Source organism: Alkalibacterium sp. s-m-28, from assembly GCF_054658175.1.
The window spans coordinates 1-50,891 of the sequence record NZ_BAAGIQ010000006.1; the positions used below are offsets into that span (position 1 = coordinate 1).

Below are 50,891 nucleotides of genomic sequence, written 5' to 3' on the forward strand. Positions count from 1 at the left end.
GATAAATATACTCTTTGGATAGCCGGGTCAATTCAGCTGCTTGTTCTTTAGTCGGCTTTAATTTTACTTTGAGCACTTTAACACAGGTATCGGTCTGTTCTTTTTTCACTCGCTTCACCTCTCTCCTGAAAACGAACGTATGTTCTTTTATTTAATTATATCACTCCGTCAACGGAAAGGCTAGAGAAATGTATACTTAATTTTAAAATAAAAAGAAGACAAACCAAGCAGGCACTTATCTCAATGTACGCTCTCATCCCACGATTAAAACCGTGGGCTTTCACGCTTGATAGTTCTGTAATGAAAACTGGTGCACTTCCTTCTCCTAAGCCGCTGATTACGATGACTATTGTTAACTCAACTGTGGAGACTGGTGAAATAATCAGTATGAAAAGGATATGGCAATAAATATAGTCACCAATAATGGCTGGAGGACAGTAAAACAGCTAATATGTCCCCGACCATTGAGGTGACTGATGATGCTTAAGGAAGCTTCAGTAGTCACACAGTACATGCTCCAACTCCTACAATGATCGACAGGAGAATAAGTGTCATTGATTCTAAACGGTCATTCAGTTCCTGGTCAGGTAAATAGCAAAGCCCGCCGCCAGCAAAACATTTACCTGTTTTTGAGTTGATTGATCCACGGTGTAGGTTATTTCATTAGATTTAAACTTTATTCTGTAAATTTGACGATTAAGGCGTAACCGATATATCTACAAAAAATCCTCTTTGTCGCAAGCCTGTTATAGCAGGTCTGCAACAAAGAGGAAAATGACGACAGTTTGTTCTTTGATTATTCTGCTTCGTCCCTGAAATGAGAGACATCGTTGTATTTTTCAAGATGATACAGTCCGTTTTCATATCTGGCGACAGACACACTGGCATTAAGTAATGATTTAGGTCGTGTGAGATCCGGAATGAGATTCTCCAGGATGTACCGGATTGTTCCACCGTGTGCAACTAAAAGAATGGTTTCTCCTGAATCACGGTGCTTGTCGATCAGTTTGATCAGTCCCTGCTCAACGCGTGACCAGAACATCATAAAGTCTTCGGCATGCTTTTCCGGATCAACTGCACGGAAGGCATTCATCCGTTCAGGTACATCTGTATTTCTGAACATTTCTTTTGATGTGTCGTATCCCAGATAATCTCTAACTTTATCGTAAGCATCCGAACCGTACATGCCTTCCATCGACCCGAAGAAAACTTCTCGAAATTCCGGCATTTGAATCATGTTCATTGTATCCTTCTGACCGTTTTCTTCCAGAATTAGTGAAGCTGTTTCCTGTGTACGTGATAGGTCACTTGTGTAGACTGCATCAAACGTGACATCTTTCAGCCCACGTCCGCATCGTCTGACATCCTCTTTTCCGTGGTCGGTCAATGGTGTGTTGCTCCATCCCTGCATGCGACCATAATAATTGAAGTACGTTTCGCCATGTCGGACAAAATAAATTGTTACCCCTTTTTCAGCCATACTAGCTCCTCGCTTTCTTTTTCTCTCTCTATCTATTCTAACAGACGTCTTTAAGATATTCGACAGCTAGCCCTGCTTTTCCACGTAGACGCTATGGTTTATCTGAATCAAGAAAAGCATCAGACCAGCCGGGTTTCCGATCTGTTCCGATGCTTTAATCTTAAATCAGTAGTTATCTTTTATTGCCCGTCTCATCTGACGGTCCTGTTCACGTCGCTTGATGGTCTCACGTTTATCATACTGTTTCTTCCCTTTGGCCAGGCCGATCAGTACTTTTGCAAAACCATTCTTGATGTAGACCTTAAGCGGAACCAGTGTGTTCCCGCCTTGTTTGACTTCTCCATACAGACTGTCGATCTGTTTTTTCTTCATCAGCAGTTTACGTGGACGGACCGGATCGTGATTAAACTGATTCCCCTGTTCAAATGGTGCAATGTGGACATTATACAGCCAGATTTCACCATCTCTAATACTGGCATAGCCGTCTTTCAAGTTGATCCGGCCGGCACGGATGGACTTGATTTCCGTCCCTTTAAGCACAATGCCAGCTTCGATCGTTTCGAGAATCGTATACTCGTAACGGGCTTTTCTATTCTGGGCAATTAACTTGCCTTCTCCTTTGGGCATGTAAATCCCCCTCTATCATTTCCGTTTTTTTCCAGGCTTCTTGGTCTTTCTTCTTCCTTTAAACCGACCTTTGCCTTTATCTTTATCGTTCTTACTTTTGTTATCTTTTTGAGCCGCGGCGTGGACCTTTTCCTTTTTTAGAACTGTCCTTTTTCTTGCGCCGTCTCGTTCTTCGAGGTTCATCGGGTTTCTTGGACTCATCCTCTTCAAACTGAAAATCGATCTGATAATTATCTGTGTCGGCTCCGATGACTTTCACTTTAACAGCTTCCCCGATTCGGTAAACTTTTCCTGTACGGGTACCGATCATCAGCATATCCCGATCATTAAATTCATAGTAGTCATCATTCATATTCGAGATATGAACAAGTCCTTCGACCGAGTTGGCCAGCTGGACGAACATTCCGAAATTAGTCACAGATGTAACGACACCTTCAAAAGTCTCGCCCATTTTACTCTGCATATATTCAGCTTTCTTCAGTTCATCTGTTTCACGTTCAGCATCTACTGCACGTCTTTCAGTAACGGAACTGTGTTCAGCGATTTCAGGCAGCATTTCCTGCCAGCGTTTCTTCGCCTTGCCTGATTTATCCACTTCGGTATAGTAATGAATCAGACGGTGCAGGATCAGGTCAGGGTAACGTCTGATCGGTGAGGTGAAGTGCGAATAGTAGTCTGCGGCAAGACCGTAGTGACCGATCGGTTCGACATCATACTTTGCCTGCTGCATGGATCTCAGTAGCAGCATGCTGATGACGCCTTCTTCCGGTTTGCCTTTCACTTTGTCCAGAACATCCTGAAGCAGTTTTGGACTGATATTTTCTTTCGTTGCCTTGACATTGATTCCGAAGCTGGAAACAAATTCGATGAATCGCTGCATTTTTCCTTCGTCAGGACGATCATGGACACGGTAGAGGATCGGCAGGTGCTGTTTGGCAAAGTGTTCAGATACCGTTTCATTCGCAGAAAGCATGAACGATTCGATCAGTCGTTCACCGACACCTCGTTCTCTAAGCAGGATATCGACTGGCATCCCCTGAGGATCAACTTCGATTTTTGCTTCGCGAGTATCAAAGTCGATGGACCCTCTTTGTTCTCTTCGTTTTTCGAGAATGTTATGCAGATCTTCCATCTGTTCAAGCATATTCACGATTTCAGAGTATTCCTCTCTGCGATGAGTATCCTTATCCATAAGAATCTCATTGACCGCTTCATACGTCATCCGGTAATGCGAGTTGATAATACTGGAAGATATCGTATAGTCTACAACTGATCCATTCTTATCGATTTCCATCTCACAGCTCAGTGTCAGACGATCGACATTTGGGTGAAGAGAGCAAATACCGTTTGATAGTCGCTGCGGAAGCATAGGGATAACGCGGTCGGTCAAGTACACACTGGTTCCACGTTCAAAGGCTTCTCTGTCCATCGGGCTGCCTTCTGTGACGTAATGGCTGACATCTGCAATATGGACGCCCAGATAGTAATTGCCATTGTCCAGTTTCTTCACTTGGATCGCATCATCCAAGTCTTTCGCATCTGCTCCATCAATCGTAATGATCATTTCATCACGGAGGTCATTTCTTCCTTCGGTGTCTTCTTCAGAAATCGTATCGGGTACGGATTCTGCTTCTTCAAGCACATCTTCTGGGAATTCTGATGGGATATTATACTTATGCACAATTGTCAGGATTTCAATACCCGGCTCATCTTTATGTCCGATAGTATTGGTGACAATCCCCTTCAGATCAGATCCTCCGGCAGTATCGGCATACTCGGTCAGTTCAACTTGAACAATGCTTCCCTCGACCGGGCGAATCCCTTTTGCTTCAATCTTGACTAGAACACTCGGCAGTTTCTGATTGTGAGGGGTAATGAAGCCATACAGGCCTAATTCTTTCACTTCGTCATCCGTATAAGGCTGGAATTCACCAAAGACGACGGTGGTCCCCCGTTCAATAATTTCAACGACTTTACCAGCTGGCCCTTTATCTTTCCACGGCATCGCTTCCTGAGTCACTTCTACTTTGACCAGATCGCCATTCAAGGCTGAATATGTTTCGGTTGGTGGAATGAAGATATCCGATTCATATTCTTCGATTGTGACGAATCCGAATCCTCTATCGTTTCCACTAAAGCGTCCCTGCATGGCAGACGAAGCTTGTTTCAGCTTGAATTTCCCACTTGAAAGCAGGACTATTTTTTCTTTTCTTTCCAGCTCAGCAATAGCCTGGACCAGTTCCTTAAAGGCATTGGATCCTGAACGACCCAGCCCTTCACTGATCTCATTGACTTCAACTGACTGGCCGTCCTGTTCATTCATAAATGCTAGGATCTGTTTTTTCAGTTCTTTTCTTGCTAGTTCCTTGTCTTTTTCAGAACTCATTTAATCACTCCATTCTAAGGAAGACAGGTAAGTCAGTACATCGATCTGCACGTCTTTCCCGATCTTTCCTGTTGTCAGTACATGCGGCGCATCTTCATAGAAATGGAAGTCTACATCCGCATTGACCAGGGCATCTTTAAATTTGACTGCAGACTGATCATTGATCATCTCGTCTTGTCCACCCTGTGCTATAAATAGTTTTTTGTTCAACTGGTCATACTCTTTCTCCATTTCAGCGACATGCGCATGGACCCCATCAAGTATGGCCTGGACCTTAACTTCAGCTGAAGTTTTCAATCCGGCAATTTCTTCTTTCGAGTAGCCCGCCTGCTCTTTCATATTTTCATACCAGATCATGAAATGCTCGGGCACGTTTGTATCATATTCAGATACGACAGGAGAAGCAAACGTCCCTCCACCTATGACGTCCTCATTAAGCAGCAGATCAGTCGCTACGACTCCACCCAGGGACAAGCCCATGACTGCAACCTCGTCGTAGCCTTTTTCTTTCAGAAAGGCCAGCGCATCTTTCCCGTCCTGAACCCAGTCCTTGATCGAATAGTCAAACAAGTCGTCGGGATCATTAGTCCCGTGACCTGAAAATACTGGAGCATAGACGGTGTAGTCTGCCCGCTCCAGCGCACGTCCCAGACTCAGCATGTCTTTCGGATTACTAGTGAACGCATGAAAGAGCAGAACTGCTCGTTTTCCACTTTCGTAAAATAATGATTTATCTTTCATAATATCCTCCTTAAGTCTCTTCTTCATTCTACCCTAATTTGACACATTTTTGTACCAAAACACAATAAGAAAAGCTTCACGTGCCGTTCAGCCTCGACAAGAAAATAGGAAATTTACCCCGAATGAGCATCCTGCGCAATGGGTAAATTTATCTTTTTCTCGAGAGGCTGGTGCGAGAAGCTAGACAGCACTTAAATGTGTACATCCCCCTCACAATAAGAGAAGCTTTAGAGGCAATAAAAAAGCACTCCTTCTAACCAGATCCAATAAGCAGAGTGCTTACTGAGAAAACAGTTAACAGGAGTACTTAAGATTCACATTCATTTCAGCTTAAAAGAATCGTGTCAATAAGAAGGACAGCACGAAGAATAAAATCAGACTGACGATCGTTGTCTTGATCAGTACTGCTTCGAATCCTCTGGCTTTTTGTTTACCGAATAATTGACTCGCTCCGCCCATGAAGGCATTGGATGCACTTTGAGTTTTCGTCGGTTGCATGGCAATAACAATGATAATGAATACAGATAAGATAAGCATAACCGTTAACAGAATTTCATACATGAGTATAGACCTCCTTCTTACAAATCTCCTATTTTATAATATAACACACCCCGCTCACGTTTTCCAGTCCCTATTATGTCAGATCAGCATGCTTCAGCTGACTCATGGCCGTGAATTAGTGACGTTCGTTCTATAGATGCGATGTCTATCATATGTAAAAACGCTGAAGGGATAAGCCCTCCAGCGTCTTTTTTTGATCTGATTATTTGTCAGCTAAGTTGTAGAAAGCGTCAATACCTTCGTAAACAGCTAGATCGCCTAATTGATCTTCGATTCTTAGTAACTGGTTGTATTTTGCAATACGGTCAGTACGTGAAAGTGAACCAGTTTTGATTTGTCCAGCATTAAGTGCTACTGAGATGTCAGAAATTGTTGCATCTTCAGTTTCACCAGAACGGTGAGAGATAACAGCCGTGTATCCAGCTTTTTTAGCCATTTCGATCGCATTGAATGTTTCAGTCAATGTACCAATTTGGTTAACTTTGATTAAGATAGAGTTCGCTGTATCGTTGTCGATACCACGTTTAAGGATTTCAGTGTTTGTAACGAATAAGTCGTCACCAACTAATTGAACTTTGTCGCCTAAGCGTTCAGTTAATAGTTTCCATCCATCCCAGTCGTTTTCGTCCATACCATCTTCGATTGAGATGATTGGGTATTTGTTTACTAATTCTTCAAGGTAGTCTACTTGTTCTTCAGCGTTACGTTTTGCACCGTTTTCGCCTTCGAATTTAGCATAGTTATATACGCCGTCTTCGTAGAACTCAGAAGCTGCACAGTCGAATCCTAGGAATACGTCTTTACCAGGCTCAAGTCCAACTTTCTTGATAGCTTCAAGAATTGTTTCTACTCCGTCTTCAGTTCCTTCGAACTTAGGAGCAAATCCACCTTCGTCACCAACAGATGTTTCAAGACCACGGTCTTTAAGGATCGCTTTAAGTGCGTGGAAGATTTCTGCTCCCCAACGTAAAGCTTCTTTGAATGTTGGTGCGCCAACTGGTAGGACCATGAACTCTTGGAATGCGATAGGCGCGTCAGAGTGAGATCCACCGTTAACGATGTTCATCATTGGAGTTGGCAATACTTTAGTGTTTGTTCCTCCAAGGTAACGGTATAGTGGAAGGTCAAGGTAGTCTGCAGCAGCACGTGCAACAGCTATAGATACGCCTAAGATTGCGTTAGCTCCCAGTTTACCTTTGTTTGGTGTACCGTCCAGTTCGATCAACGCTTTGTCGATTCCCATCTGGTCACGTACGTCCATACCGATGATTGCGTCAGCGATCGTTTCGTTTACGTTGTCCACAGCTTTAGTGACACCTTTACCAAGGTAACGGTCTTTGTCTCCGTCACGTAGTTCAACGGCTTCGTGCTCACCAGTTGAAGCTCCTGAAGGAACCATACCGCGGCCGAATGCGCCTGATTCTGTGATGACTTCTACTTCGATTGTTGGGTTACCACGTGAATCAAGAACTTCGCGTGCGATAACGTCTGTAATAAATGGCATTTATTTTCTCTCCTTTAATTTTCCTCTTCCATTTCCTGGAAAAGGGTTGGTTAATTTATTTTAAATGTCCTAATAAAAGAACAGGTTAAAATCAGCAAGTTATTTCTGGATCAGGCTTTCGCCAGTCATTTCTTCCGGTTTATCAATACCTAAAAGATCAAGCATCGTTGGAGCCACATCAGCTAGTTTACCGTCGCCTCTTAAAGTGACACCTTTTTTCGTAACGATGACTGGAACAGGGACTGTCGTGTGCGCTGTATGAGGATTTCCTTCAGGAGTCAGTTCAGTATCTGCATTCCCGTGATCCGCAAAGATGATTGCTGTACCGCCTTTTTCATGGATCAGATCCACTACTCGGCCGAGGTTCTCATCTACAGCTTCGATCGCTTCGATCGTTTTATCCAGCATACCTGAGTGTCCAACCATATCCGGGTTGGCATAGTTCAGGATGATGGCATCATGCTTGTCGTTCTTGATGTCTTCAACCAGTGCATCTGTGACTTCAAAGGCACTCATTTCAGGTTTCAAGTCATATGTTTCCACTTTTGGAGATGGAATCAGGATGCGTTTCTCTCCTGGGAACTCATCATTTGTTCCGCCATTCATGAAGAATGTTACGTGCGGGTATTTTTCCGTTTCAGCAATTCGCAGCTGATTCAACCCATTATCAGACAATACTTGTCCGATCACGTTTTTCAGGAATACCGGCGGGAACATGATGTCGCCTTCCATATCGGCAGTATACTGCGTGAACGTCACGAATTTAACGTTTGACGGCACGTTTCCGCGGTCAAATTCGTCAAAGTCCGGTTCTGTAATCGCACGGGACAATTGAATCGCACGGTCAGGTCGGAAATTGAAGAATAGAATCGCATCATTATCGTTTACTGTCGCAACAGGTTTGCCGTCCTTTTCAATCACGATCGGTTCAATGAATTCGTCCAATGTATCATTAGCATAACTGGCTTTAACGGCTTCTACCGGATCAGTCGCTTTCACACCTTCTCCGTGGAAGATCGCGTCATAAGCACGTTTGACACGTGGCCAGCGTGTATCTCTATCCATTGCATAAAAACGACCAGAAATTGTTGCGATTTCACCGACTCCTAAATCGTTAACGATTGTCTGGAGCTCATCGATGAAGCGGGCAGCTGAATCTGGAGCAACGTCACGTCCATCAGTGAATGCATGAATGTACACTTTGTCGACTCCTTTGTTCTTAGCTGCTTCAATTAGAGCAGTCAAATGACGCTGGTGACTGTGAACGCCCCCGTCCGATACTAGACCGAACAGATGCAGCGCAGAATCGTTATCTTTTACATGATTGATCGCACCATTGAAGGCTTCATTCGTTTCGAATTCACCGTCTTCAATCGCCTTGTCGATACGTGTGATGCTTTGGTAGACCACACGTCCGGCTCCGATGTTGGTATGTCCAACTTCTGAGTTACCCATTTGCCCTTCCGGCAGCCCAACAGCAAGCCCTGAAGCCTGCATCGTGTTATGTGGATAATCATTCCAGTAACGGTCAAAATTTGGTTTTTTGGCTTGTGCTACAGCATTGCCGTATTCTTCTTCTCTCCATCCGAATCCATCAAGGATAATGATGGCTACAGGTGCTTTGCTCATTTATTCAGCCGCCTCCAGTAATTGCAGGAAAGAATCTGCTTCCAGGCTTGCTCCACCAACTAATGCACCATCGATATCCGGTTGTGCCATTAATTCTTTAATGTTTGCAGGTTTTACTGATCCACCGTACTGGATACGAACAGCATCTGCTACATCTTGTGAATACAAGTCAGCTACAGTACGACGAACAACTGAAATCGTATCGTTAGCATCTTCAGCTGTCGCTGTTTTACCTGTACCGATAGCCCAGATTGGCTCATAGGCAATAACTAGATTGCTTACCTGGTCAGCGCTTAAGCCTTTAAGAGCTGCTTCTACTTGACCGGAAACCAGGTCGTTAGTCTGTCCTGCTTCTTTTTGCTCAAGTGTTTCACCCACACAGATGATTGGTACCATGTTGTGGCGGATTACTGCATGTGCTTTTTTGTTGATGTCTTCATCCGTTTCATGGAACAATTCACGACGTTCTGAGTGACCGATGATCACATAAGCCACCCCGATATCTTCAAGCGCTTTAGGGCTGATTTCGCCTGTAAATGCACCTTCGTCTTCAAAGTGACAGTTCTGTGCAGCGATCTTAAGTTCAGTATCTACTGTTAAATCGATCAGGCTTTGAAGAAATAGACTTGGTGCGCCTATTACAGCATCTACTTTGTCTGCTGAAGGGATGTTTCCTTTAACAGCATCGATGAACGTTGCCGCTTCAGTCGATGTCTTGTTCATTTTCCAGTTACCAGCGATAATTGGTTTACGCATTCTATCGTCCTTCTTTCTGTTGTGTAGTCCAGGGAAATGTTCCTTACCTTTTGTTTAATCGCCGTCAGCGACCAGACCAGTTACGCTACTCATCTGGTCAAAACGGCTTATCTTGCTTTTATTATTATCCAGCAATCCAAGCCTGACCTCGCACAAAAATGATGAATAAGCCATTGCGCAGTATGCTCTTCTAACGCATACTGTGACTCTACGCATTGAAATGCTAGATTCTCACCAATTGGGCGTCATTCCCTATTTTTGTGAAGGTCAAAACGGCTTGTCTTGCTTTCAATTGTTTATTTGTCTGAAATAGCTGCGATACCAGGAAGTTCTTTTCCTTCAAGGTATTCCAGTGAAGCTCCGCCACCTGTTGAGATGTGACTGAAGTCTTCTTCAAAACCAAGTTGCTGAGCAGCAGTCGCAGAGTCTCCGCCACCGATGATCGTTGTAGCATCTTCAAGTTTTGCAAGTGCTTCACAGACTTTGATTGTTCCTTGAGCGAAGTTGCTCATTTCGAACACACCCATTGGTCCGTTCCATACCACTGTCTTCGCATCTTTAAGTTCGTTTTCAAACAGTTCAACTGTCTTCGGTCCGATATCCAGACCCATCTTGCCTTCAGGAATGTTTTCTCCAACTGTTTCAGTTTCAACATCATTGGAGAATTCTGCAGCAACGATAGAATCAACAGGCAGGACAAGTTTATCTCCTGCTTTGTCGATCAGTTCTTTAGCTAGAGAAACTTTATCTTCCTCAACTAATGAATTACCGATGTCATGACCTAAAGCTTTGTAGAATGTGTATGTCATTCCCCCACCGACAAGAACTTTGTCAGCTTTAGCGATAAGGTTTTCGATGACGCCGATCTTATCTGATACTTTTGCTCCACCTAAAATTGCAACGAATGGGCGCTTAGGCTCATCAACTGCTCCACCGATAAAGTTGATTTCTTTTTCGACCAGGAATCCGGCAGCTGATTCAAGGTTTGACGCGATACCTACGTTTGATGCGTGAGCACGGTGAGCCGTACCAAATGCATCGTTCACGTAAACATCGCCTAGACCTGCCCAGTATTTACCTAATTCAGGATCGTTTTTGCTTTCTTTCTTACCGTCAACATCTTCAAAACGTGTGTTTTCAAACATCAGTACGTCACCGTCAGCTAGTTCAGCTACTGCGTTTTCAAGCTCTTCTCCACGAGTTTGAGCTACAAACTTCACGTCTTTTCCAAGTAACTCACCTAGACGATCTGCTACAGGTTTCATTGATAGACCCGCTTTATCTTCTTCGGTCTTCACGCGTCCCAAGTGAGAAAAGACGATTACTTTTCCGCCTTGTTCAAGAATGTACTCCAAGGTTGGCAGTGCTGCCTGGATACGGTTGTCGTTAGAGATTTTTCCGTCCTTCATCGGTACGTTAAAATCAGCACGGACCAGTACTTTCTTGCCATTTAATTCTAAATCTTTAACTGTCTTCTTTGCCATGTGTAAAGTCCTACCTTTCTGTATGGAAAACTAACCCTGTTGACTCTGTTCCCTTTATTTCACAAAAAAAGGGGGAAGCGCGATCCCCTTTATTCAGTTTGAACAGTCCAATTTTTTGCTTGCGCATCAATCGTTGTGTCCTCTTAAATAATAGAGTATTAGCTCCCCCGCTTATTTATTACTTTACAATAGAGTTGTTTCTTATCTTAGATATTCGCTGGATATTAAAGGCTAGCGAAGTATTCTAAAGTTGAAACCATGTTTCCAGTGAATCCGTACTCGTTGTCATACCAAGCTACAGTTTTAACAAGTTGTCCGTCTTCGCTTTCCATGATTTTAGTTTGAGTTGCATCGAAGATTGATCCAGCAGGAACACCGATCACGTCAGAAGAAACGATTTCGTCTTCATTGTAGATGTAAGCACTTGATGATGCTTTTTCCATTGCTGAGTTAACATCTTCTACAGTAACGTCTTTTTTCAGTACAGAGTAAAGTTCAACCATAGAACCTGTTACTGTTGGTACACGTACAGCAGTTCCGTCGATTAGTCCATCAACTTCAGGAATTACTTTACCTACTGCTTTAGCAGCTCCAGTTGAAGCTGGGATAGCATTTTGTGCACCTGCACGGCTTTTACGTCCGCCTGGTGCATCTTGCAATACTTGACTAGATGTATAAGCGTGAATTGTGCTCATAAGTCCACGGCTGATTCCGAATTCGCTGTTCAGTACGTTAACCATTGGTGCTAGGCAGTTAGTTGTACATGAAGCAGCAGATACGATTTGATCGTCAGCATCTAGGATTTCGTGGTTTACACCATAAACGATTGTTTTAAGATCGCCTGAAGCTGGTGCAGAAATCAGTACACGTTTAGCTCCTGCATCTAAGTGAGCTTGAGACTTATCTTTAGAAACGTAGAATCCAGTACATTCAAGTACGATATCAATTCCTAGGTCTCCCCAAGGTAATTGGCTAGCGTCTTTTTCTGCAAATACTTTGATGTCTTTTCCGCCAACTACTAATGCATCATCTTTAACTGATACTTCATGCGGGAAGCGACCTTGTGCTGTATCATATTTTAAAAGATACGCCAAGTCCTTGTTATCTGTTAAATCGTTGATTGCTACTACTTCTAACTCTGTATCCATTTCTAATACACGACGTAGAGCTAAACGACCGATACGTCCAAAACCATTAATTGCAACTTTTACTGACATAACTTGATTTCCTCCTTAGGAAATAAATATTTTTTTATTTTAAAGGGTTTCCCCCATTTAAAATCTCATTTGCGGCTGCCTCATCCGTCACTAACCATGTGTGCGGAGGAACAGTTTTCATGTGAGCCTTTATAGCCTTCGCTTTTTCACGACCTCCGGCAACAGCGACCACATGAGGGATACTTGGTAATTTCGAGGACTGTAATCCAATACGGGACAATTTGTAGACGATGTCTCCTTTTGGATCAATGAATTCTCCAAACGCTTCAGCTACTGCTCCTTTATCGATGAGCTCTCTGAGCGTGTCTTCATCCATTCCTCTTCTCTGAGCCATTTCAAGAGGATTGCCGATGCTGTAGATCACCAGCGAGGCATTCTCCAGAATTTCCAGAGTTTCTTTGATTTCCGGTTCTTTCATCAGCAGCGAGTAAGTTTCCATACGCACATGTTCCGGTGCATATAAGGCTCTGCTCCTGCCGCCGGTCTTTCTCGCCATGTTTTCAGCAATGGCATTCGCCTGAATATCAACTGATTCTCCTAACCCTCCGCGAGCCGGAACAAACATCAGCTCTCGGTGCAGACCGATCTGCTGACTCATGACTTCCGCCACTTCCAGCATCGTTGTCCCGCCCATTACTGCTACGGTACTCTGTCCTTCAGGCAGAAGAAAGTCTATTACTTCTATTGAGGCTCTTGCCATATCGATCAGACTGGATTCATCTTTGTCTGAATTGCCTATGACGATCGTACAATGCTGGATGCCTAATGCATTAGCCAGCCGCGTTTCCTTTTCCTGTGACTGAACATGCTGTCCCATCAGTTCATCCAGTTGATAAAACACTGTGATGCCTGTCGGTGTGCATTCCATGCCCTGTGTAGATGTCTTGATCAGCCCCTGATTTCTCAGGACTTCGACTTCTTTACGCAGAACTCTCTCGGTAAACCCGAGTCGATCTGCCAAAGCACGTCTGCCGATGGGTGCTGATTTCTGAATATGGCTCAAGATATAGTAACGCCTCTTCAATACATGAAGCGTTCCGGGTGCTACTTTTTCAATAACTGACAGCATATTAAAACGGCACCTTCCCGATACTATATTCGCCCAGTTTTCAGCAAGACAGCTAAACTATCTTTCTTCGTCACGTACAAATACAGTGTAACAAGAAGCGGGGCAGATTTCAACCCATTAAATGAAATCGACGGGACATTTTACGTCCTATCAATATTCATTAGGTTCCCTGTCTTCATCTCTTTTCAGTTTAGATTCTATAATGCTTTTCAGTTCTTCTTCAGTAATATGCTCATCAAAGATATAATCTTCAATGAATACAGTCGGTACCAGCGTAACATTAGCCTTAGCCGCTTCTTCAATGACTGCCTTGGAGTGGGCCGAATTGTTCTGCTCCTCAGCTCCACGTTTAGACTTGGCATACTCCGCCACTTCATCTTCGCCTAGTCCTCCCCAGTCCTGCAAGTTTTCAAAATAATAATCAATATCTTTTCTAGCAGTCTCTTTATCTTCATAGTTTATATGTGCATGAAGGATGTTCCCTTTCCTCAATCCGGGTTTTTCCTTGTCAAAAAGCTTGACGATCCGTTCGACTTTCCCGTTCTCCACATACTCATCAAGGACTGGTGTGCCTTTTTCCCACCACTCTTTACAGTACGGACATTTGAGATTGAGAAACTCCACAACTTTAATGGGAGCTTCTCTGCTGCCTAAATGGAGTCCACCGTTGGTTGTCACTGAATCAGCATTTATTTTGCTTGTATCCATTCACTCACTCCCTTCAGATTTTCCCTACTCTCTACAGTATACTCTTGTGAAAAAGTCTTGGCTAGTAATAAGCATTGTACGAAAACCTTTGTAAAATAGCTATCGGCTTTGTGGTAGTTTAAGTCTCTGTTTGAGTATGAGTCAAAAAAAAAGACTCCGAACAATCTGTTCAGAGTCTTCACATTCTTATTTATTTGTAAGGTCAGCAGAGCTGTCCATGATCTCGTCTACTAGTCCGTATTCTTTAGCCTCATCGGCTGTCATGAAGAAATCGCGGTCAGTGTCACGTTCAATGACTTCCATATCCTGACCAGTACGCTCAACCAGAATTTTATTCAAGCGGTCACGTGTTTTCAAGATGTGTTTAGCAGCAATTTCAATTTCAGTTGCCTGACCTTGCGCTCCCCCTAAAGGCTGGTGAATCATGACTTCAGCATTTGGTAAGGCAAATCGTTTCCCTTTTTCACCGGCAGCTAGCAGGAAACTTCCCATTGAAGCTGCCAGTCCGATAGCGATTGTCTGAACATCCGCTTTAATGAAGTTCATGGTATCGTAAATAGCTAGTCCGGCAGTTACACTTCCACCTGGAGAGTTGATGTACAGGTAAATATCTTTTTCCGGGTCCTGTGCATCCAGGAATAAAAGCTGTGCAATAACAGAGTTTGCGACTTGATCGTCGATCCCTCCACCCAGCATGATGATACGGTCTTTTAAAAGACGTGAATAAATGTCATACGCACGTTCACCACGTGGTGACTGTTCTATGACTGTAGGTACTAAATTCATGTAACTTCCTCCTATAATTCAATTCTCAATTAGTGTAGCATACTTCATTACTATAATGAATCTAAAAAGATTATACACCAAAGGTCAGGGAAGGTCAAATTTTATGAGCTATCATTTACTTTGGTTTTATCAGGATAAAAGAATTTAATAGCAAGCTTATTGTCCCCCTGTTTTGAAGCTTAAATAATTGATAACTGCAGAACACGTCGTCAAAACTAATATAACATCAGATATATCTGATTTAATTGTTTTGTCATTCCCAGCGTGTCTGATTCCGTTGTTACTAGCCATACCATACAAATGTTCAAAAGGCTTCAAGAAAGAGATCTCTATATTAGGATAAAGTTGCTCAATTCTTTTCACAGCCTGTCCTAGTGTGTTTTTTTTGCTTGGCGACATTTCAGCAACTTCTATAAAACAGCTTTCAACCGAATTAATAGTTTCCCTAATTACAGAGTTATAGTCGACTGATTCTTTTTCACTGAGCTCATTTAGGGCTTTCTGAATATGTTCTTTTGCATGGCTGAACTTTGATATTGAAACTGAATCAATGGTTGACAGTGCTATTTGATCAGTAATAGGCAAAAATTTAAAATCTTTAGTTAATCTATATCCCGATTTCTCTTCCTTTAAGACAAAGTTTATTCTCTCAAAAAGATCTTCCGATATTAAATCAATTTTTCCTAACAGCTCTAAAATATCGTAATATGAATACCATTCCATCGAATCTATTTCAATAACTATATCTTCATAATAAGCTGAGAAATGATATCTATTGTTTTTCCATGATTGAATATCTTCTTTCAAAAAGTTTTCTATTAAAAAACGATACAACTCCCATTCGCTTCCTCTGCTTGAATGATAGTCTTTATTTTCAGAAGCTAGTTCAAAAATTCTATAAATGATATTCTTTAGCCTATTTCTTAAGGATATTGATATAGTATCTGTTAAAATAATTTCCTCAATTTTCTTAAAACCCATTCTCTCTGAAAACAGCATAATATAACCTCTTTCTTAGATTTATAACTATTTCTAGTTTATTAATCTCACAAATCCTTCACTACTTCTTTATCCAATATTTCTTTCCTTCTTTTCCAATCCGGCATTAAGGTATATAACATTTCATAAAAATTTGAACTGTGATCGTTGTATTTAAAGTGAATGAGTTCATGTAGGATGACATATTCGATGCAGGGCTTGGGAGCTTTTATCAAGTCTAAATTTAGCAGTATCATGTTCTTATTTACATGTGCAGATCCCCAGCGGGTTTTCATGGAGCGAGTTTGCAGGGATGGCTTGGGGACATTGTACTTTTCTATTTTTGGATACACCTTGTCAAATAGTTCACTGAATATTGAGTTAGCACGTTTCTTATACCAAGAATCGATCAACCCTTTTCTACTGTTGTTGTCAGTATTTTCCAGCACATACATATGAATGAATCCTCTATAGTACTTAACGCCTTCTTCCTCTTTCTTATCCACATTCTTAACTCGCAGCCGGTACTGCTTACCTAAATACTTATAGGATTCACCACTGACGTATTCACGTTCATTAGCTCTTTCCGGTTGTGCCTGTTCGAACTCTCTCATCTGATTTAGGATCCAGGGTGCTTTCTTCTTAATGAGCTCCTGAATATAGTCCAGCGGGACAGAACTTTTAGCTGACACTTTTATCGTTCTGTCCGGCCTGACATTTATATTGATATTTTTCACGTTTTTACGCTCAACTTCAAAATCAATTACATGACTATTGAAATGGATCTTATGTGCACTCATGCTTTCTCACCCTAGTAACGACGCATTGCGATCGTTTTGATTTGATCTATCCACTTATCGATTTCATCATATTTTATATTTATTCTTTTCTCTTTTAAGAAATCAAATATCATGTCATCTAACTCTTGCTCGATACGGTTGTGCACTTCAGGGTTGTCATGCCAGTCAACCTTCGTATTTTCTTTGACCACGGAGTCCACCTCAAGAACTAAGTCTGCCACACTGTAAACGGCACCTGATTCGTCAAGATCAGCCGTTTCTTCAAAGATATCCTTTGTCACTCCGTAAAATGCCTGTGCATGAGTATTCTTTTGAATCTTAGAAGGATAATCATCCACCGGTGGCCCCTCCTGATATTCTTTTTTCATCTCATTCATACGCTGCCAGTATTCAGCCTCTGAGATGCGCTTCTCCTTGTATTCTTCTAGTGTTTTTTCAATGCGTTTTGAAAACGACTCATAGTAAGAAGGATTTTCGTCATACTTAACATTAATACTTTTGGTTAAACGTGTTCGTATGGCATCTGCTTTAGCACGCTGAGATCCCAGACGGTTCATTTCCTCTTCAAATCGGTCTCGGTCTAAAATATCTACAGGATTGGTTATCTGCATCATATCTTCTGCTGCAATATATTGATCCATGAGTTTCTGCATTTTAGCCTCATACTCTTTGTGATCAATCGAATCAGAGTAACGCAATTTCACACTTCGTCTTAAATCTTGGAAGAATTTCAAGTGACGTTTATATTTTTCAAGCTCTTCTTGACTCAGTGCATCATAAACCTTCTCAGATTCCATCGCAATGGCCATATGCCGACCAAACTGACTCAACGTGTCATAAAACAAATCGCGTCTAGCCTTGTCTTCAAGTAACACTTCATATTCTTCCATATCTTCTTTATTCTTAATGTTTTTGAAGATATCCCATAAGTCTGAATAGTGCTGCCTGATTTTACCTATTACAGCCACTACATCGTATAGTGCCCCTTTAATGTCTTCAGGATCGAAGTTTTCTAATCCAGACCCAGAATACATTTCCATAGCTTCATCGAGCTTTTCAAGTAGGCCACGGTAATCGATTATAATACCGTAGTCTTTACCTTCATAGAGACGATTAACCCGTGCAATAGCTTGAAGTAAACTGTGTTCTTTCAAGACTTTATCAATATAAAGAATAGAAGCTCTTGGTGCATCAAACCCTGTCAGTAATTTATCCACAACAATTAGTAGGTCGATATCGTCTCCGTTGACAAATTCGTTTTTGATGCCGTCCTCATATTTATCTGCGTCGCCGTACTTAACCATCATACGTTTCCAGAAGTTTTGTATTTTATCTTTTGACTCTGAATCCACGTCATCGTGTCCTTCACGCTGATCCGGTGGAGAAATGACTACAGCCGCATTCAATTCATTTAGTTCTTCGAAAGCCTCAAGGTAGCGCACGGCTTCAATTTTACTATTTGTTGCCAGCATTGCTTTAAATTGCGACCCAGCCGTCTTATAATTTCTCACGTAGTGGTCATTAATATCCAAAGCAATCATATGAATTCGCTGATCACTTGATGCAATGCGTTCGAACTGACTCCATTTTTGCATGACTTCATTCTTCTGTTCTTCATTCAAGTTTCGAGTGATGGTTTCCAGTCGGTGATCGATTGCTTTTCTATTTACAGTCTGTTCGACCATTCTTCCTTCATACAGTAATGGCAATATCGCTTTATCTTTTACACCATCTGATATCGTGTACTGATGAATAATTTTGCCAAACTTAACCATCGTATTTTTCTCTTTTTTCATCAAAGGCGTACCTGTAAAACCTAGATAAGAGGCATTTGGAAAGACTTTTTTCATTTTGATATTCAGTTCGCCATATTGGGTGCGATGTGATTCATCCACTAAGATGAAAATATCTTTTGATTGAATTGGCTCTTGATTTCTTACTGCCGTATCAAATTTGTTAATTAGGGTGGTGACAACGTCCGCATTATTATCATTAATAAGTTCCACAAGATGTTTTCCAGAATTGGCTTTGCTGGCTTTTAACCTTGAGTGGTTAAATGTCTGATGAATCTGCTTATCAAGTTCCACGCGGTCTGTCACAACGATAACCTTAGGGTTGTAATTCCACAGCTCTGAAAGAATGTATTTAGCTAGCATCACCATGGTTAAGGACTTTCCTGAACCTTGTGTATGCCAAATCACTCCAGACTGCCTGTTGCCTTTTTCATCTCTTTTTTCAACCGTGTCAATAATTTCTTTTACGGCAAAAAACTGCTGGTAACGCGTTACTTTCTTTTCATTTTTATCAAAGATAATGAAGTATTTAATGAGGTCTAAAAAGCGAGTCGGATAGAAAAGTGACACAAGGTTTCGGTCCTGCATGGTGACTAACCGGTCTGTCACACTGTTTTTCAACATTCTATCTAGCCAGTCGTTGTCTTCTTCCTTCCAAACAGACCAAAATTTCTTAGGTGTGTTAACGGTCGCATACTTCACTTCATTTTTATTGGAAGCCATAACTAGTTGAATGAATTTAAATAGTTGTGGAATATACTCTTTTTTCTGGTTACGAATCATCTGACTTACAGCTTGATCAGTCGAGACGGATGCACGTTTGCATTCAATGACACCCAGTGGAATGCCATTAATGAATACAATAATATCTGGACGTACAGTTCCTTCGCCGTCTTGTCTTTCTACAACAAATTCTTGCGTGACATGGTAGACATTATTTTCTGGATTATCCCAGTCGATATACTGCAGGGTGAAAGACTTTTTAGATCCTTCTTTTAAGTGTTCCTCATAGCTTCTTCCAAGCATAAGGGATTCATAGATTTTTTCGTTGGTTCGTACTAATCCATCAGTTAAGTTTTCATCCAGATCACGAATAGCCTGCTCAACTGTCGATTGACTGAAAGCATAAGTCTCATCTTTGTACTCAAATTGATTCAACTTCTTCAACTGACTTTCCAGTACATCTAACAGTAAGACGTCATATAAGCTTTTTCTCTTTCGTTCTGCTTCCTCTGGTGACAAATATGTGTAGCCAAGCTCTGTCAATACTTGTAAAGCAGGCTCTTGACTAATCGCTAGCTCATGACTTTTCGGCGTTTGCATGTCTCCACCTCCATATATGTAGAAAAGAGGAAGGTTTACACCTTCACTCTTGTTTTTCCGGTTAATAGTTGTTGCATGAGGCCTTTTTTTTGCTCTTTTAACACATTCAGTTCTATATTTTGCAGATCAATTTGTTTTTGAACTACATCCAAAATTTCTACTATCTTGTTCTGTTTTTCAAGACTAGGTAATTCTATACAGAAGTCTGTTAGCATAGGCCTTCTGAGTGAGTCTACAGTAGCCTTCGCTGAGAACTTCAAAGCATGTTTTAAAAAGAATTTATTTAAATAATAATAAATATATTTCCCACTAACATTTCCTGAAAAGTCACTAATCTTATAAACTCTCTGATGAAAGTCAAACTTTCCATTAATATAATGAAATATTTGACCAATTCTGCCATCACCTGGTATTAATATTGCTTCTCCGTTATAAGAATACGTATTTATTTTTTCTATATTTTCAGAACGAACAAAGAACGGGTATTCGCCGTCTTTAATTTTATCTTGGTTATTTTTATCCCCCGTAGAAATATTACATATATCTCCTAACTTCTTACTATACGATTGATGTTCTATCATAAAATTTTTTTCTGTCAACAACTTCTGCATTAAACCTATTTTCTGTTCTTTTTTCAAATCGATTAATTGCTGCTTTAGTTCGATTGCTTTGTCCCAAGTAGAAAGAATATTAACTATTTCACTCTGTTCTCTTTCGGATGGTACTATTATTGGTATTTTTTTTACATCTTTTTTTGTAAGTTGCGGTTGAGCTGAACCTGATGTGATTATTCTCAAGTGTCTCGGCATAATAATTGAATTGAGCGCCATCCATAAATATTTACTATTAATCTTTTCCGGTCTAATAATAGACATTTGTGCGTTTATTAACGCTCTATCAAATTCTACACTCTTGAATAAAGCGACTTTACCAATACTTCCTCTCATAGTGATAACTAAATCATTTTTCCTCAATTTACCTTTGGTAATCGTTTTATACTTTTCTTCAGTGATAAACCTTCTCTCATTAAATGAGAAGTATGAACCATTGATATTTTTAGTACTCAAAAACAAGACTCCTTGTTTTACAATATCATCTTGGTTTGGATAACGAGAAGATCTATCCCCATCAATAACCTCTGCTACCTCATCTAATTCCACTAGAGACCAGTCTAAAGGAATATTTCCAACTTTGGTTACCTTGTTTGCATTTTTTTCATTTACAATCACATTATCACCTACAATCCTAACTCTTCGAGATATGCTTGCATTTGTTTTTCAACTTCTGCAATTTCTGATTTAATCTCATTAATATTCTGTTTTACTTTTGCCATATCTACAGGCTCTTCTTCTTCAAAGGTATCCACGTATCTAGGGATATTTAAGTTATAATCATTTTCCTTAATTTCATCCCTAGAAGCTACATAAGAGTATTTATCAATTGTCTCGAACTTATCATACGTTTCTACGATTCGCTGAATATCTTCTTCACGTAATTTATTCTGATTCTTCCCTTTTTCAAAATACTCATCGGCAGATGCATCAATAAACAGCACATCATCACGATTTCTATTCTTTTTGAAGACAAGGACAACTGCCGGTATGCTGACACCGAAGAATAGATTACCTGGTACACCAATTACAGCATCAAGTAAGTTAGTCTCAACAATTTCTTTACGTATTTTACCTTCACTTGACCCTCTAAACAACACACCATGCGGTAAAATAGTGGCCATTGTTCCTCCTAGTGCTAACGAATGTAACATGTGCTGAACGAAGGCATAATCTCCTTTAGTGGTTGGCGGTACACCCCAATCGAATCGGTGATACGGGTCGAGTGACGCTTCCATCTTAAACTTTTTTCCATTTGTACCGTCTGAAAAACCTTCTGCCCATTTATCAAGTGAAAATGGTGGATTAGCTACAATACGCTGGAACTTCATTAGTTTGTCCTCTTCCAAGTGAAGAGGGTTGGATAGGGTATCGCCCCATTCTAGCTTCGCATCATCAATGCCATGCAGATACATATTCATAATAGCAAGAGAATGAGTCTGACCATTTCGTTCTTGTCCGTAAATTTGCACCTTTTTATTCGGCACTTGATTCGCTACTTTAATTAGTAATGACCCTGATCCACACGTCGGATCATAAATACGGTCATTCTCTTGAGGATGAACAAGTCGTGCAAGTAATTCAGATAACATAGATGGCGTGAAAAATTCTCCACCTTTTTTCCCAGCATCCGATGCAAACTGTTCGATCATATACTGATAGGAATCTCCAATAACGTCTTCTCGTCCTACCACTGACGGTTTTAGTGTTAAGGTGTTGAAGTCTTCAAGTAAAGTACGAAGTGTTGCATTTCTGTCTTTCGTTTTACCTAGTACTGTTTCAGAGTTAAAGTCGATATTACGGAATACACCGCGCAACTTGCCAGTATTTTCATTTTCAATTTTTTCCAAAGCTTTGTTGATGATTTCTCCAATGGCCGGATCGTTACGTTTGCTGTATATATAATCGAATGTTGCATCTTTTTCCAATACGAACCGTTCTCTTGAAAGAGCTCTCTCTATGCGTGTCTCATCCCCATTATAACGATTAGTATATTCTCCCAGATGCTCTTTATATGTATCACTGATATACTTCATAAATAGCATCGTTAAAATATAATCTTTATAGATACTTGAGTCTATCTTCCCTCTAAATGTATCCGCCGCTTGCCATAGTACACTATTAATTTGTTGTTGTGTCACTCTTTCAGTCATTTGTCTTCCTCCGTTTAATCAGCCATTATTTTCGCTGTCGCAGCAGCTAGCTGTTTTTCTTTTTCTTTGATGATTCTTTTATATAACATTTTTTCTTTTTGATGCAGTTGAGTCATTTCTATGAGTTTTTGCTGTTTATCAACAGGTAACTCTTTTATCTCTAATGTGCCCAGTACTTTTTTACTTGTGCTTGTCACACGAGTGCCTGATTGGACTTTTCGTAATTCACGTTTAGTCTGTTCGCTATTTAAATACCAGGCAACATACTCTGGGAGATAGCGTTTATCATAAATTTTGATTTGGACAAAATACGAAGGAATAAGTAAGCCATCTTGCTCTTGACTTACGTAAACTGCAGTATTGGGGTCAGTGAGTCTCATGAGGATATCTCCTGTTTGAGCAAAATACCTTTGAGATAAGCTCTCAGTACTTAGAAATATGTCGAACGATTCATTATTAAAATATCCTTCTTCATTAACATTTTTTACCGAAACTACTGAATAGCGTTCTTTAATGTTCGAATCAATCTCTGCTTTTTTTCGATTCAATGCTATTCCCAATTTTATATCCCCAATTTCATCTAACTTCATTTCACACCTCGAGTCTAATGGTTTGTTTTTTTGTTATATACAAGATAAAACAAAATAAAATAATTTGCAAGTACTTTCTCTTATTTTTACCCTTTACATAATCACAGTAATTACAAAAATCATGCTCGACATTAAATTATTACCTGTTCATCCTTACAAATTAAAAATTATTTAAAATAGTCAACTATCTATATTAATCCAAATTGAACAGTATTACTTAAACAATAGTTCTCTCATATATTAATTTTCTCTACTTCCTAAATAATGACTTATAGTTTTGATTCAACAAAACAGGACTTCAGCAATAACGATAAAAATGCCCGTCCCTAAATGGAACGGACACTTATTCATACCTTTCTAACTTTCTTTATTCCGCGCTGATCAGTTCAAGTGGTGCGCCGATTTCTTCATCGATCGTTCCGCCTGAGAAGTAGTCGTAGACAGTATCTACAGCAATCGTTCCCATTTCATAAGGTTGCTGTGCAATAGTTGCGTCCAGTCGACCAGCTTCGATTTCTGCCAGCGCATCATCGTTTCCATCGAATCCGACGACAATGACATCAGTCATACCGGCTGCTTCCAGTGCTTCTAACGCACCTAGAGCCATTTCATCGTTTTGAGCAAAAACGGCTTCGATATCTGAATAGGACTGGATAATATTTTCCATTACAGTCAGACCTTCAGATCTGTTGAAGTTTGCTGACTGGCTTTCCACAACGTTCAGACGGTCATTAGCCACGTTCATGAATCCTTCTCCACGTTCGTTAGTCGCAGATGCGCCAGGAACGCCTTCAAGCTGTACAACATCAGCATCTTCACCCACAAGATCAATGATAAATTCAGCCGCCATTTCGCCACCTTCTATGTTATCTGAAGCGATGAACGTCAGAACATCTCCGCCTTCACTGGAACGGTCGATTGTAATGACAGGAATCCCCGCAGAATTGGCTGACTCGATGGCTGGTGTAATCGCATCAGAGTCTACAGGGTTGATCAGTAAAATATCCACACCTTGCTGAATGAGGTCATCGATGCCATTGATCTGAGTTGCTGTATCATCTTGTGCGTCTACAGAACGGACAGTTGATCCGTTCTCTTCAGCTGCTTCAACCACGCCCCGCTGCAGATCTCCGAAGAAAGGATTGTTCAACGTTGAGATTGAAAGACCGATGGTAATGTCTTCAGCCGCCAGTTCTTCCACTTCCCCGTTATCTCCTGCCTGGTCTCCTTCAAGTGTGGCTGCTCCACATGCACTTAGTGCCAGAACTGCTGATAGTGAGAGTAATCCGATAAGTTTTTTCATTGTAATTCCTCCATTTTATGTTTTCTTATTTTTTCTATCCAATAGTACCGCAATGATGATGACGATCCCTCGAACCACTTGCTGATAAAAACTTGAAACCCCCAGCAAGTTCAATCCGTTATTCAATGTTCCGATAATCAGTGCACCAATCAGTGTGCCTACGATCCGTCCTTTTCCACCTGCCAGACTTGTTCCCCCAATAACGACTGCCGCAATAGCATCCAGTTCATAAGCTGTTCCTGCCGTTGGTTGAGCTGAATTCAGACGTGAAGTCAGAATCAGTCCAGCCAGGGCTGACATCATTCCTGAAATCGCATAAACCATAGTTTTTACACGATCTGATTTGATCCCGGCAATGTATGCTGCCTGCTCATTTCCTCCGATAGCAAATGTCTTACGCCCGAATGTCATCTTGTGAAGAATGACGAATAGGATAATGAAGGCAGCTGTTGTGATGATGACAGGGAAAGGAATGCCGAACAGGTATCCTCTACCGAAGAACTGGAAGGCAAATCCGCCGCCGAACCCTGTAATCGGGTTTCCTTCTGTGTAAACGAGAGTCAATCCTCTATATATAGTCATTGTTGCCAGCGTTCCAATAAATGGTGCCACATTCCCTTTAGTTATGAGCAGCCCATTGATCATGCCGAGGAATGCTCCAATAAGCAGTCCGGTTACTATCGCGAGAACTGGTGGGACACCGATGGAAATGATCCCGGCTGTCAGTGCACTGGACAAAGCCAAGGTCGACCCAACTGACAAGTCGATTCCTCCAGTGATAATGACAAATGTCATACCAAAGGCAATTAGTGCATTGACCGATACCTGTCTTAACAAGTTAAGCAGATTTGCCGGCCTGATAAAGTTGACATTCAGTACTGTTACGATAAGCATCAGTACGATCAGCGCAATCAGCGGACCCAGTTTCCGGTACAGGTCACTCCGTCTTTCCTTTTTTCTTGTTACTGCTGCATTTTTAGTTTCCATTATCCTCCTCCTGTAGCCAGAGTCATGATGCGTTCTTCGGATAATTCCTCACGCTTCAATTCTCCTGAAATAGTTCCTTCGTGGATGACGAGTACGCGATTGCTGACGCCGATTACTTCCGGCAGATCGCTTGAAACCATAATAATTCCGACACCGCGTTCCGCCAGTTCTTTCATTAAAATATAGATTTCACGTTTGGCTCCGACGTCTACACCTCTAGTCGGTTCATCAAGTATCAGTACACGTGAACCGGCTCCGATCCATTTAGCCAGAACCACTTTCTGCTGATTCCCTCCGGAAAGTGCGCCTACCGGCAGTTCCATATGAGCAGTTTTTACCGTCAGTCTCTTAATCAGCAGATCGACAAACTCTTCTTCTTCCTTGTCATTGATCCAGCCTCCTTTCGAGAATTCCTCGAAGGCAGTCATACTGATATTATCTCTAACTGAGAAATCAAGGATCAGCCCCTCAGACTTCCTGTCTTCTGTAAGGAATCCTATGCCTCTCTTAACTGCATCATTTGGTGTGCTGATGTCGATTTTCTCACCATCAAGGTAAATATCTCCACTGTCAATTTTGTCTATCCCAAAAATCCCTCTCATGATTTCTGTCCGCCCGGCACCCATTAGTCCGGAAAAGCCAAGTATTTCTCCCGAATGTAATTTAAAGGAGATGTCCTCGTAATCTGGGAGGTGAGTTAGGTTGCGCACTTCAAGTACCGCTTCTCCTTGAGCATTATCCATTTCAGGATAATAGTCTTCCAGATCCCGACCAACCATGTGTCTGACGATTTCGTCATAGCTGGTGTCCTTTGTAGCTTTCGTACTAATGGATACCCCGTCTCTCATGACCGTTACGCGATCACTTATTTCAAAAATCTCTTCCATACGGTGCGAAATGTAGACCAGAGCCACGTCCTTCTTCTGAAGCTGTCTGATGATCTTGAACAGCGTACGGATCTCTCTGTCAGTCAATGCGGCTGTAGGTTCGTCCATGATGATCACTTCTGCATCGTTCAAAAGTGTCTTGGCGATTTCAACCAGCTGCTGCTGTCCGACACTTAGCGTTTTCATCGTTCGGTCAAAAGAAATATCGATACCTAGTTCACTGAAAACTGATTCAGCTTTCTTCTCCATTTCTCTTGTCTGAACCCAACCTAGTTTATTTCTGATTTCTTTCCCCATAAACATATTTTCAAGTACTGTCATGTCCGGCCAGGTAATCATTTCCTGGTGGATAAAACTCACACCATTTTTTTCCGCTTCTTTCGGGTTGGCGTATACTCTTTCTTCATCATTTATAAGCACTTCTCCACTATCTTTTTTGTGCAGACCTGTCAGAATGTTCATGAGCGTCGATTTACCTGCACCATTTTCTCCCATCAAGGCATGAACCTCTCCGGAGTGAAGGCTGTAGTCTACCCCTTTAAGCACCTTGTTTTCACCGAAAGCTTTTGTGATCCCTTTCATTTCTACTTGCACGATAATTCCCTCCTAAAAAAGTACGCCTGCCTGTAAAATCACGTTTGCGTAAGGGGTGATTTCTCCTGTCCTGATAATCGCTTTTGCCTGGGCTGACCGCTTCTTAAACGCTTCGTGTGTCAGATAAGAAGACTCCGTTCCTTCCTGCTCTATCCTACTTATGATTTGCTCGTGGACCGCCTGATTCTTTTCCCTGATTTCTTCAGCAAGTATAATGTGTTCAACTTTCATATCGTTTACGACTGCATTCATCACATCCATAAATCCAGGAGTGCCCAACGTCAATGCAAGATCGATTTTTTTGACCCCATAAGGTATCGGCAGGCCGCAGTCGGCAATGATTAGTTCATCCGTGTGTCCTAAATCGGCCAGCACTTTACTTATTTCGCTATTTAAAATTCCATTCTTTTTCAAAGTCCTCATGCTCCTTCATCTGTTCTAATATTGGTGCTCCCCTCTGAGCACCAGCTTTCTGAATCGACAGCCCAGCTGCTATATTCCCGAATCGGATGCTGTCATGAAGGGCCAATCCGGATGCATAAGCAAAGGCAAATGCTCCGTTGAAGGTGTCCCCTGCTCCTGTGGTATCTACAACCTGTTCTACTTTTATCGATGGAATGCGTTGAATCCCCTGTCCATCATGATAAACCGCTCCACTGCTACCCAAGGTAACAATCAATTTATTCGGATACTTTGCGAGCACAGTTTCAATATCTTCTCCCGGAAAGAGGACTGAACATTCGGTTTCGTTAGGGGTCAGGAACGTGACCTGGTCAATAAGTGACGAATGTAATTCCCGGGCCGGGGCAGGATTCAGAAGCAAAGGAATTCCTATCTCGTTGCATCGTCTGATCAGATGCTCGACGGTATCGACTGGCGTTTCGTTTTGAACCAGTACCAGATCACTATTCTGAAAGACTTTTTCTTCTTCAATGACTCGGTCGAGCATCTCTGGCATATAGGCCCCGTTTGCACCTGGAACATATATGATTGAATTATCTCCATCAACAAGCGTTATGAAAGCTGACCCCGATGAGTGTGTAACCCGTTCCACATTGTCTGCATCTACGCCATTTTCTTCAAGGTTCTTAAGTAATTCGCTTCCAAATGGGTCTTTGCCAACTGCTCCAAGCATAGTCGTTTCAGCACCTAAACGGGCACTTGCAACGGCCTGGTTGGCGCCTTTCCCGCCAAAGCTGGTTCTGAATACTTCTCCCTCTACTGTCTCTCCCATCATCGGGAGTTTTTTTGTTTCTACTACAAAATCAATTGATATACTACCTATTACTGTTATCTGTGCCATACGATCTATCTCCTTCTATCTTAATGAATCTCTTCTGATCAGCTCAGGCTGCAATTTCACTATCTTATCGATGATTACTTTCTTCTCAATCAGATCGACGAGCATCTTGGCTCCTTTAAAGCCAACTTCATATGCAGGCTGAGCTATGGTGGTCAGCCCTGGATACATCAGTCTGCTGAAAAGCATGTCATCATAGCCGATTATCTGAATATCTTCTGGTATCCTGTGTTTCCGTTTGATCGCTTCTTTCATTCCTGCCAGAGCAAACACATCATTACTCGCAATGACACTGTCGAAAGACTTGAATGTATTAAAGAGCTTCTGCGCTGTTTCTTCTGCCTTGTCCACTTGAAAGGTTTCTGTTTCAAATACTCTGTAACTCGCCCCTGCAGCGTTTAGAACTGACAATGCACCGGACAGACGGTCGTTAGCTCCTGAAACATGTCTTGGGCCAGCCATGACGATGATATTTTTCCCTCTTGATTCGAGGACAGCTTGACCTGCCAGCTTCCCGCCAAGTCGATCATCCGTTGAAATGGAGTAGTTTTCTTCCTCCAATGCTCTGTCAAGAAGGACATATGGGACACGGTTGTTGTTCTTTCTTTTTCCTGATGCAGCGGACAGTATGCCACTGATATTATATTGAGAGAAAAATTTGACATACCTGTCTTCTTTATCTGCGTTGTCTTCCACATTTCCTAATATGACCATATAGCCATTCTGCTGTGCATAGTCTTCTACCCCTTTTGCCAGCAGTGGAAAGTACGGGTTAGAGATATCGGGCAATAGCAGACCGATCATCTTGGAGCTTTTCTGATAAAGTGAACGCGCCACCTCATTAGGATAGTACCCCAATACTTTGATCGCTTCTTCCACTTTTTTTCTGGATTCTTTACCTACGTATCCGCTGTCATTTAAAGTCCTGGAGACTGTTGCAACGGATACGCCTGCATATTCTGCTACTTGTTTGATCGTTACCATTTTTCTCACCCTCAATCTGTAACCGATTACACATTTAGTTTAACATCTCATTTTGTTTTGTCAATAGAAAACGCTTTTCTTTTTATTTTTCTTGTGCCTGACTATTCAGCATGCTGTTTCCTAGTCTATAAAAATGTGAGTCGATATAAATTCAGATGATTCCCAATTAATGCCGGCTGTCTGTTATACTGAAACACATATCATACTTAGGAGGACTACTATTGCGATTTTTACAAGGATTTCCATTAAGAAGAACGAAAATCAGCGATCAGATTCTGATGTGGCTGGTCTCACCTATTATTTTCCCTTTCATTATCTCCATTTTGTTCGGTCTTGTTTTCGGTTTAATGAACGCTCATCTGTCACAGGAGGAACTGCTTCAGTCATTCGTACAGCTGGAAGGGGTCATGACCTTCATTGCTTTTGCAGGAGGTCTCGTCCTGTCGGTCATCATTATTTATGCGAAAAAAATCCCACTGATGAACAGGAAACGCCTGTCCCGAAGCGAATGGACAATCCTTCCTGGTCTAACTGGTGAAGACTGGAAGTTTCTTGCCTGGTATATACCAGTTGGATATGTATTGTTCAATATTGGTGGATCAGTTCTCGAGTACATTGTTGGAGATGGTCTACTTATCAATCAGGAAGCGATTGAAGCGATGGCAACTGACACACCGACATGGATGCTGTTCATAACTATAGTGATCGCCGCTCCACTTGTTGAGGAATGGCTCTTCCGAGGAATTATCTTTTTCCGCAAAGAACACAATGACGTCAGCTGGTTGACTCTGATCATTACGTCTGTATTGTTCGGACTTGTCCATGTTCCCACATCAATAGTGGCTGTATATACTTATGTCGGTATGGGTCTGCTGTTCGGCTATGCAGCTAAGCGAACCCGTTCAGTCGAAGCCGCTATTTTCTTCCACTTTATCAATAACCTTATCGGCTTTCTTGTCCTGATCACACTTTAAAATAAATACGGTTTTCACGACATTTAAAAGACAGCTCTTCTTTTAAGGGAGCTGTCTTTTTTTCATTTATTATTTATTATTTAATCATGTTCACCCAGGACCTTCTTCTTGCTTTCTTCATAGGCCTGAATAGCCAGTTCTCTGCTTCGCTTATGGTTAACGATCGGCTCAGGATAATCTTCACCAATAATGACTCCAAATTCTTCCTGTTCTTCTTTTGTAAGTGTTGAGGGTTCGTGTATTTTTTTAGTGTCGATGGCTTTCAGTTCCGGGACATACAGTCGGATAAAATCTCCCTTCTTATCAAAGCGTTCGGACTGAGTTGTCGGATTAAAAATCCTGAAGTAGGGCACACCGTCTGTTCCGGTTGATGCAGCCCACTGCCAGCCTCCGATATTACTGCAGGGATCATAATCTACCAGACGGGTCTGAAAGTATTTCTCTCCCCATCGCCAGTCAATCAGCAAGTCTTTTGTCAGAAATGAGGCTGTAATCATTCTCAGTCGATTATGCATCCACCCTTTATGCTTAAGCTGACGCATAGCCGCATCCACGATTGGAAACCCTGTTCTGCCTTCTTTCCATCTTTCGAAATTCTCTTCATTGTTGTCCCACTCTACCCTGCTGAAGTTTTCATCCACTTCTTTTTCTTTCTGATCAGGGTAGGCATAGTAGACCATGTTGTAGAAATCACGCCAGGCCAGTTCCTGAATAAAGGTTTCTTTTCCTTTTGAGTCAGGCGCTGCCTTTATTTTTGAATAGACTGTACGTGCCGATATTTCTCCAGCCCTTAAATGGTGAGACATTCGACTCGTGCCATCCTTCAAAGGATAATCTCGTGCTTCCTTATACTCACTCAGTTTCTCTTCGATGAAGTCGTCGAGTTTCTGGTGAGCGGCTTTGTTTCCCTGTTCCAGCTCTTCAACCTTGGACTGACTGTTTATCTCAACTTGTTTATCGTAGAATTTTTGGAACCGCTCGTGATGATCATTAAATTCAGATGATGAAACCAGTTTATCTTTCTGAAAATCAACGGTCACCGGATCAGGCTTCCCTATTTCTTTCCACTGTCTGAAGTAAGGGGTAAATACTTTGTATAGGGTATCTGACTTTGTTTTTATTTCAGTAGCATAATGGATATGGTGGTCAAAGAATCCATGTGCTTTGATGTCATGTTCCTTGAAAAACTGGGCCATCTTTTTATCTCTCTGCAGTCCATAACCTTTTTCGTCTCTGTTAATAAACACATCTGACCAGTCAGGGAACGTTTCTTTCAGCTTCTTAAAACAGTCTTCAATCTCACCAAATAGTATATGTAACTTTCCACCTTGTTCTTCAATTGATGCCTCAAGTATCTTTACACTATTAAAAAAGCTGACTTGGTTTGTCGCGCCATCTTTCAGAAACTGTTCTGGATTAACATGAAAAAGCAGGATAAGCTGATCCGATTCTTCAAAGGCGTGTTTCAGCGCTGTATTGTCTTCCAGTCGTAAATCTCTTCTAAACCACATGACTGAGGTCATCTCTACTCCTCCTGTTAAATTCAAATTGTTATTTTTTAGTTTAACATAGTCTACTGTCAGTTGGAAAAATAATCAAAACGCTGGTCAGCCGATCATCAGAGAACGACCCCAAAACCTGACCATAAGCAAGTTCATTGAATAGTCTTTCCTTACTGTCTTCCGTTTCCTTGAAATGAAAAGAGTAAACATTTAACTGACAAGCGTTTTCAAAATACTCATGAGTCAGTTCTCTAATCAAAGTCATGATTTAGTTTCCTTTAATTTTTTACTAGTATTTCTACAACCTTATTATAGCCGGTCTTTGAGGCGATAGACAAAAAGAACCCTTCAAAAAATCGAGGGTGCTGAAAAAGAAACCCTTTTTAAGGTCTATAAATGGGTAAAATAAATAATCAGTGATTATCTGGTAAATTTCAAGGCATTTACACAGGTAGCACTGATTATTTTTGTTTGTTTTCTATTAATTTTTCTTCATTCTCGCTCTTGAGCTTAATTATTCGCTTCATATTCACCACGAAGAGCGTAGTGGCTCCTTGTATATCCATGCCAAATAAACCAGATGATTTCGCCACTTTATATCCATGACGGTTCTTCAACTCGTTATTTTTTGCTTCAATTTTATATCGTTGTTTAGAACGTTTTTTGAAGTATTCAGTTTGTTCAAACTTCATCTGGTACTGATGTTCCTGGCTTTTTAAAGTAATAGAATAGGTTTTTTCTTTTGTGTTCTTATAACACCCTTTTTTTAGTGGACACTGCCTACACTTTTCGATATCAAAATAATAGGTCATACATTGATTTTTATTTGTGTTTTTTCTGCCAGTTCTTGCTTTACGTGTGGCTTGATGTCCTGCCGGACAAACAACCATTTCGGCATCCTTATTAAATTCAAACTCTTTATGTCCTTTGCGTGTACCTTCACTCACAATTGGATTTAATTTGGCTATTAAATGAATATTTTCTTTGTGAGCCATTTTAATATTATCTTTTCCAGAATAGGCAGCGTCCGCAATGACTTCTTCAATAATAAGTCCTTGATCAACGGTTTTGTTAATTAAAGTTTCTAATTCCTTACCGTCTGATTTTTCACCAGTCGTTATTGTCGCAGCTGTGATGATTCGCTCATCCGTTATAGCAAGATGAGTTTTATAGCCTAAAAAAGAATCGGCGGCTGATTTATAGCCAATCTTTGCCTCGTCTTTTCCTAAGGAATTTAAATGATTAATGTCATCTTCGATATTCTCTTTTAAAATATTGACTTTTTCTTTCACTTTAGGATAATTCATAAGGATATCATTGGTTTCCACGACTTCGATTAAATCTTGACAATAATCAATTTCTGCCTCTAAATCATCTCTATCATTTCGTTTGGGAAATTCAGTTTTCATCGATTCATTTATTTGATAAACAGATTTCCGCAACTGCTTCGCACGTTCATGAAGAACCTCTTGAGGTTTTCGTGCAGAATATTTTGATAAAGTATGGGTCGCATCAACGATTAAACTACGGGAATCGATTAAATCATTGCCTAAGGCAATTTCAACGGTCTTATTAATGAGAAAATCTAATAGATTTATATCCTTTAGACGAAGTGTTCGAAACTTAGTGAGGGCTGTCGAATGAATAACCTCATCTTCAGGGATAAGGCCTAAAAAATATTTGAATGATAAATCATATTTAGCACGTTCAACTAAATCTCTATCAGATAAATCGTAAATAACCTTCAACAGAAGGTATTTAAACATTTTTATCGGACTTTCAGCTGGACGACCATTTTTTTGGCAATATTTATCAGATAGTTCTTCGTAAATAAAAGAGAAATCAACGAGTTCGTTTAATTGTCTTAATAAATGGTCTTTTGGAATTAATTTATCATATAAATCCATATGAGGACTTAATAGTAGCTGTTCTTGTGAAGACAACATTCTCAACACTCCTTCATTTTCGTAACGCTTACATATATTATACTAAAAACCCCCTATTCTATCTATCGAAATCATAGGTAGAATAGAGGTTTTTCAGCACCCTCAAAAAATCGGAGGGTTCTTTTTGTCAAAATATCATACTTAGTCATTACTCAAGTCTTCGCCATTTGATGCGATAACTTTTTTGTACCAGTTGAAGGATTTCTTAGGTTTGCGTTCAAGCGTTCCGTTTCCATAGTTATCACGGTCAACATAGATGAAGCCGTAACGTTTTTTCATTTCGCCTGTTCCGGCACTGACCAAGTCGATACAGCCCCATGAGGTATAGCCCATCAAGTCTACTCCGTCAAGTTCAACGGCATCTTTCATTGCGTCGATATGTGCTGCAAGATAGTCGATGCGGTAGTCATCTTCCACGTAGCCATTTTCGTCCGGCTCGTCGATGGCTCCCAGTCCATTTTCAACGATGAATAATGGCTTCTGATAACGGTCGTAAATATCGTTCATTGTTATGCGCAGCCCAAGTGGGTCGATCTGCCATCCCCATTCGCTGGCTTCAAGATAGGGGTTCTTAACTGAAGCAAAGATATTTCCAGCCGTTTTCTCGTTTACCTTTGGATCGCCTGATGCAACGCGGGATGAATAGTAAGAGAATGAAATGAAGTCAACAGTATGCTCTTTAAGAAGAGCCTTGTCCTCTTCAGTCATTTCGATCTCGATGCCTTCACGTTCCAGTTCTTTCAGTGCGTATGCAGGGTACTCTCCACGCGACTGAACATCGATGAAGAAGTAGTTCTCATGATCGGCTTCCTGAGCGGCACGAACGTCTCTTGGATGAGGCGTATTAGGGTAATATTTTCCTGCGGCCAGCATACATCCGACCTGATTTTCCGGATCCACTTCATGAGCAATCTTAGTTGCCAGTGCACTCGCAACCAGTTCATGGTGTGCAGCCTGGTATTTCACCTGCTTCTGATTTTCGCCTTCTTCAAATGCCAGTCCGGCACCCATAAATGGTGCATGCAGAATCATGTTGATTTCATTGAATGTCAGCCAGTATTTAACCAGACCTTTGTAACGAGTGAACAGCGTGCGTGTAAGGTTTTCGTAGAAATCAATCATTTTACGGTTGCGCCATCCGCCATACTCTTTAATTAAATGCATCGGGCAGTCGAAGTGAGTAATCGTTACTAAAGGTTCGATGCCATGCTTGTGGCATTCTTTAAATACATCTTCGTAGAATTTTAGACCTTCTTCGTTAGGCTCTTTTTCATCGCCTTTAGGAAAAATACGTGTCCATGCAATAGACAGGCGGTATGTCTTGAATCCCATTTCTCCGAACAAAGCAATATCTTCTTTGAAACGATTGTAATGATCGATGGCTTCTTTAGCCGGATAGAAATGGTCCTCATCGAAATCGAAGTGCTTCATCTGACCTGTAGTGATAGCCGGACGGTCTTCTCCGATCGGTACAACATCGACGTTAGCCAGTCCTCGTCCACCTTGATCGTATCCCCCTTCAAGCTGGTTGGCTGCAGTAGCGCCGCCCCATAAAAAGTCTTTTCTAAATCCCATATTTATTCCTCCTATTGTCTGTTTTCTAACTGTTTACTTTTTCAGTTTAAAGCGTGTAATCCATTACATACAAGCGAATTCTGACAAAAATGTGAGGAATGCGTAATCCTGTGGCTAGGCCGTCATTATTATGGTAAAGTGTCAAGGATGCAGGTTTTTAGAGAAAAGAGGAACACAAATGACTCATTATGATGTACTAGTCGTCGGTGGCGGCACGAGCGGCATGATGGCTGCTATTTCAGCCGCGGAACACGGAGCGACTGTCGGACTGGTCGAAAAGAACAAGTTCGTCGGCCGTAAGCTTCTGGTAACTGGAAATGGCCGCTGTAACGTCACTAACAATAGAGATAAAGAAGAAATCATTACTCATATACCTGGGAACGGACGCTTTCTTTACAGTGCGTTTTATCAGTATGACAACTACGATATTATGGATTTTTTCCAGTCTCGTGGAATCAAGCTGAAGGAAGAAGACCACGGACGAATGTTTCCGATCACGGACAAGTCCCGGACGATCGTCAATGCCCTGACTCAGATTATGGAAGAATCAAAAGTTGACGTGCATACCAATGCACCTGTTGAAACGGTGCTCTATAGAGACGGTGCTGTCAATGGAGTAAAACTTATGGATGGACGTGTCCTTTATGCCCATTCGGTTATTCTGTCGACTGGCGGACGCGCCATGCCTAAAACCGGGTCAACTGGTGACGGCTACAAGTGGGCGAAAAAAGCCGGACACACGATCAAGGAACTGTATCCGACGGAAGTGCCGATCACGTCTGAAGAACCGTTCATTCAGGACCGCACACTTCAGGGGATTTCTCTAAGAGATGTTGACTTAAAAGTCATTAATAAAAAAGGAAAACAGGCTATCTCCCACCGAATGGATATGATCTTCACTCACTTCGGCATCTCCGGACCAGCTGTTCTGCGATGTTCTATGTTTGTTCTGCAGACGATGAAGCGCGATAAGACTGATCATGCTGTCATGAGTCTGGACAGTCTGCCGGATGAGACACCAGGATCGCTTAAGCAGACCATTGAACGCCTGATGAAAAAAGAAGGCGAAAAGAGCATGAAGAATACTATGAAGCAGTTCGGACCTGAGCGCTACATCTTGTTTGGACTGGAACAGGCCGGGATCGACAGTGAACGTGCCTTCAAGACGTTGACGCCTAAAGAAGTCGACGCCCTTATTACCTTCTTGAAGGATTTCCGTTTCAATGTTCATGGCTCTCTTCCGATTGAAAAAGCATTTGTTACAGGTGGCGGTGTTCACACGAAAGAAGTGAATCCTAAGACTCTGGAAAGCAAGCTGATGCAGAATCTGTATTTCACCGGTGAAATACTGGACTACAACGGCTACACTGGCGGATACAATATCACTGGTGCCTTTATTACAGGCAGACTGGCCGGTATGCATGCGGCCCAGACTGCTTTGAGTATGAAGGCAGCCGACTAGTTTGAAAAATCATGTCGTATAGGCTTTAGTTTAGGCAGTCTGCAGCTGCTGAAGTATACTTTCGGCACGGCAGAATGCAGTTCAGAACCTTAATTGGGTCCTGAACTGCATTCTTTTTATACTCAGTAAAGTTCAGCCGGAATTTTGCATGCTGAAGTAGAGTCTATTGCTTCGATAATGCAGTTCATCTCATCCTTTCACTCTGAACTACAGTCACACCGCTTTACACATTTCTAATCTACAATTTCCAGCTGCTCTTTCAGTACGGCGAGCTGTTTTTTCACAGCTGACGGAGCGGGTCCGCCTTTAATGTCCCGTTTATTCACACAGGTGGACAAGTCGATGACAGAGTAAATATCCTGCTCGAATAGTTCATGAAAGGATTGATAGGTCTCGAGAGGCAGTTCTTCCAGCGTGAGGTCTTCCTCGATACAATACTTCACGAGCCTACCGATCACTCCGTATGCTTCTCTGAAGGGCAGTCCTCTTTTGGTCAGGTAATCCGCACAATCTGTCGCATTGATGAAGCCTTTAGACGCCGCGTCACGCATGCGGTCGACATTAGCACTCATTGTCTCCACCATTGGAATCATGGCTGACAAGGCGAGCTTAACTGTGCTGATGCTGTCGAATAAGGCTTCCTTGTCTTCCTGCATATCCTTGTTATAGGCGAGCGGGATGCCTTTCATCATGGTCAGAAGGGTCTGAAGATTTCCATAGGTGCGCCCCGTTTTCCCGCGGACCAGTTCGGCCACATCCGGGTTTTTCTTCTGCGGCATAATGGATGATCCTGTTGCAAAGGCATCATCCAGTTCGACGAATTTAAACTCCTGTGAGCACCATAAAATAATTTCTTCTGAGAGTCTGGACAGGTGCATCATGACCATGCTCAAGGCATAAGCCAGGTCCATAACGAAATCCCTGTCCGAAACACCGTCCAGACTGTTGGCCGTCACTGTTTTAAACCCAAGTTGATCCGCAACAAACTGCCTGTCGAGGGGATAGGTGGTTCCGGCCAGTGCGCCATTACCCAGTGGCATGCTGTCCGTATGATCTGCCACTTCCTTAAGACGCTTGATATCTCTCAGTATCATCTGCGCATAGGCCAGTAGATGATGGGCAAAGGTGACTGGCTGTGCAATCTGCAGATGCGTATACCCCGGCATGATCGTTTCAGTATGCTTCTCTGCCTGATTGATGAGTACCGATTCGAAAGCCTCTAGCTGGTCAGTGATCTCAGCTGCCTGCTTTTTGACATATAGCCTCAGATCCAGTGCGACCTGGTCATTCCGGCTTCGTCCCGTATGGAGCTTCTTACCTGCGTCCCCTATCCGACTGGTGAGTTCCGCTTCGATAAACATATGAATATCTTCTGCTTTCGGGTCGAACTGAAGGGCGCCGTTGTTTATATCCATCAGAATACCTTCCAGTCCCTTCAGAATGCTTGATACATCCTCTTCGGAAATGATGTTCTGTTTACCCAGCATATTTGCATGAGCCATACTGCCTTTAATGTCTTCTTCATAAAGAACATAGTCGAAACTGATCGATGAATTGAAGACATCCACTTCCTCGGCACTTTGGCCACTGAAACGTCCCTGCCAGATTTTATTCTGATCAGCTGACATAAGATGCAACCCCCATCAAATGAAGGAGAACGGCTTTCTGTACGTGCAGTCTGTTCTCTGCCTCTTCAAAAATTTCTGCGGCATGTTCGTTAAATACTTCAGTTGTGATTTCTTCCTCTTTATGAGCAGGTAGACAATGCTGCACCATGACATCCGACTTCGCTACAGACAACAAATCTGAATTGAGCTGGTAGAGATCTTGAAATATCTGCTTTCTCTGTTCGGCTTCTTCTTCATCTCCCATGCTGGCCCAGACGTCAGTAAAGACGACATCTGCATCCTTGACTGCTTCATACGGATTCTCTGTCAGTAGAAAATCCGGGTGGTCTTTGTAGGTATCAATTATATGCTGATCAGGCTGGTAACCTAGGGGAGAGGCAACAGAAACTGATGCCCCGGCAAGTAGCGCCCCTACGATCAGTGAGTTGGCCATATTGTTCCCGTCTCCGACAAAGGCGAATTTGAGTCCTTCAACCTCTCCCTTGAACTCCTGAACAGTCATTAAATCAGCCAGAATCTGACACGGATGATACAGATCCGTCAGGCCGTTTATAATGGGAATGGAACCGTGCTCTGCCAGTGCTTCGACATCGCTTTGGTCATAGGTACGAATCATGATTGCATCAAGGTAACGTGAGAGGACTTTTGCTGTATCTTCAATCGATTCTCCTCTTCCCATCTGAAGATCCTGTGCACTCAAATACAATGGCTTGCCGCCCAGTTGACTCATCCCTACTTCGAAAGATACACGCGTACGCGTTGATGCTTTCTGAAAAATCATTCCTAAGGTCTTTCCTTTTAAATAGGGGGTCTCTTCCCCAGCTTTCAGTTTTTTCTTCAAGTCGTGGCCCGTCTCAAGAATCGCAAGCAGCTCATCTTTTGACAGATCCGATAATTTCAGTAAATGATTCATGTGATGGTCTCCTTTTCTTTAACCGTGAGTATATGCTTTAAACAGGCGACGGCTTCATCAATTTCAGATCTGGTCACAATCAGTGGCGGCAGAAGACGAAGCTTATCCTTAGCGGTCAGACACATGATGCCTTCCTCTTTAGCTTTCAGCATGACATCCTTGACTGATTGACTTTTCAGACTGATTCCAAGCATCAGCCCAAGTCCTGAAACAGCAGCCACTTCGTCAATGGCTTCAAGCTGCGCTTTGAGATACTCCCCTTTTTCCTTAACCTGATCCAGAAACTCCTCAGTGAGGGTATCTATAACTATGTTTGCACCGGCTGTTGCGACCGGATTACCGCCAAATGTCGATCCATGGTCTCCAGCTTTCAGTGTATGTGCGACTTTTTCTCCAAACAATACCGCACCGATCGGCAGGCCATTCCCCAGGCCTTTTGCACTGGTCACGATATCCGGTTTTAGCCCCAGCTGTTCGTAGGCAAATAAGGTCCCTGTTCTACCGATCCCCGTCTGTACCTCATCGACGATAAGCAGGATATCTTTTTCCTGACAGACTTTGGATACTGCTTCAGTAAATTCAGGTTTAAGAGGAACGACGCCTCCTTCTCCCTGAATTGCTTCGATCATGATGGCACAGACAGTATCGTCTGCTTTGTCAAGAAGCTGTTTAGGCTCATCGGCGTCAATGAAATCAAAGCCTTCGGTGAACGGGTCAAAATATTTATGAAAAACATCCTGACCAGTGGCAGATAAGGTCGTCACTGTCCGTCCATGAAAAGAATTTTTCAGCGTAAGTATCTTATGTTTATCCTTATGGGTTTCATGTCCATATTTTCTGGCTGTTTTAATGGCCACTTCATTTGATTCTGCACCAGAATTGACGAAAAGTACATGCTGCATGCCCGACTTTTGGCACAGTTTCCCTGCAAGTTCGGCGGCAGGTTTAGTATAGTACAAGTTTGACATGTGCTGGAGCTGACTCAGCTGATTCTGAGTGGCTTCGACCCATTTCTTGTGATTGTAACCAAGTGAATTGACGCCTATCCCGGCTGTGAAGTCCAGGTAGGTTTTTCCATCTTCATCAGTCAGTGTACAGCCTTCTGCTTTCTGAATGACTACATCCAGACGGTTGTAAGTTGGCGTGATATAGTCATTCGTCATCTCGATCGTATTCATATCAGGCTCCTTTCAGCTTCTCTTTCTTCTTTGTAGAACAAGGTGCCGATACCGCTGTCTGTCAGAAATTCAATAATCAGTGCATGCGGGATTCGACCATCCAGTATAACTGCCTGCTTGACGTGGTTTTCAACCGCATCCTTACAGCAGCTGACTTTCGGTATCATCCCCCCGCTAATCACGTTATTCTGATATAAATGTTCTACAGTGCTGATTTCTATTTGTTGAATTAGGGTCGACGGATCCGATGTATCTTCCAGTACGCCGGGCACATCTGACATGAGAACAAAGTTGTCCGCATTGAGCGCTTTGGCAATCCCGCCTGCCATTTCATCTGCATTGATATTGCAGCTGTTGCCATCTTCATCCATGCCTATACAGGATATAACTGGAATGTACCCTACGCTGACCAGATCTTCAATGACTTCTGTATTGACTTGGCTGATTTCTCCAACAGCTCCCAGGTCCTCAGGATTTTTTAAGGTCGCCTGGACTAAGCCGCCGTCTACTCCGCTTATGCCCATCGCTTTGCCGCCTAATGACTGTATCATGCGGGTAAGATCTTTATTGATTTTGCCGGCTAGAACCATCTGTACGATTTCCATCGTTTCCAGATTCGTCTGTCTCAGCCCATTGACGAAGGTACTGGTCACATCAGCCTTATCCAGCCAGTAATTGATGTCAGGTCCGCCTCCATGCACAATGACTACGTTCATTCCGACTTTTGCCAGAAGCATGGCATCACTCAGAACGCTCTTTTTCAGTGACTCGTCCATCATTGCTGAACCGCCGTACTTGATGACGACCATTTTCTTGTCATATCGCTGAATATGAGGCAGGGCATTTGTCAGAACCTCCGCCATTTCAAATGAATTCATAGGTACTCCCTCTATTTTTATTTGCTGACTGTCCTCTTTTTCTACTTACCTTCTTATGCAGTCAGGATCTGTAGGCACTGTTGATGGTGACATAGTCGTGAGTCAGGTCGCATCCCCAGGCCGTCGCTTTGCTTTTTCCTTCATATAAATAGATATCGATAAACAGTTTTTCTGTGCCTAAAATGTCGTAGGCTTTATCTTCGTCAAATGGCAGGATCGCTCCTTCTTCGCAGACACAGACACTTTTATAGGATTCGTCACGCAGGTAGATATCGATCTGTTCATATGCCAGTTCAGCCCCGCTGTAACCCAGTGCACAGAGTAGTCGACCGACATTGGCATCTCTTCCGTAAACTGCAGCTTTGACCAAGTTACTGCTGATGATCTGCTTGGCCAGAAGTTTTGCCTGCTGCTCATTTCCGGCGTCCAGAACGTTACACGTAATCAAGGTCCCTGCCCCTTCTCCGTCATCTGCAATGGCTATCGCCAAGTCTTTACAGACGGTGTGCAGTGCTTCTTTGAATACATGATAGTCTGGGTCTGTATCTGAATCGATCGGCTTATTCCCTGCCTGGCCGTTTGCTAGTACGGTGACCATATCGTTGGTGGAGGTATCGCCGTCCACACTGATCATATTAAAGGTGTCTGATACGACGTCTTTCAGCACCTGGTTTAAATAATCGGGTGCTATCGCTGCGTCAGTTGTTATAAATCCCAGCATAGTCGCCATATTGGGATGAATCATGCCGCTTCCTTTAGAAATGCCTCCTAAGTGAACCGTCTGGCCATCCAGTATAAAAGCAACTGTACTCTCCTTGATTCCAGTATCTGTTGTCAAAATAGCTTCAGCCGCATCATTCCCAGTATCATCCTGCAGTTGATCGACTAGATCTGACATGCCTGAAACAAAAGGGTCAATCGACAACGGCTGTCCTATGACACCAGTTGAAGCCACCAGGACATCTGTTTCAGAAATATTGAGTGCCTCAGCTACAAGTGCACAGGTCTGGCTGGCAATCTCCAGGCCATTCGCGTTGCATGTGTTGGCATTCCCGCTGTTACATATAAGAGCTTGAGCAAACCCGTTCATGCTGTGCAGTTTAGTGATTTCAAGCGGAGCTCCTTTTACCTTGTTCTGTGTATAGACACTTGCTGTTGCTGCCGGTGTCTGACTATAGATCAGTGCCAGATCCTTTCTCTTTTTCTTGAAACCGGCATGAATACCCGAAGCAGAGAAGCCTTTGGCGGCACAAATATTCCCACTGATCTTTTTCAATTTATTACCTTGTTTTTCTTTTATACTCGTTTTCATTATCATCACCTCAAAACGACGGGGCTGCCATCGCTAGTCCTTCGGTTTCTTTTAATCCCATCATAATGTTCATATTCTGTACAGCTTGTCCGGCTGCTCCTTTTTGCATATTGTCGATGACGCTGACAATTATGAGACGTTTCGTCCGTTCATCCACTGTCAGCCCGATGTGGCACTGATTGGAATGCGTCACATAACTGATGTCCGGCAGATCGCCATAGTCAAGAACCGTAACGAAAGGATCATCTTCATACCAATTCTTATATAGCTCATGGATCTGCTGCGGTACTGTTTGATTTTTCAGATTCGCATACATTGTAGATAGTATGCCTCGGTTGACCGGAAGCAGATGCGGAACAAACGATACTTTTACATTATCAGCCCCCATCAGACTTAACTTCTCTTCAATCTCAGGTGTATGCCGATGTGTCCCGGCTTTGTATGCTTTAAATCCTTCGTTCTTGTTGGCGAAATGCGTGACAGCCGACAAGCTTTTTCCTGCTCCCGTCACACCGGACTTAGCATCGATGATCAGCGTGTCCATATCAATCAGATGCTCCGACACGGCAGGATAAAGTCCCAGTAGGATACTTGTCGGGTAACACCCTGGATTAGCTACCAGTGACGTTTTACTGATGGCCTCCTTGTTCATTTCAGGCAGACCATAAACCGCCTTTTTATGAAGGTCAGGGTAGGTGATCTCTGTCTCATACCAGTCTTCATATAGTTTTAAATCATTCAGTCTGAAATCTGCCCCGGCATCAATGACTTTTTTTCCTTCATCCATGCACTGTTTCACCATACCTTCGCTTTTTCCATGAGGGAGGCAGATGAATACCACGTCTGACTTACTGATCACTTCCTGATTTGATTCAAACTGAGCATCATACTGGCCTTTAAAGGACGGATAAAGCGTCGAGAACGCTGCACCCTGATTGTTTTCAGATGAGATACCTGATATGTCTACACCCTCATGTTTCATCAGTATCCCAATCAGTTCCGATCCGACATACCCACTCGCTCCGATGACTCCGACTTGTACCATACTCATAAATGGATTCCTGACTGAAGCGGAGCTGCCGTTTCATTTGCCGCTTTCCCATAAGTCATTTTCTGTTTCATTTCAGCCTGAATCACACTGGATAAACCGTATAAGTTGATGAAGCCTTCAGCATCACCTTGATTGTAGACATCGTCTTCGTCAAATGTAGCAAAAGCTTCGGAATACAGACTGTATGGAGATTCCACGCTTGAAACGATCATGTTTCCTTTATAGACTTTCAGTTTGACTGTTCCCGTGACTGTCTTCTGTGTTTCATCAACAAATGCATCGAGAGCCTGTTTCAGTGGAGTGAAGTACTGGCCATTGTAGATCAGCTTGGCATATGTCTGAGCTATCTCCTGCTTGTGCTGCAGTGTTTCTTTATCCAGAGTAATCATTTCCAGCTGCTCATGGGCAAAGTACAGGAGTGTTCCGCCCGGTGTTTCGTAGACCCCTCTGCTCTTCATACCGACCAGTCTGTTCTCGATCATATCCAGAATACCTATTGCATGCTCGCCGCCGATGGCATTAAGTGTCTTGATCAGGCTGACACCGTCCATTTCTTGTCCATCGACAGCAACTGGAATCCCTTCTTCAAAGGTAATACTGACATAACCCGCTTCATCCGGTGCCTGTTCCGGCGAGACACTCATTTCCAGGATGTCGTCGTATTTCGGCTCATTCATTGGATTTTCAAGATCCAGTCCTTCGTGCGATAAATGCCAGAGGTTCTTATCTTTGGAGTAATTGGTTTCTCTGGATATTTTTAAAGGAATCTGATGTTTTTCCGCGTAGTCAATAGCTTCTTCACGTGAAGTAATGTCCCAGCTTCTCCAAGGTGCGATGATGTCCAGTTCAGGAGCCAGTGCCTTAATGCCCATTTCAAAACGGACCTGGTCATTCCCTTTCCCCGTACATCCGTGACAGATTGCATCGGCCCCTTCCTGCTTGGCTATTTCTACTAGTGCTTTCGAAATGATCGGACGTGCCGTTGCTGTTCCTAGTAGGTATTTATTCTCGTAAATCGCTCCTGCTTTCAGCGTCGGGAAAATTGAATCATAGACAAAAGACTCTTCGATTTCTGCCAGATAGAATTTGGATGCCCCAGTTTTAAGTGCCTTTTCTTCTAATCCGATCAGCTCATCTTCCTGACCGACATTTGCTGTTACTGCAATAATTTCACTTCCATAATGCTCTTTGAGCCAATGGATGATAACTGATGTATCAAGTCCTCCAGAATATGCCAGTACAATTTTGTTATAGGTTTGGTTAGTCATTTTTCATTCTCCTTTTTCTGATTTCTTTTAATTGGATTAATTTTTGGTATAAAAAAAACGCCACTGTGTCTTTACACAGAGACGATTGCATCGCGGTACCACTCTATTTGCAGATTCAATTGAAGCAAGGGCTTCTTCAGTCTAAACTTTAATCCTTGCTCGAAAGGAGGAACCCTTTCTTTATCTGCCAACTCTCTGCATTAACGCTGCACACGGCACTTCTTTACAGGTAAATCAACCTCAATATGCTGATAGTCCGCTTGGACCGATTCACTCGGCCAACCTGGACAGCATATCTGCTCAGAAGGCATCTCACAAGCTCGTTTCAATGACCGGTCATGTCAGCCTTCCACTCTGTGCTGACTCGCTGGGATGAGGGGGATCATCTACTTTCTTGATTTCTGATGTTAAAAAGAAGTGTACAACATGTTCCATCCTCTGTCAACAGATAATATTAAATAAATTGTATATTTTATAGATTAAATGCTGTTTATGGCATTTGATATACATTTTATATTCGTTTCAAGTATATCCAGTTGTGTGCTGCCGTCTGCTTTCGTTCTTGTCGGACTCCTTGAAGTCTATTTGATTCATAAACAAAAAAGCCAGAACGCTGATCTGCGCTCTGACTTTCTGCCTAGGTTACCCCTATTGTCAGGATGACTATCTATTTAATTGTTTTCCAGCTGACCAGTCAGTTCAATAATGCGATCGACCGATTCATCAAGATAATTGATTGTATCTTTCAGTGGTTTATCTGTAGTGATATCGACTCCAGCAACAAGCGGCGCTTCAGCAGGCACTTTCTGTCCACCTAATGCTAGGAATTCCAGCCAGCCGTCAACAGACTCTTCGCCATTCTTAATTTTCAGGAAAGCCAGCGTTGCAATAGTCAGTCCAGCTGAATAGGTATATGGATAAAGACCCATGTAGTAGTGGATCTGACGCATCCAAGTCAGTTCCGCACCTGGTTCCAGCTCAACCGCATCGCCCCAGAACTGTTCCAGGATGTCACGTTTAATCTCACTCAGCTTGTTCGCATCGAAACTCTTACCGGCATCAATCAGACGGTATACTTCACGCTGATAAGCCGCTTCAAGCAGATGCGTGACAAAGTTATGGAAATACGTACGTGATATCATTTTGGACAAAACTGATCGTTCCATACGTGGGTCGTCAGTTTTGTTTTTCAGATAGTCTGTCAGCAGCAGCTCATTGAACGTGGATGGGCCCTCGATCAGATAAAGTGACGGACGAGCGCTTGTCAGTGGGTTGTTCTCATTGGATAGAACACCTTGACCGGCGTGACCCAGTTCGTGGAACAAGGTGTAGGCATCAGTCAGCTGTCCTGTCCATGTCACCATGACATACGGGTGCTTGCCATACGTTGTTGAGCAGAACGCACCGGAGCGTTTTCCGATATTCTGAGCAAAGTCCACCCAGCGTTCTGGATACGAACGCAGAATCATATCGACATACTCCTGACCTAGTGGTGCCAGAGCTTCCTTGACCAGATTTTTGGATTCATCGATAGTCACAGGAAGGGTATATTCCGGATCAAGATCGACTTTCAGGTCAGCATAAGTCATTTTGTCCAGTCCGTGAACTTCTTTCAGATGTGTAATGAACTTGCGCATCACTGGAGCGAAATCAGTCATGATCGTATCGATCTGTCTATGGTACAGGTCCTGATCGACTTCCTGGCTTTCCAGCAGGTAGTCAAAGATTGAGTCATAGCCTCGCATCACTGATAAGGTTTTTTCTTTCTGTAGATGCGTATAGTAAGCAGTCGCTACAACATTCTTGTAGCTGCCGAGGACCTGGTTGAACTTGTCATAGGCTGCTCGACGAATTTTCGGATTTTCGTGGTACATATACACTTCTTCATATAGGACAAAGCTTAATGGGTATTCTTTTCCATCCACTTCAAATGTCCCGTAGTCTGCATCATTCGAACGCGCCTGTTCAAAGATCTCAGATGGTGCATTAAATACGGGTGACAATTGAGCAAGAGCTTCTTCCACTTTCGGATCCAATTTAGCACGCTTGGATTTCTTGATTTTACGAATAAATGTCTCGTAAGCTGCATCTTTTTCAACTACAGCATTCAACGTTGATTCATCCAGATCTTCGAGCTGTGACTGGAAGAAACTCAGTCTGGCACTGACGCCAGCTAGAATATTCGAGATTCGACGCGTAACTTGCTGGGCCTCTCCATCGGAAATATCTACAGAGACAGGCAGATGTCCGTACTGACCTAAATGAGATGCAGTAGCCATCAGGCCTTCGTATTCTTTGATCGCCTCAACGACTGTGTCCGCATCATCCAGCTTGCCATCATACTTAGATGCAAATGCAGCGACATCTTCAGGCAGCTGTTCTGCCGTCTGGTTAAATTCTTCTTCTGTTGCAAAAATAGCAGACAGGTCCCATTTTAACTCTTCTGCTACTTCAGAGCGTTTAAGTAATTGTTCTGACATGTATGTGATCTCCCCTTCGTTATAAAGAAAAGCTAATAGAAGCAATGTGACAAAGTGTCATGTTTTGTCTAAAAAATGAACACTTGATTAAAGTGTCATCACTTTTTCTATTCACTTTCTTATTTTATTATAGCACCATTTAACAAATTTTAAAGAAAAAATCTCGTTTCCGAAGGACTTATTTAGATTAGAAAGAGACCGAAACGGGTTCGGTCTCTACATTTGATCAGTTCTTTTTCACTTTCCGAATGCATTGCATGACCCTAACGGATTAGACAAAAGAATCAGTCTGCGGACCATTCAGCTGACTATTCAGTCGTGGATGTTTATGTACGGTGAGGTTATCGCCCACTCAACTAGCTTTTTGCATCTGAGTGGGCGAAAATCCAGGTATTAGTGACTACTCAGCTTCGTTTTCCTTCTGGGTGGTCAAAAATTCTGATATTAGTGACCACTCAGCTTCGTTTTCCTTCTCAGTGGGCACTAATTCCGCAAATAATGCCCGCTCAGCCGGCGTTTCTGCCTGAGTGGGCATTAATGGATAAATTTACTCGTACTTTTACTAATTTTCGTCGGATTGCCTTACAAAATCTGACTGAGAAACAGCTTGGTCCGCTCATGTTTCGGATGATCAAAGAACGCTTCCGGGTCAGCCATTTCGATGATTTCTCCCTTATCAAACAGGACTAGGCGGTCAGCTACCTGACGGGCAAATCCCATCTCGTGTGTGACCACGATCATGGTCATGCCGGATTCTGCCAGATTGCGCATGACGTCCAGCACTTCATTGACCATCTCCGGATCCAGTGCTGATGTCGGTTCATCAAAGAGCATAATCTTGGGCTGCATAGCCAGAGCTCTGGCTATGGCCACCCTCTGCTGCTGTCCACCAGAGAGCTGACCGGGAAATTTATCAGCCTGCTCCGGAATACCGACCCTTTCAAGAAGGTTTCGAGCAATCTCTTCAGCCTTTCCCTTCTTCCACTTTCTTACCCAGATCGGGGCCAGCGAAACATTCTTCAAAATCGTCATATGTGGAAATAGATTGAACTGCTGGAAGACCATTCCAGTGTCCTTACGAATCTCTTCAACGTGTTTAAGATCATCTGTCAGTTCAATGCCGTCGATTTCAATCGTTCCACTCTGAAATTCTTCCAGTGCATTCAATGTCCGGATAAACGTCGACTTACCGGAACCGGACGGCCCCAGAACGACGATGACTTCTCCCTGCCTGACTGTCAGATCGACGTCCTTAATGACGTGAAGATCGCCATACCATTTGTTCAGTTTCTCTACTTTTATGATGACTGGGCTGTCCTCAGTGACTGTCCCCAGTGTTTCAGTTCCAGCTGTTTCTTCCATAGCTATCCCTCTTTTCTCTATTTGAACGTCTTCTTACCTTTTGATCAGGTCTTTATCTGCTGCCTTTTGACAAGCTGCGTTCTAGATATCGGCTGACATAGGCCATCAGATAACAGAAAATGAAGTAGAATGCAGCAACGAATACGTAAAGCTCCAGATATCGTCCTAAATATTCCGGGTTATTTGAAATTCGTCTGGCTGTCCCTAAGAAATCAGCGAGTCCGATAATGGCCACCAGTGAAGTATCCTTTAAAATCGTAATGAACAAGCCTACCATTGCAGGAATGACAGCTTTCAGAGCCTGCGGCAGGATAATGAAGAAGGTCGTTTTCACCTTATTCAGTCCAAGTGCCTGGGCAGCTTCGAACTGTCCTGACGGAATCGACTGTAGTCCCCCGCGGACATCCTCTGCAAGATAAGCCGCCGCAAAGAACACATAAGCAATCATGGCCCGAGTCACATTATCCATTCCTGTCTGTCCACCTAAAAACAGAGGGATCAGCAGCTGTCCGATAAACAGAACCATGATAAGCGGGATGCCCCGTATCAGTTCAATGTAAGCAATACAGACATATTTCACTGCCGGGAGACTGCTTCGACGACCAAGCGCCAGCAGGATCCCCAGAGGAAAACAGCCGATGATTGCTACTGATGCCAGAATGACGGTCAAAAGCCATCCACCCCAGTAACGACTCAAAACTGGATCAAGCAGGCCGCCGAAACCCATGATGAGCCCGATCGTTAGTGGGAAGTACAGGCCCCAGAGAACCAGCACAGGTATTTTAAGCCTGTCAACTTTACCACCCAGAACATATCCTCCTGCGATCAGTCCGATACATGCCGCTAAGTTTAAGGATGTATTAAGTGTCGTCCACGGAACAGCCGCAAAAGCCAGGTAGACTGCTCCAAAAGTGAAAGCCACTGCTTTTCCAGCTCCCCGCCATAAGCCCCAGGTCAGCCCGATCATAAGTGAGGCGTAGTATAAGCCGAACCACAGACGCCATAATTCCTCCAGCGGATACTGGCCGATCATCAGAAGTCTGAGGTGGATATAGACGACATCCCAGCTGTTTTCCAGAACAAAGCTTACGACCTGATACAAAACAAAGACAGTAAACAGACCGGTCAGCACGGTCAGCACAGTGTTTTTCTTACTGCCGAATAAATTTTTCCTTAACGCCTGTCCAAACGACTCATTTTTATGCCTGTCGAGATGAGGGGAATCTGTCACCTCCAGACTGTTTGTCAGCTCACCTTTGTAATGAAGGTTATCATTGATCATCCTGCACCCCTACCTTTCGACCAACTGGAATTTTTTATTGAAGATATTCATGAACAGTGAAGTTGTCAGGCTGAAAAACAGATAGACTGCAATCATAATAACTATCACTTCCAGCGTACGTCCTGACTGATTGATGACTGTGTTGCCGACACCGACAATTTCCTGATAGCCGACAGCCATCGCCAGGGATGAATTCTTGATCAGATTGAGGTACTGGCTGGTCATCTGCGGAATGATGATCCGGATAGCCTGAGGAAAGATAACCAGTCTCATGGCTGTTGCGGATCTGAATCCCAGAGCTTTAGTTGCTTCAACTTGTCCTTTTGGTACGGCCTGTACGCCTCCGCGGACAATTTCAGCAATATACGTTGAAGTGAAAATAGTCAGGGCTACCAGTACCGATAGAAAAGGTGTGGATAGCGACAGGCCACCTGTTACTGCTGCTCCTGTGTGTGCAGGAATCGTCAGCTGTAGTGGGCCTTCACCCGTTACAAGGTACCCTGCTCCGCATAACAAGATGAACGCACCGAATGCTGATAGGAAAGGGTGAGTATTCTTTCCTTCCTCCACTTCTCTCTTCATCTGCCATTTGTATACCAATACAGACGCTCCTATGACAACCAGTAAAAGCAGTGCCCATATTGCGCTGCCTTCATGAAGATCTGCCCACGGAATCACGGCTCCACGATTAGAAAGGTATAAAGGTCCTATGCTTAAAGCCTCCTGGATTCTAGGGAGGGGAAGAAATACAGCAAAGTTCAGAACAAATAATTGAAGCAGCAGTGGTGTATTCCTGAATATATCAATATAAACAGAAGCTACCTTGCTC

The 50,891-nt window shown here is 42.6% G+C and carries 42 protein-coding genes; 2 read left to right on the forward strand and 40 right to left on the reverse strand.

Translation table 11 applies throughout. From position 1 onward, the window contains the following. Positions 1 to 796: 796 nt before the first annotated feature. The 25 genes from ACYQ4S_RS01895 to ACYQ4S_RS02015 all read right to left on the reverse strand — a co-directional run bounded on the left by ACYQ4S_RS01895 (position 797) and on the right by ACYQ4S_RS02015 (position 29,251). Positions 797 to 1,480 (reverse strand): histidine phosphatase family protein, encoded by a 684-nt coding sequence (locus tag ACYQ4S_RS01895; protein WP_459768986.1) that lies wholly within the window; start codon positions 1,478 to 1,480, stop codon positions 797 to 799. 165 nt (positions 1,481 to 1,645) lie between these two features. Continuing rightward, positions 1,646 to 2,107 carry an SsrA-binding protein SmpB gene (gene smpB, locus ACYQ4S_RS01900; RefSeq protein WP_091268352.1) on the reverse strand — a complete coding sequence of 154 codons (462 nt, stop codon included), beginning with the start codon at positions 2,105 to 2,107 and terminating at the stop codon, positions 1,646 to 1,648. 100 nt (positions 2,108 to 2,207) lie between these two features. Further along, entirely contained in the window at positions 2,208 to 4,493 is a 2,286-nt protein-coding gene (gene rnr / locus ACYQ4S_RS01905) for a ribonuclease R (RefSeq protein ID WP_459768989.1), read from the reverse strand. Beyond that, positions 4,494 to 5,234 (reverse strand): alpha/beta hydrolase, encoded by a 741-nt coding sequence (locus ACYQ4S_RS01910; protein WP_459768991.1) that lies wholly within the window; start codon positions 5,232 to 5,234, stop codon positions 4,494 to 4,496. It lies immediately after the preceding gene. A 330-nt stretch (positions 5,235 to 5,564) separates the two neighbouring features. Further along, positions 5,565 to 5,795, reverse strand: coding sequence for a preprotein translocase subunit SecG (gene secG / locus ACYQ4S_RS01915; protein ID WP_346023921.1), 231 nt, complete (start codon positions 5,793 to 5,795; stop codon positions 5,565 to 5,567). Between the two features lie 202 nt (positions 5,796 to 5,997). Further along, on the reverse strand, positions 5,998 to 7,299 hold the full coding sequence (gene eno / locus ACYQ4S_RS01920; protein ID WP_459768993.1) for a phosphopyruvate hydratase: 1,302 nt from the start codon (positions 7,297 to 7,299) through the stop codon (positions 5,998 to 6,000). A gap of 99 nt (positions 7,300 to 7,398) precedes the next feature. Further along, a complete protein-coding gene (gpmI, locus tag ACYQ4S_RS01925) occupies positions 7,399 to 8,928 on the reverse strand; it encodes a 2,3-bisphosphoglycerate-independent phosphoglycerate mutase (protein ID WP_459768995.1) in 1,530 nt (509 codons plus the stop codon). Further along, positions 8,929 to 9,684 carry a triose-phosphate isomerase gene (gene tpiA, locus ACYQ4S_RS01930; protein ID WP_346024230.1) on the reverse strand — a complete coding sequence of 252 codons (756 nt, stop codon included), beginning with the start codon at positions 9,682 to 9,684 and terminating at the stop codon, positions 8,929 to 8,931. 296 nt (positions 9,685 to 9,980) lie between these two features. Further along, positions 9,981 to 11,168, reverse strand: a complete 1,188-nt coding sequence (locus ACYQ4S_RS01935) for a phosphoglycerate kinase (RefSeq protein ID WP_459768997.1) — start codon at positions 11,166 to 11,168, stop codon at positions 9,981 to 9,983. A 224-nt stretch (positions 11,169 to 11,392) separates the two neighbouring features. After that, positions 11,393 to 12,385 carry a type I glyceraldehyde-3-phosphate dehydrogenase gene (gene gap, locus ACYQ4S_RS01940; protein ID WP_459768999.1) on the reverse strand — a complete coding sequence of 331 codons (993 nt, stop codon included), beginning with the start codon at positions 12,383 to 12,385 and terminating at the stop codon, positions 11,393 to 11,395. A gap of 34 nt (positions 12,386 to 12,419) precedes the next feature. After that, positions 12,420 to 13,454, reverse strand: coding sequence for a sugar-binding transcriptional regulator (locus tag ACYQ4S_RS01945; protein ID WP_459769001.1), 1,035 nt, complete (start codon positions 13,452 to 13,454; stop codon positions 12,420 to 12,422). 150 nt (positions 13,455 to 13,604) lie between these two features. Further along, entirely contained in the window at positions 13,605 to 14,162 is a 558-nt protein-coding gene (locus tag ACYQ4S_RS01950; protein ID WP_459769003.1) for a thioredoxin domain-containing protein, read from the reverse strand. Between the two features lie 186 nt (positions 14,163 to 14,348). Beyond that, positions 14,349 to 14,948 (reverse strand): ATP-dependent Clp endopeptidase proteolytic subunit ClpP, encoded by a 600-nt coding sequence (gene clpP / locus ACYQ4S_RS01955; protein WP_459769005.1) that lies wholly within the window; start codon positions 14,946 to 14,948, stop codon positions 14,349 to 14,351. A gap of 156 nt (positions 14,949 to 15,104) precedes the next feature. Further along, entirely contained in the window at positions 15,105 to 15,947 is an 843-nt protein-coding gene (locus ACYQ4S_RS01960; protein WP_459769007.1) for an AbiJ-NTD4 domain-containing protein, read from the reverse strand. A 47-nt stretch (positions 15,948 to 15,994) separates the two neighbouring features. Continuing rightward, complete coding sequence (locus ACYQ4S_RS01965; protein WP_459769008.1) at positions 15,995 to 16,726, reverse strand: M48 family metallopeptidase; 732 nt, start codon at positions 16,724 to 16,726, stop codon at positions 15,995 to 15,997. Between the two features lie 11 nt (positions 16,727 to 16,737). Next, positions 16,738 to 19,842: a type I restriction endonuclease subunit R gene (locus ACYQ4S_RS01970; protein ID WP_459769010.1), complete on the reverse strand. Its 3,105-nt coding sequence runs from the start codon at positions 19,840 to 19,842 to the stop codon at positions 16,738 to 16,740. Positions 19,843 to 19,877: 35 nt separating this feature from the next. Continuing rightward, positions 19,878 to 21,071 carry a restriction endonuclease subunit S gene (locus ACYQ4S_RS01975; RefSeq protein ID WP_459769012.1) on the reverse strand — a complete coding sequence of 398 codons (1,194 nt, stop codon included), beginning with the start codon at positions 21,069 to 21,071 and terminating at the stop codon, positions 19,878 to 19,880. 8 nt (positions 21,072 to 21,079) lie between these two features. Then, the gene (locus ACYQ4S_RS01980) at positions 21,080 to 22,606 is read right to left on the reverse strand and encodes a type I restriction-modification system subunit M (protein WP_459769014.1); all 1,527 of its coding nucleotides are present in this window, start codon (positions 22,604 to 22,606) and stop codon (positions 21,080 to 21,082) included. A gap of 14 nt (positions 22,607 to 22,620) precedes the next feature. Beyond that, a complete protein-coding gene (locus ACYQ4S_RS01985; RefSeq protein WP_459769016.1) occupies positions 22,621 to 23,196 on the reverse strand; it encodes a restriction endonuclease subunit S domain-containing protein in 576 nt (191 codons plus the stop codon). 367 nt (positions 23,197 to 23,563) lie between these two features. After that, complete coding sequence (locus ACYQ4S_RS01990; protein WP_346024236.1) at positions 23,564 to 24,499, reverse strand: D-ribose ABC transporter substrate-binding protein; 936 nt, start codon at positions 24,497 to 24,499, stop codon at positions 23,564 to 23,566. Between the two features lie 15 nt (positions 24,500 to 24,514). Beyond that, positions 24,515 to 25,486 (reverse strand): ABC transporter permease subunit, encoded by a 972-nt coding sequence (locus ACYQ4S_RS01995; protein ID WP_459769018.1) that lies wholly within the window; start codon positions 25,484 to 25,486, stop codon positions 24,515 to 24,517. Further along, the gene (locus ACYQ4S_RS02000; RefSeq protein ID WP_459769020.1) at positions 25,486 to 26,967 is read right to left on the reverse strand and encodes a sugar ABC transporter ATP-binding protein; all 1,482 of its coding nucleotides are present in this window, start codon (positions 26,965 to 26,967) and stop codon (positions 25,486 to 25,488) included. Before ACYQ4S_RS02000 ends, ACYQ4S_RS01995 begins: the two co-directional genes overlap by 1 nt. A 12-nt stretch (positions 26,968 to 26,979) precedes the next feature. Next, positions 26,980 to 27,381: a D-ribose pyranase gene (rbsD, locus tag ACYQ4S_RS02005; protein ID WP_459769022.1), complete on the reverse strand. Its 402-nt coding sequence runs from the start codon at positions 27,379 to 27,381 to the stop codon at positions 26,980 to 26,982. Next, positions 27,356 to 28,270, reverse strand: a complete 915-nt coding sequence (gene rbsK / locus ACYQ4S_RS02010; protein WP_459769024.1) for a ribokinase — start codon at positions 28,268 to 28,270, stop codon at positions 27,356 to 27,358. Before rbsK ends, rbsD begins: the two co-directional genes overlap by 26 nt. A 15-nt stretch (positions 28,271 to 28,285) precedes the next feature. Then, positions 28,286 to 29,251 (reverse strand): LacI family DNA-binding transcriptional regulator, encoded by a 966-nt coding sequence (locus ACYQ4S_RS02015; RefSeq protein WP_459769026.1) that lies wholly within the window; start codon positions 29,249 to 29,251, stop codon positions 28,286 to 28,288. A 221-nt stretch (positions 29,252 to 29,472) separates the two neighbouring features. Between ACYQ4S_RS02015 and ACYQ4S_RS02020 the strand changes: the two genes are divergently transcribed. Then, entirely contained in the window at positions 29,473 to 30,225 is a 753-nt protein-coding gene (locus ACYQ4S_RS02020; protein WP_459769028.1) for a CPBP family intramembrane glutamic endopeptidase, read from the forward strand. Positions 30,226 to 30,305: 80 nt separating this feature from the next. On the opposite strand, the gene ACYQ4S_RS02025 is transcribed toward ACYQ4S_RS02020, so the two are convergent. The 4 genes from ACYQ4S_RS02025 to ACYQ4S_RS02040 form a co-directional block, all read right to left on the reverse strand. Further along, positions 30,306 to 31,748 (reverse strand): cryptochrome/photolyase family protein, encoded by a 1,443-nt coding sequence (locus ACYQ4S_RS02025; protein ID WP_459769029.1) that lies wholly within the window; start codon positions 31,746 to 31,748, stop codon positions 30,306 to 30,308. Positions 31,749 to 31,788: 40 nt separating this feature from the next. Beyond that, positions 31,789 to 31,992, reverse strand: a complete 204-nt coding sequence (locus ACYQ4S_RS02030) for a GNAT family N-acetyltransferase (RefSeq protein WP_459769031.1) — start codon at positions 31,990 to 31,992, stop codon at positions 31,789 to 31,791. Positions 31,993 to 32,188: 196 nt separating this feature from the next. Further along, positions 32,189 to 33,673, reverse strand: coding sequence for an IS1182 family transposase (locus ACYQ4S_RS02035; protein WP_459769033.1), 1,485 nt, complete (start codon positions 33,671 to 33,673; stop codon positions 32,189 to 32,191). Positions 33,674 to 33,814: 141 nt separating this feature from the next. Beyond that, positions 33,815 to 35,248: a 6-phospho-beta-glucosidase gene (locus tag ACYQ4S_RS02040; RefSeq protein ID WP_459769035.1), complete on the reverse strand. Its 1,434-nt coding sequence runs from the start codon at positions 35,246 to 35,248 to the stop codon at positions 33,815 to 33,817. Positions 35,249 to 35,426: 178 nt separating this feature from the next. Between ACYQ4S_RS02040 and ACYQ4S_RS02045 the strand changes: the two genes are divergently transcribed. Further along, positions 35,427 to 36,710, forward strand: coding sequence for a BaiN/RdsA family NAD(P)/FAD-dependent oxidoreductase (locus tag ACYQ4S_RS02045; RefSeq protein ID WP_346024654.1), 1,284 nt, complete (start codon positions 35,427 to 35,429; stop codon positions 36,708 to 36,710). 233 nt (positions 36,711 to 36,943) lie between these two features. Here ACYQ4S_RS02045 and argH read toward each other — a convergent pair whose 3' ends face one another. The 11 genes from argH to ACYQ4S_RS02100 all read right to left on the reverse strand — a co-directional run. Further along, positions 36,944 to 38,338, reverse strand: coding sequence for an argininosuccinate lyase (argH, locus tag ACYQ4S_RS02050; RefSeq protein ID WP_459769037.1), 1,395 nt, complete (start codon positions 38,336 to 38,338; stop codon positions 36,944 to 36,946). Next, complete coding sequence (gene argF, locus ACYQ4S_RS02055; RefSeq protein ID WP_459769039.1) at positions 38,328 to 39,251, reverse strand: ornithine carbamoyltransferase; 924 nt, start codon at positions 39,249 to 39,251, stop codon at positions 38,328 to 38,330. The genes argH and argF overlap by 11 nt, the downstream gene beginning before the upstream one ends. Beyond that, complete coding sequence (locus ACYQ4S_RS02060) at positions 39,248 to 40,429, reverse strand: aspartate aminotransferase family protein (RefSeq protein ID WP_459769041.1); 1,182 nt, start codon at positions 40,427 to 40,429, stop codon at positions 39,248 to 39,250. The genes argF and ACYQ4S_RS02060 overlap by 4 nt, the downstream gene beginning before the upstream one ends. Beyond that, the gene (gene argB, locus ACYQ4S_RS02065) at positions 40,426 to 41,307 is read right to left on the reverse strand and encodes an acetylglutamate kinase (protein ID WP_459769043.1); all 882 of its coding nucleotides are present in this window, start codon (positions 41,305 to 41,307) and stop codon (positions 40,426 to 40,428) included. The genes ACYQ4S_RS02060 and argB overlap by 4 nt, the downstream gene beginning before the upstream one ends. 61 nt (positions 41,308 to 41,368) lie before the next feature. Then, positions 41,369 to 42,619: a bifunctional glutamate N-acetyltransferase/amino-acid acetyltransferase ArgJ gene (gene argJ / locus ACYQ4S_RS02070; RefSeq protein ID WP_459769044.1), complete on the reverse strand. Its 1,251-nt coding sequence runs from the start codon at positions 42,617 to 42,619 to the stop codon at positions 41,369 to 41,371. Between the two features lie 10 nt (positions 42,620 to 42,629). Next, a complete protein-coding gene (gene argC, locus ACYQ4S_RS02075; protein ID WP_459769046.1) occupies positions 42,630 to 43,670 on the reverse strand; it encodes an N-acetyl-gamma-glutamyl-phosphate reductase in 1,041 nt (346 codons plus the stop codon). After that, positions 43,667 to 44,938 carry an argininosuccinate synthase gene (locus ACYQ4S_RS02080; RefSeq protein ID WP_459769048.1) on the reverse strand — a complete coding sequence of 424 codons (1,272 nt, stop codon included), beginning with the start codon at positions 44,936 to 44,938 and terminating at the stop codon, positions 43,667 to 43,669. Before ACYQ4S_RS02080 ends, argC begins: the two co-directional genes overlap by 4 nt. A gap of 671 nt (positions 44,939 to 45,609) precedes the next feature. Next, complete coding sequence (gene pepF / locus ACYQ4S_RS02085) at positions 45,610 to 47,418, reverse strand: oligoendopeptidase F (RefSeq protein WP_459769050.1); 1,809 nt, start codon at positions 47,416 to 47,418, stop codon at positions 45,610 to 45,612. A gap of 582 nt (positions 47,419 to 48,000) precedes the next feature. After that, positions 48,001 to 48,780: an amino acid ABC transporter ATP-binding protein gene (locus tag ACYQ4S_RS02090; protein WP_459769052.1), complete on the reverse strand. Its 780-nt coding sequence runs from the start codon at positions 48,778 to 48,780 to the stop codon at positions 48,001 to 48,003. A gap of 52 nt (positions 48,781 to 48,832) precedes the next feature. Then, on the reverse strand, positions 48,833 to 50,062 hold the full coding sequence (locus ACYQ4S_RS02095; protein ID WP_459769054.1) for an amino acid ABC transporter permease: 1,230 nt from the start codon (positions 50,060 to 50,062) through the stop codon (positions 48,833 to 48,835). Positions 50,063 to 50,071: 9 nt separating this feature from the next. After that, a partial coding sequence (locus ACYQ4S_RS02100; RefSeq protein ID WP_459769056.1) for an ABC transporter permease subunit occupies positions 50,072 to 50,891 on the reverse strand: 820 nt, incomplete at its 5' end.

Bases quoted from the DNA above. Each gene is read 5' to 3' on its own strand.
- ACYQ4S_RS01895 (WP_459768986.1), bottom strand. From the start codon at position 1,480: ATGGCTGAAAAAGGGGTAACAATTTATTTTGTCCGACATGGCGAAACG.
- smpB (WP_091268352.1), bottom strand. From the start codon at position 2,107: ATGCCCAAAGGAGAAGGCAAGTTAATTGCCCAGAATAGAAAAGCCCGT.
- rnr (WP_459768989.1), bottom strand. From the start codon at position 4,493: ATGAGTTCTGAAAAAGACAAGGAACTAGCAAGAAAAGAACTGAAAAAA.
- ACYQ4S_RS01910 (WP_459768991.1), bottom strand. From the start codon at position 5,234: ATGAAAGATAAATCATTATTTTACGAAAGTGGAAAACGAGCAGTTCTG.
- secG (WP_346023921.1), bottom strand. From the start codon at position 5,795: ATGTATGAAATTCTGTTAACGGTTATGCTTATCTTATCTGTATTCATT.
- eno (WP_459768993.1), bottom strand. From the start codon at position 7,299: ATGCCATTTATTACAGACGTTATCGCACGCGAAGTTCTTGATTCACGT.
- gpmI (WP_459768995.1), bottom strand. From the start codon at position 8,928: ATGAGCAAAGCACCTGTAGCCATCATTATCCTTGATGGATTCGGATGG.
- tpiA (WP_346024230.1), bottom strand. From the start codon at position 9,684: ATGCGTAAACCAATTATCGCTGGTAACTGGAAAATGAACAAGACATCG.
- ACYQ4S_RS01935 (WP_459768997.1), bottom strand. From the start codon at position 11,168: ATGGCAAAGAAGACAGTTAAAGATTTAGAATTAAATGGCAAGAAAGTA.
- gap (WP_459768999.1), bottom strand. From the start codon at position 12,385: ATGTCAGTAAAAGTTGCAATTAATGGTTTTGGACGTATCGGTCGTTTA.
- ACYQ4S_RS01945 (WP_459769001.1), bottom strand. From the start codon at position 13,454: ATGCTGTCAGTTATTGAAAAAGTAGCACCCGGAACGCTTCATGTATTG.
- ACYQ4S_RS01950 (WP_459769003.1), bottom strand. From the start codon at position 14,162: ATGGATACAAGCAAAATAAATGCTGATTCAGTGACAACCAACGGTGGA.
- clpP (WP_459769005.1), bottom strand. From the start codon at position 14,948: ATGAATTTAGTACCTACAGTCATAGAACAGTCACCACGTGGTGAACGT.
- ACYQ4S_RS01960 (WP_459769007.1), bottom strand. From the start codon at position 15,947: ATGCTGTTTTCAGAGAGAATGGGTTTTAAGAAAATTGAGGAAATTATT.
- ACYQ4S_RS01965 (WP_459769008.1), bottom strand. From the start codon at position 16,726: ATGAGTGCACATAAGATCCATTTCAATAGTCATGTAATTGATTTTGAA.
- ACYQ4S_RS01970 (WP_459769010.1), bottom strand. From the start codon at position 19,842: ATGCAAACGCCGAAAAGTCATGAGCTAGCGATTAGTCAAGAGCCTGCT.
- ACYQ4S_RS01980 (WP_459769014.1), bottom strand. From the start codon at position 22,606: ATGACTGAAAGAGTGACACAACAACAAATTAATAGTGTACTATGGCAA.
- ACYQ4S_RS01985 (WP_459769016.1), bottom strand. From the start codon at position 23,196: ATGAAGTTAGATGAAATTGGGGATATAAAATTGGGAATAGCATTGAAT.
- ACYQ4S_RS01990 (WP_346024236.1), bottom strand. From the start codon at position 24,499: ATGAAAAAACTTATCGGATTACTCTCACTATCAGCAGTTCTGGCACTA.
- ACYQ4S_RS01995 (WP_459769018.1), bottom strand. From the start codon at position 25,486: ATGGAAACTAAAAATGCAGCAGTAACAAGAAAAAAGGAAAGACGGAGT.
- rbsK (WP_459769024.1), bottom strand. From the start codon at position 28,270: ATGGCACAGATAACAGTAATAGGTAGTATATCAATTGATTTTGTAGTA.
- ACYQ4S_RS02015 (WP_459769026.1), bottom strand. From the start codon at position 29,251: ATGGTAACGATCAAACAAGTAGCAGAATATGCAGGCGTATCCGTTGCA.
- ACYQ4S_RS02025 (WP_459769029.1), bottom strand. From the start codon at position 31,748: ATGACCTCAGTCATGTGGTTTAGAAGAGATTTACGACTGGAAGACAAT.
- ACYQ4S_RS02030 (WP_459769031.1), bottom strand. From the start codon at position 31,992: ATGACTTTGATTAGAGAACTGACTCATGAGTATTTTGAAAACGCTTGT.
- ACYQ4S_RS02035 (WP_459769033.1), bottom strand. From the start codon at position 33,673: ATGTTGTCTTCACAAGAACAGCTACTATTAAGTCCTCATATGGATTTA.
- ACYQ4S_RS02040 (WP_459769035.1), bottom strand. From the start codon at position 35,248: ATGGGATTTAGAAAAGACTTTTTATGGGGCGGCGCTACTGCAGCCAAC.
- ACYQ4S_RS02045 (WP_346024654.1), top strand. From the start codon at position 35,427: ATGACTCATTATGATGTACTAGTCGTCGGTGGCGGCACGAGCGGCATG.
- argH (WP_459769037.1), bottom strand. From the start codon at position 38,338: ATGTCAGCTGATCAGAATAAAATCTGGCAGGGACGTTTCAGTGGCCAA.
- argF (WP_459769039.1), bottom strand. From the start codon at position 39,251: ATGAATCATTTACTGAAATTATCGGATCTGTCAAAAGATGAGCTGCTT.
- ACYQ4S_RS02060 (WP_459769041.1), bottom strand. From the start codon at position 40,429: ATGAATACGATCGAGATGACGAATGACTATATCACGCCAACTTACAAC.
- argB (WP_459769043.1), bottom strand. From the start codon at position 41,307: ATGAATTCATTTGAAATGGCGGAGGTTCTGACAAATGCCCTGCCTCAT.
- argJ (WP_459769044.1), bottom strand. From the start codon at position 42,619: ATGAAAACGAGTATAAAAGAAAAACAAGGTAATAAATTGAAAAAGATC.
- argC (WP_459769046.1), bottom strand. From the start codon at position 43,670: ATGAGTATGGTACAAGTCGGAGTCATCGGAGCGAGTGGGTATGTCGGA.
- ACYQ4S_RS02080 (WP_459769048.1), bottom strand. From the start codon at position 44,938: ATGACTAACCAAACCTATAACAAAATTGTACTGGCATATTCTGGAGGA.
- pepF (WP_459769050.1), bottom strand. From the start codon at position 47,418: ATGTCAGAACAATTACTTAAACGCTCTGAAGTAGCAGAAGAGTTAAAA.
- ACYQ4S_RS02090 (WP_459769052.1), bottom strand. From the start codon at position 48,780: ATGGAAGAAACAGCTGGAACTGAAACACTGGGGACAGTCACTGAGGAC.
- ACYQ4S_RS02095 (WP_459769054.1), bottom strand. From the start codon at position 50,062: ATGATCAATGATAACCTTCATTACAAAGGTGAGCTGACAAACAGTCTG.